At 73.6% G+C, this 57,671-nt stretch carries 52 protein-coding genes; 29 read left to right on the forward strand and 23 right to left on the reverse strand.

Translation table 11 applies throughout. From position 1 onward, the window contains the following. From LX15_RS15185 to LX15_RS15200, 4 genes are all read left to right on the forward strand, one after another. On the forward strand, window positions 1-557 hold a 557-nt coding region (locus LX15_RS15185; protein WP_253670235.1), incomplete at its 5' end, for a DUF3558 domain-containing protein. Window positions 558-914: 357 nt separating this feature from the next. Beyond that, window positions 915-2,357 (forward strand): hypothetical protein, encoded by a 1,443-nt coding sequence (locus LX15_RS15190; protein WP_253670236.1) that lies wholly within the window; start codon window positions 915-917, stop codon window positions 2,355-2,357. A 277-nt stretch (window positions 2,358-2,634) separates the two neighbouring features. Next, window positions 2,635-3,528 (forward strand): phosphoribosylaminoimidazolesuccinocarboxamide synthase, encoded by an 894-nt coding sequence (locus LX15_RS15195; RefSeq protein ID WP_253670237.1) that lies wholly within the window; start codon window positions 2,635-2,637, stop codon window positions 3,526-3,528. Window positions 3,529-3,637: 109 nt separating this feature from the next. After that, window positions 3,638-4,417 (forward strand): DUF2334 domain-containing protein, encoded by a 780-nt coding sequence (locus tag LX15_RS15200; RefSeq protein WP_253670238.1) that lies wholly within the window; start codon window positions 3,638-3,640, stop codon window positions 4,415-4,417. Window positions 4,418-4,463: 46 nt separating this feature from the next. Here LX15_RS15200 and LX15_RS15205 read toward each other — a convergent pair whose 3' ends face one another. Next, window positions 4,464-5,099, reverse strand: coding sequence for an MBL fold metallo-hydrolase (locus tag LX15_RS15205; protein ID WP_253670239.1), 636 nt, complete (start codon window positions 5,097-5,099; stop codon window positions 4,464-4,466). A gap of 183 nt (window positions 5,100-5,282) precedes the next feature. Here LX15_RS15205 and LX15_RS15210 point away from each other — a divergent pair, with 183 nt between their 5' ends. Beyond that, complete coding sequence (locus LX15_RS15210) at window positions 5,283-6,485, forward strand: trypsin-like serine peptidase (protein ID WP_253670240.1); 1,203 nt, start codon at window positions 5,283-5,285, stop codon at window positions 6,483-6,485. A gap of 395 nt (window positions 6,486-6,880) precedes the next feature. Here LX15_RS15210 and LX15_RS15215 read toward each other — a convergent pair whose 3' ends face one another. Beyond that, on the reverse strand, window positions 6,881-7,882 hold the full coding sequence (locus LX15_RS15215; RefSeq protein ID WP_253670241.1) for an NAD-dependent epimerase/dehydratase family protein: 1,002 nt from the start codon (window positions 7,880-7,882) through the stop codon (window positions 6,881-6,883). Between the two features lie 138 nt (window positions 7,883-8,020). Here LX15_RS15215 and purS point away from each other — a divergent pair, with 138 nt between their 5' ends. From purS to LX15_RS15250, 7 genes are all read left to right on the forward strand, one after another. Continuing rightward, complete coding sequence (gene purS, locus LX15_RS15220; RefSeq protein WP_073479541.1) at window positions 8,021-8,260, forward strand: phosphoribosylformylglycinamidine synthase subunit PurS; 240 nt, start codon at window positions 8,021-8,023, stop codon at window positions 8,258-8,260. Then, the gene (gene purQ / locus LX15_RS15225; RefSeq protein ID WP_253670242.1) at window positions 8,257-8,988 is read left to right on the forward strand and encodes a phosphoribosylformylglycinamidine synthase subunit PurQ; all 732 of its coding nucleotides are present in this window, start codon (window positions 8,257-8,259) and stop codon (window positions 8,986-8,988) included. The genes purS and purQ overlap by 4 nt, the downstream gene beginning before the upstream one ends. Further along, the gene (gene purL / locus LX15_RS15230; RefSeq protein WP_253670243.1) at window positions 8,985-11,312 is read left to right on the forward strand and encodes a phosphoribosylformylglycinamidine synthase subunit PurL; all 2,328 of its coding nucleotides are present in this window, start codon (window positions 8,985-8,987) and stop codon (window positions 11,310-11,312) included. Before purQ ends, purL begins: the two co-directional genes overlap by 4 nt. A 631-nt stretch (window positions 11,313-11,943) precedes the next feature. Further along, a complete protein-coding gene (locus LX15_RS15235) occupies window positions 11,944-12,750 on the forward strand; it encodes an SAM-dependent methyltransferase (protein ID WP_253670244.1) in 807 nt (268 codons plus the stop codon). Beyond that, window positions 12,747-13,577 (forward strand): SAM-dependent methyltransferase, encoded by an 831-nt coding sequence (locus LX15_RS15240; protein WP_372502728.1) that lies wholly within the window; start codon window positions 12,747-12,749, stop codon window positions 13,575-13,577. Before LX15_RS15235 ends, LX15_RS15240 begins: the two co-directional genes overlap by 4 nt. Before the next feature lie 30 nt (window positions 13,578-13,607). Further along, entirely contained in the window at window positions 13,608-14,411 is an 804-nt protein-coding gene (locus tag LX15_RS15245) for an SAM-dependent methyltransferase (protein WP_253670246.1), read from the forward strand. Continuing rightward, the gene (locus LX15_RS15250) at window positions 14,408-16,630 is read left to right on the forward strand and encodes a putative bifunctional diguanylate cyclase/phosphodiesterase (protein WP_253670247.1); all 2,223 of its coding nucleotides are present in this window, start codon (window positions 14,408-14,410) and stop codon (window positions 16,628-16,630) included. The genes LX15_RS15245 and LX15_RS15250 overlap by 4 nt, the downstream gene beginning before the upstream one ends. A gap of 660 nt (window positions 16,631-17,290) precedes the next feature. On the opposite strand, the gene LX15_RS15255 is transcribed toward LX15_RS15250, so the two are convergent. Both LX15_RS15255 and LX15_RS15260 read right to left on the reverse strand, forming a co-directional pair. Further along, window positions 17,291-19,153, reverse strand: a complete 1,863-nt coding sequence (locus tag LX15_RS15255) for a glycoside hydrolase family 15 protein (protein ID WP_253670248.1) — start codon at window positions 19,151-19,153, stop codon at window positions 17,291-17,293. A 39-nt stretch (window positions 19,154-19,192) separates the two neighbouring features. Next, a complete protein-coding gene (locus LX15_RS15260) occupies window positions 19,193-21,874 on the reverse strand; it encodes a glycoside hydrolase family 2 protein (protein WP_253670249.1) in 2,682 nt (893 codons plus the stop codon). Between the two features lie 100 nt (window positions 21,875-21,974). On the opposite strand from LX15_RS15260, the gene LX15_RS15265 reads away from it, so the two are divergent. The 5 genes from LX15_RS15265 (at window position 21,975) to purM (ending at window position 27,854) form a co-directional block, all read left to right on the forward strand. Beyond that, on the forward strand, window positions 21,975-22,349 hold the full coding sequence (locus LX15_RS15265; protein ID WP_253670250.1) for a sterol carrier family protein: 375 nt from the start codon (window positions 21,975-21,977) through the stop codon (window positions 22,347-22,349). A gap of 193 nt (window positions 22,350-22,542) precedes the next feature. Further along, on the forward strand, window positions 22,543-23,310 hold the full coding sequence (locus LX15_RS15270) for a maleylpyruvate isomerase N-terminal domain-containing protein (protein ID WP_301304644.1): 768 nt from the start codon (window positions 22,543-22,545) through the stop codon (window positions 23,308-23,310). Between the two features lie 319 nt (window positions 23,311-23,629). After that, the gene (locus tag LX15_RS15275; RefSeq protein ID WP_253670252.1) at window positions 23,630-24,478 is read left to right on the forward strand and encodes a type IV toxin-antitoxin system AbiEi family antitoxin; all 849 of its coding nucleotides are present in this window, start codon (window positions 23,630-23,632) and stop codon (window positions 24,476-24,478) included. A gap of 672 nt (window positions 24,479-25,150) precedes the next feature. Next, window positions 25,151-26,677, forward strand: a complete 1,527-nt coding sequence (gene purF, locus LX15_RS15280; protein ID WP_253670341.1) for an amidophosphoribosyltransferase — start codon at window positions 25,151-25,153, stop codon at window positions 26,675-26,677. Window positions 26,678-26,747: 70 nt separating this feature from the next. After that, on the forward strand, window positions 26,748-27,854 hold the full coding sequence (gene purM / locus LX15_RS15285; protein ID WP_253670253.1) for a phosphoribosylformylglycinamidine cyclo-ligase: 1,107 nt from the start codon (window positions 26,748-26,750) through the stop codon (window positions 27,852-27,854). Between the two features lie 382 nt (window positions 27,855-28,236). Here the strand turns inward: purM and LX15_RS15290 are convergent, their stop codons facing one another. Then, complete coding sequence (locus LX15_RS15290) at window positions 28,237-29,727, reverse strand: CoA-acylating methylmalonate-semialdehyde dehydrogenase (protein ID WP_253670342.1); 1,491 nt, start codon at window positions 29,725-29,727, stop codon at window positions 28,237-28,239. An 86-nt stretch (window positions 29,728-29,813) separates the two neighbouring features. Continuing rightward, on the reverse strand, window positions 29,814-30,809 hold the full coding sequence (locus LX15_RS15295; protein ID WP_253670254.1) for a LacI family DNA-binding transcriptional regulator: 996 nt from the start codon (window positions 30,807-30,809) through the stop codon (window positions 29,814-29,816). Between the two features lie 164 nt (window positions 30,810-30,973). Here LX15_RS15295 and LX15_RS15300 point away from each other — a divergent pair, with 164 nt between their 5' ends. The 9 genes from LX15_RS15300 to iolD all read left to right on the forward strand — a co-directional run bounded on the left by LX15_RS15300 (window position 30,974) and on the right by iolD (window position 40,583). Beyond that, complete coding sequence (locus tag LX15_RS15300; protein ID WP_253670255.1) at window positions 30,974-31,990, forward strand: Gfo/Idh/MocA family protein; 1,017 nt, start codon at window positions 30,974-30,976, stop codon at window positions 31,988-31,990. After that, window positions 31,987-32,925 carry a TIM barrel protein gene (locus LX15_RS15305; RefSeq protein ID WP_253670256.1) on the forward strand — a complete coding sequence of 313 codons (939 nt, stop codon included), beginning with the start codon at window positions 31,987-31,989 and terminating at the stop codon, window positions 32,923-32,925. Before LX15_RS15300 ends, LX15_RS15305 begins: the two co-directional genes overlap by 4 nt. After that, a complete protein-coding gene (locus LX15_RS15310) occupies window positions 32,922-33,941 on the forward strand; it encodes a sugar ABC transporter substrate-binding protein (RefSeq protein ID WP_253670257.1) in 1,020 nt (339 codons plus the stop codon). The genes LX15_RS15305 and LX15_RS15310 overlap by 4 nt, the downstream gene beginning before the upstream one ends. An 84-nt stretch (window positions 33,942-34,025) precedes the next feature. Next, on the forward strand, window positions 34,026-35,066 hold the full coding sequence (locus LX15_RS15315; RefSeq protein WP_253670258.1) for an ABC transporter permease: 1,041 nt from the start codon (window positions 34,026-34,028) through the stop codon (window positions 35,064-35,066). Between the two features lie 4 nt (window positions 35,067-35,070). Next, the gene (locus LX15_RS15320; protein WP_253670259.1) at window positions 35,071-35,931 is read left to right on the forward strand and encodes an ATP-binding cassette domain-containing protein; all 861 of its coding nucleotides are present in this window, start codon (window positions 35,071-35,073) and stop codon (window positions 35,929-35,931) included. A 20-nt stretch (window positions 35,932-35,951) separates the two neighbouring features. After that, a complete protein-coding gene (gene iolC / locus LX15_RS15325) occupies window positions 35,952-36,887 on the forward strand; it encodes a 5-dehydro-2-deoxygluconokinase (protein WP_253670343.1) in 936 nt (311 codons plus the stop codon). Next, a complete protein-coding gene (locus tag LX15_RS15330) occupies window positions 36,884-37,807 on the forward strand; it encodes a Cgl0159 family (beta/alpha)8-fold protein (RefSeq protein WP_253670260.1) in 924 nt (307 codons plus the stop codon). Before iolC ends, LX15_RS15330 begins: the two co-directional genes overlap by 4 nt. Continuing rightward, window positions 37,804-38,712 (forward strand): 5-deoxy-glucuronate isomerase, encoded by a 909-nt coding sequence (gene iolB / locus LX15_RS15335; protein ID WP_253670261.1) that lies wholly within the window; start codon window positions 37,804-37,806, stop codon window positions 38,710-38,712. The genes LX15_RS15330 and iolB overlap by 4 nt, the downstream gene beginning before the upstream one ends. Then, window positions 38,709-40,583, forward strand: coding sequence for a 3D-(3,5/4)-trihydroxycyclohexane-1,2-dione acylhydrolase (decyclizing) (gene iolD / locus LX15_RS15340; protein ID WP_253670262.1), 1,875 nt, complete (start codon window positions 38,709-38,711; stop codon window positions 40,581-40,583). Before iolB ends, iolD begins: the two co-directional genes overlap by 4 nt. Before the next feature lie 378 nt (window positions 40,584-40,961). Here the strand turns inward: iolD and LX15_RS15345 are convergent, their stop codons facing one another. After that, window positions 40,962-41,147, reverse strand: a complete 186-nt coding sequence (locus LX15_RS15345; RefSeq protein WP_253670263.1) for a DUF3073 domain-containing protein — start codon at window positions 41,145-41,147, stop codon at window positions 40,962-40,964. A 206-nt stretch (window positions 41,148-41,353) separates the two neighbouring features. Here LX15_RS15345 and LX15_RS15350 point away from each other — a divergent pair, with 206 nt between their 5' ends. Then, the gene (locus LX15_RS15350; protein WP_253670264.1) at window positions 41,354-42,307 is read left to right on the forward strand and encodes a DUF8083 family protein; all 954 of its coding nucleotides are present in this window, start codon (window positions 41,354-41,356) and stop codon (window positions 42,305-42,307) included. Between the two features lie 75 nt (window positions 42,308-42,382). On the opposite strand, the gene LX15_RS15355 is transcribed toward LX15_RS15350, so the two are convergent. The 7 genes from LX15_RS15355 to LX15_RS15385 all read right to left on the reverse strand — a co-directional run bounded on the left by LX15_RS15355 (window position 42,383) and on the right by LX15_RS15385 (window position 48,628). Then, window positions 42,383-42,655 carry an antitoxin gene (locus LX15_RS15355; protein WP_253670265.1) on the reverse strand — a complete coding sequence of 91 codons (273 nt, stop codon included), beginning with the start codon at window positions 42,653-42,655 and terminating at the stop codon, window positions 42,383-42,385. A gap of 334 nt (window positions 42,656-42,989) precedes the next feature. Continuing rightward, entirely contained in the window at window positions 42,990-44,216 is a 1,227-nt protein-coding gene (locus LX15_RS15360) for an MFS transporter (protein ID WP_253670266.1), read from the reverse strand. Window positions 44,217-44,334: 118 nt separating this feature from the next. After that, complete coding sequence (locus LX15_RS15365; RefSeq protein ID WP_253670267.1) at window positions 44,335-45,285, reverse strand: asparaginase; 951 nt, start codon at window positions 45,283-45,285, stop codon at window positions 44,335-44,337. A 49-nt stretch (window positions 45,286-45,334) separates the two neighbouring features. Next, window positions 45,335-45,910 (reverse strand): RsiG family protein, encoded by a 576-nt coding sequence (locus LX15_RS15370; protein ID WP_253670268.1) that lies wholly within the window; start codon window positions 45,908-45,910, stop codon window positions 45,335-45,337. 70 nt (window positions 45,911-45,980) lie between these two features. Next, the gene (locus tag LX15_RS15375) at window positions 45,981-46,877 is read right to left on the reverse strand and encodes a beta-keto acid cleavage family enzyme (protein WP_253670269.1); all 897 of its coding nucleotides are present in this window, start codon (window positions 46,875-46,877) and stop codon (window positions 45,981-45,983) included. A gap of 228 nt (window positions 46,878-47,105) precedes the next feature. Continuing rightward, window positions 47,106-48,233 (reverse strand): CAF17-like 4Fe-4S cluster assembly/insertion protein YgfZ, encoded by a 1,128-nt coding sequence (gene ygfZ / locus LX15_RS15380; RefSeq protein ID WP_253670270.1) that lies wholly within the window; start codon window positions 48,231-48,233, stop codon window positions 47,106-47,108. Next, window positions 48,230-48,628 (reverse strand): Fur family transcriptional regulator, encoded by a 399-nt coding sequence (locus tag LX15_RS15385; RefSeq protein WP_253670344.1) that lies wholly within the window; start codon window positions 48,626-48,628, stop codon window positions 48,230-48,232. The genes ygfZ and LX15_RS15385 overlap by 4 nt, the downstream gene beginning before the upstream one ends. 129 nt (window positions 48,629-48,757) lie before the next feature. Here LX15_RS15385 and LX15_RS15390 point away from each other — a divergent pair, with 129 nt between their 5' ends. Beyond that, the gene (locus LX15_RS15390) at window positions 48,758-49,612 is read left to right on the forward strand and encodes an aminodeoxychorismate lyase (RefSeq protein WP_253670271.1); all 855 of its coding nucleotides are present in this window, start codon (window positions 48,758-48,760) and stop codon (window positions 49,610-49,612) included. A gap of 91 nt (window positions 49,613-49,703) precedes the next feature. Here the strand turns inward: LX15_RS15390 and LX15_RS15395 are convergent, their stop codons facing one another. From LX15_RS15395 to LX15_RS15435, 9 genes are all read right to left on the reverse strand, one after another. Beyond that, window positions 49,704-50,660: a 5-oxoprolinase subunit C family protein gene (locus LX15_RS15395; protein WP_253670272.1), complete on the reverse strand. Its 957-nt coding sequence runs from the start codon at window positions 50,658-50,660 to the stop codon at window positions 49,704-49,706. Beyond that, window positions 50,657-51,316, reverse strand: a complete 660-nt coding sequence (gene pxpB / locus LX15_RS15400) for a 5-oxoprolinase subunit PxpB (protein ID WP_301304646.1) — start codon at window positions 51,314-51,316, stop codon at window positions 50,657-50,659. Before pxpB ends, LX15_RS15395 begins: the two co-directional genes overlap by 4 nt. A 127-nt stretch (window positions 51,317-51,443) precedes the next feature. After that, window positions 51,444-52,085: a heme-binding beta-barrel domain-containing protein gene (locus LX15_RS15405; RefSeq protein WP_253670274.1), complete on the reverse strand. Its 642-nt coding sequence runs from the start codon at window positions 52,083-52,085 to the stop codon at window positions 51,444-51,446. A gap of 395 nt (window positions 52,086-52,480) precedes the next feature. Then, on the reverse strand, window positions 52,481-52,786 hold the full coding sequence (locus tag LX15_RS15410) for a DUF1416 domain-containing protein (protein ID WP_253670275.1): 306 nt from the start codon (window positions 52,784-52,786) through the stop codon (window positions 52,481-52,483). A gap of 1 nt (window position 52,787) precedes the next feature. Then, on the reverse strand, window positions 52,788-53,633 hold the full coding sequence (locus tag LX15_RS15415) for a sulfurtransferase (protein WP_253670276.1): 846 nt from the start codon (window positions 53,631-53,633) through the stop codon (window positions 52,788-52,790). Between the two features lie 28 nt (window positions 53,634-53,661). After that, window positions 53,662-54,168 (reverse strand): DUF4395 domain-containing protein, encoded by a 507-nt coding sequence (locus LX15_RS15420; protein WP_308213471.1) that lies wholly within the window; start codon window positions 54,166-54,168, stop codon window positions 53,662-53,664. Window positions 54,169-54,594: 426 nt separating this feature from the next. Beyond that, window positions 54,595-54,966 carry a TlpA family protein disulfide reductase gene (locus LX15_RS15425; protein ID WP_372502732.1) on the reverse strand — a complete coding sequence of 124 codons (372 nt, stop codon included), beginning with the start codon at window positions 54,964-54,966 and terminating at the stop codon, window positions 54,595-54,597. Between the two features lie 236 nt (window positions 54,967-55,202). Continuing rightward, window positions 55,203-55,976, reverse strand: a complete 774-nt coding sequence (locus LX15_RS15430) for an LmeA family phospholipid-binding protein (protein ID WP_253670277.1) — start codon at window positions 55,974-55,976, stop codon at window positions 55,203-55,205. Continuing rightward, window positions 55,973-56,737: an alpha/beta hydrolase gene (locus LX15_RS15435; protein WP_253670278.1), complete on the reverse strand. Its 765-nt coding sequence runs from the start codon at window positions 56,735-56,737 to the stop codon at window positions 55,973-55,975. The genes LX15_RS15430 and LX15_RS15435 overlap by 4 nt, the downstream gene beginning before the upstream one ends. A 135-nt stretch (window positions 56,738-56,872) precedes the next feature. On the opposite strand from LX15_RS15435, the gene LX15_RS15440 reads away from it, so the two are divergent. Continuing rightward, on the forward strand, window positions 56,873-57,625 hold the full coding sequence (locus LX15_RS15440; protein ID WP_253670279.1) for a winged helix-turn-helix domain-containing protein: 753 nt from the start codon (window positions 56,873-56,875) through the stop codon (window positions 57,623-57,625). Window positions 57,626-57,671 lie beyond the last annotated feature (46 nt).

Genomic DNA, 57,671 nt, shown 5'->3' on the forward strand with positions numbered 1-57,671 from the left:
TGCTTCTCCTCGGGGTCGTCTCGTGTGGTGAAGCGATGAGTGGGACGCCGAACGCTGCGTCAACTGTTGCCACGCGGGCCGGTTCTTCGGGTGATCCCAGTGAGGCGGAACGGAGTGGTGTTCCTCAGGTCAGGAACCCGAAGAGGTTGCGGGGGAGTGATCCGTGCGCGCTGCTGACCCCGGCTCAGCTCACCGCGCTTGGACTGCCGTCGGCTTCGAAGCCCGGGTACGAGCAGAACTTCGATGAGGCGCAGTGCACCTGGTCAGATGATATTCGAGTGGTTCTGGGGCTGGACACGAAGCGCCGCGGCCTCACCGAGTATTACGTGCGGCAGAAGTCGTACGACAACATCAAGAGTAGCCAGGTGGCCGGCTATCCGGCTCTCTGGACCGACTTCACGAATGTTCGATGTTCACTTGTGGTTGGTGTCGCTGATGACCAGGTGCTGATCGTCCATGTGGGGTCGATCGTGTCTCGGAGCAGGGCTCAGGGCAACACGTGCGGCTACGGGGAGACGGTCGCGGCCGAAGTGTTGAAGAACCTTCCTCCTGGGTAAGCGAGTCTGGGGATGAGCGGAACCTCTCGGCAGGCCTGCGGTCGCTCCCGCTTCGGCGGGAAGCGCTTCTCTTGGGTGGGAACGGCTCGTCTGCCTCTCGGCAGTGCCGTTCGGTGCGGTAGAGAGAAGGCCCGGTCCGCTGGTGTTGGTGGGTGCCCGGCCCTGCGTCACCCACGCTGGTGTCCGTTGCGATTCGCCGACCGCCGTCGCCGACGACCAGACTCTGTTGATCCAGTACTCCGACAACGTCAGACCGAAACTTGAGCACAAGGACACCTGTGTTCGCCGAGCGCGTCGCGGCCGAGGTGTTGAGGAACCTGCCGGCGGGTGGATGAGGGGGTTGAGGACATGGGCGGAATGACGTCCGGGACGAACTGGGACGCGATCAGCCATCCGACGCTGCACAACTGGTTCACGACCGGGTCGAGCGAGTCCGTCGCGAACTCGGTGCAGACATGGCAGCAGGGCATCGGCACGCAGTTCGACAAGGTGAGTCACCTGATCGACGGCGCGTTGCGGGACACCGACGCGGTGTGGGAGGGCGGCGCCGCCGAGGCGATGAAGAGCGGCGTCTCCCCGCTCGCCCAGTTCGCCAGGGACGCCAAGGACGTCTCCACCAAGGTGGGGGAAGGCGCGGCCGAGCTGGCGCGCTCCTACGACGACATCAAGGCCAAGATGCCGGCTCCGGTGCAGGTCACCACGACGGACAACGCGCTGGAGCGCGGGCTGTCGCACCTGTTCGGGATGAAGACCGACAAGGAGAGGCAGGAGGAGTCGGCGCGTCAGGCCGAGGACCGGGCGCGGGACCTGGCGAAGGCCTACGACAGCAACGTCACGACGACGATGGCCGGGCTTCCGGTGTTCGTCCCCGCGCCGATCGTGGCCACCGACGTGGGCGGGTCCGGTGGCGGGGCCCGCAGCACCACGACCGGGATCACCTCGGCGCAGACGATGGTGTCGTCCCTGCGTCCTGGCGTGGAGTACAACCCGATCAGCCCGGCCGGCGCCTCGACGAGCACCACGGCGGCGGGCGCGGGTCCGGCGGGCACCCCGAGTGGCCCGGTGGGCCCCAACTCCGGCAACCCCGGCCAGTCGGGTGGTCGCCTCTCCGTCCCGACGCCGCCACCGTCGACCCCGACCAATGGTCCGGGGCCGAACACCGGCAGGACCGCCGGGGGCGTCAACCCGCCCAAGCCTCCCTCGACCGGCACGGCGGGAACCACTCCGCCGAACCCGGCGGGAGGCAGTAGGCCGACGGGTGGACGGATCACCAGCATCCTGAATCCCGGTCTCACGCCCAGCGGGCCCGAGACGAGGACGAGCGCACCGCGTCCCCTGTCGGGACCGCCCTCCAGTGGGCCGGGTGCTCCTGGTGCCCGCCCGCCAGCGGTGGGTGCTCCTGGTACGCGCCCGCCGGCGGTGGGTGGTTCCGGGGGTCCCGGTGGCGGCCCTGGCGCACCACGCGGTGGCGCGGGGCTGGCCACCGGTGGCGGTCCAGGAGCGGGGGGCGGTGCCCCCGCCGCCGGTGCGGGCCCGCGTGGTCCGCTCGGCCCGGGTGGGATGTCTGGGGCGGCCGTCGCACCGAGCGGCCCGGTGCCGCCGCCGCCGGCGATGGGGCCTGCTGGAGGCCGTGGCCCCGCTGGTGTCGGGGGCATGGCCCCGATGGCGGGAGCCGCCGGGGGGCGGCGCGAGGAGGACAAGGAGCGCCACTCCAACTACCTCCAGGAGACCGACGACATCTGGGGCAGCGGGGAGCAGGTCGCCCCGTCGGTCATTGGGGACCTCGACACCCGGCCCTGAGCCTCGAAGGACGCGGGGTGCGGAGGGGCCACACGCGCCGAGTGGCCCCTCCGCACCTGCTCGCGAACAGTCACCCAGCTACAAGAGTGATGTAGTAGGGGGACCCCCCACTTCAAACGTCTCATGTGGGTCCGACAGAAACCGGGTGCTGGGCGGCCACCGACCGGGTGGTGGGCGCGAATCCCACGGCCGGGTGAGCGTGGGAGGAGCGGACCCCGGCGGGCCGTCGGGACGGGGCCGGTCACGCTGGTCACCCCGGGCCGCTTAGGGTTGCCGCGTGGCTTCGCTCGCCGACTACCCGCAGATCGCCGCCGGCAAGGTCCGCCAGCTCCACGCCGTGGACGACCAGCACCTGCTGCTGGTCGCCTCGGACCGGATCTCGGCCTACGACCACGTGTTGCCCACGCCCATCCCGGACAAGGGCCGGGTGCTCACCGCGATGAGCGTGTTCTGGTTCGAGCTGCTCGCCGACGTCGTGCCCAACCACCTGGTGGCGTGGGACGACGAGCGCATCCCGGACGAGGTGCGCGGGCGCGCGTTGCTGGTGCGGCGTCTGGAGATGCTGCCGGTGGAGTGCGTCGCGCGGGGCTATCTCACCGGCTCGGGGCTCGCCGACTACCGCCGGACGGGCACGGTGTGCGGGATCGAGCTGCCGCCGGGGTTGGGGGAGGCCGACCGGCTGCCGGAGCCGATCTTCACGCCGGCCACGAAGGCCGAGATCGGCGCGCACGACGAGAACGTCAGCTTCGACGCCGTGGCGGCGACGGTGGGCGGGGAGCGCGCGGAGCGGCTGCGGGAGCTGACCCTGCGGATCTACTCGCGCGCGGCCGAGCACGCCGCCGGGCGCGGTGTGCTGCTGGCCGACACCAAGTTCGAGTTCGGCGCCACGCCGGACGGCGAGCTGGTGCTGGCCGACGAGGTGCTGACCCCGGACTCGTCGCGGTTCTGGCCAGCCGACGGCTACCAGCCCGGCCGGGTGCAGCCGTCGTTCGACAAGCAGTACGTGCGGGACTGGTTGACCTCTCCCGCGTCCGGCTGGGACCGGGCGTCCGACACGCCGCCGCCGGCTCTGCCGGACGACGTGGTCGCCGCGACCAGGGCGCGTTACGTCGAGGCCTACGAGCGGCTCTCCGGCCGGTCGCTGGCCGACTGGCCCGCCCCGAGGGGCTGACGGCCGCCCCCGAGGGCCTGACGACCGGTCGGCCCCGGGGACCCCGGCCATCGGAGTTCGCCGGATCGGTGGTCTCCGGTCACCCGCCCGCCAGGCCACCTTCACCGGGGTGCGGCGTCATGAGGACGTGCCCAGCAGGCTCGTGGTCTCACTGTCCGGCATCTCGGGCCGGACGGTGCGGCACTGCGCGGAGCTGGCGGCGGACCTCGACCGGCGCGGGGTTCCGCTCTCGTTGCTGCTGACGCCCCGCCCCACCCACGGCGGCCGGCTCGACGCCGGCGCGCCGGTGCTGCGCTGGGTGCGCCTGCGCCAGTCGACCGGGGACGCCCTGGTCCTCCACGGTTTCGCGCATCCTGACCTGCCGGGCGCCGGCTGGGTGGCGGGCGCCCGGCTGTGGCGTCGCGCCGAGTTCTCCGCGCTGCCCACGCACGAGGCCGGCCTGCGGTTGCTCGCGGCCAGGGCCGCGTTGGAGCGCCTGGAGTTGCGGACGGACTGTTTCGCGCCGCCCCGCTGGATCGCCTCGCCGGGCACGCGCACCGCGTTGCGCCGGCACGGTTTCGCCGTCTGCGCGGAGGGCGCCGCCGTGCGCGACCTCCGCGCGGACGTCGTCCACCGGGGACGAGTCCACGGCGTCGGCCGGGGTGACGTGGCCGAACCCTGGTGGTGTTGGGCGCTGGTGACGGGGGTGGCGCGGGCGGCCCGGCGCGGCGGCCTCGTGCGGCTCGCCATCGACGCCGTGGACCTGGCGCGGCCGGGGCCGAGGCAGGCGGTGCTGGACGCGGTCGACATCGCGCTGCACCACGGCGCGGAGCCGATGACCTACGCGAGTTTCGTCAGCGCGGCTCGGCAGGACCCGCCAGTGGTTGGTGAGGCCGGTCGACGTCGCTGAGCGGGCCACCCCGCCGGCCCAGGACGGGGTGGGTGTCAGGCCTCGTTCACACCTCGGTGAGTTCGCCCCTGCGGAGCACCCGCACCTCGGTCCCCTCCGGGGCGAGGTTCTGGAACAGGGTGTGGTGGAGCTGCGGCGAGGCCAGCACGGCCTCGTGGATCGGGACCGCGACCCTCGGTCGGACGGCCCGCAGGTAGTCGACGGCCTCGGACGCCTTCAGCCACGGCGCGCCCGTCGGCAGCGCGAGCACGTCCACCGGTCGGTGCGGCAGGACGAACGAGTCCCCCGGGTGCAGGAACGCGCCGTGACCAACGAGGTAACCCACATTAGGGATGTTGGGCAGGTCTGGATGGATGACCGCGTGATCGCCGCCCACCACCTCGACCGGGACGCCGCCCAGCGAGAGGGTGTCGCCGGGGCGCGCCGTTCGGCAGGACAGACCACGGGCGTTGATCTGTTCGGCGGACCCGGGGTCCGCGACCACCGCCGCGTCCGGGTTGCCCGCGACCAGCGCCGGCAGGCGGTCGAGGTCGAGGTGGTCGTGGTGCTGGTGCGTGAACAGGATCGCGTCCAGCCCGCGCACCGTCTCGAACCCGCTGGCCAGCGTGCCGGGATCGAGCAGCAGCCGGGCCGACCCGGTCTCCAGCAGCACACAGGCGTGTCCGAAGTGGACGATCCGCATCCCTGCCTCCTCCCTGCCCCGGGGCCGTTGCCCCGATCCTGGCATCCGGCCCCCGGTGTGCGCACCGAGTGGTACGCCACCCGCACGGTGGAGCAAGTCCCAACCATCGGCGGGTGACGGCAGTCACTCTCCGCCAGCAAGATCGCCCTGTGTGTTCCCCTGCTCACACGGAGAGGTGATCTCGTGCGGACATCGTTACGGCTGATCGTCACCGCCCTGCTCGGTGCGGCCCCGGTGCTCGCCGCCTCGGCGGTGGCCCTGCCGCACGTCGAGGCCGACGTCGCGCCGACCGCCGCGGTGGCCCAGTCCCGGGCCCAGGCCACCGAGGAGGTCGGCACCGAGGAGGCCGTGTCGGCCCGACTCGCCGACGGCGCCGCCAGCACCACCATCCGGCGCCCCGGCGCCTGGTACGTGAAGGTCCACCTGTCCGACCTGCGCCTGCGCCCGGGCGAGGTGGTCACCGTGGCCAACCCCGACCGGACCGAGGTCCACACGTACTCGGCCGACCCCCGCCACGCCCGCCCCGGCGACTCCCCCGCCAGCCCCGACGGCGACGGCTTCTGGGCGATGTCCATCACCGGCGACACCGCCGTGGTGAGCCTGGGCGCCCGCGACGGCGCGGCCCCGAGCGCGGCCAGCCGCGTCGCCGTGGACCGCATCACCCGGGGCTACACCGACGAGGAGATCGCGAACCGGCGTTCCTTCCAGGTGTTCAGCATCTGCGGGAACAACAACTACAAGGACGCCGTCTGCTACAAGTCCAGCAACCCCAAGGAGTTCAGCAAGACCCCCGCGGTGGCCCGGCTGCTGATGAACGGGAGCACGCTGTGCACCGGGTGGCGGGTCGGCGCCAAGAACCGGATGTTGACCAACAACCACTGCTTCGCCGACACCGCGACCGCCAAGAAGACCGAGGTCTGGTTCAACTACCAGTGCCCCACCTGCGGCGGGACCTCCAGCGGGCCGGTGACCAAGGTGCTGGCCAACTCGGTCCTCAAGACCAGCTCGGCGCTCGACTACACCCTGTTCGACGTGCAGAACTTCTCGACCATCGGCTCGTTCGGCTACCTCGAGCTGGACGCGAGGGTGCCGGCGGTCGGCGAGGAGATGTACATCGTGCAGCACCCCGGCGGGAAGCTGAAGAAGCTCGCCCTCACCGACGACCAGTCCCCGTCGGGCAACTGCCAGGTCAAGGCGGTCAAGGTGGACGGCAGCTCCCGGCAGGCCGACATCTCCTACATGTGTGACACCGAGGGCGGGTCGTCCGGCTCGCCGGTGCTGTCGCGCAGGACGCACAAGGTGATCGGCCTGCACCACTTCGGCGGCTGCCCGAACCAGGGCGTCCGCATCGACCTGGTGGCCGCGCAGATCGGCTCGCTGCTGTAACACCAGACCGGTTGGGTGAAACCGGATCGGCCCGGTGGTCGACCGCGAGGGGCGTCAGCGAGGGCGACGCTCGGCGGTCGGCCACCGGGCCGTCCCACGCCCGGGCGCGGGTTTCCGGCTCCCGCCCCCCGACGGCGCCGCTGATCAGGAGGCGGCGGCGACGGGCTCGGCGCCCAGCAGCCGGACAGGACCCGAACATGACGAGGCCCCACCGGTCGGGGGGCTTCCCGGCAGGGCCTCGTCTCGGTGAGCTCGTCGCTCGCCGTCATCACGGCCGCGCGTCCCCCAGAGATCCACGACCTCCGGCTCGTGCGTCCGATCGGAGGATCGCGTGGACGGCGGCCCGCCGTTACCGCGGCGTACCGCTGTCATCCATTTGGGCCAAAGATCATCGTTCAGTCAAGAGCCGAAAGGATTTCGTTTTCTTCTGCCACCGTCAGGCCCGCCTTCCTCGGCCTGTCCCACCCCAGCGCCCGCTCGTCCTCCAGCGCCGCCGCGACCGTGTCCGCCAGCGGACGGGGCCGCAGGCCGGCCGCGAGCGCCGGCCCGGCGTCGTGGGCCGTCATGCCGTACATCTCCCGCGGCAGCCACAACGGCAACGACCTCGGCCCCGACCACGGCTGGACCCCGGCCTCGGCCAGCTTCTCCGGGGACACGGGAACCAGCTCCACATCGTCCGGCGCCACCAGCTCGGCGATCTCCCCGAGCAGCTCGGGCAGCGGCCGCGCCGGCCCGATCCCGTCGAACGTGCCGACCAGCCGGCCCTCGGCGGCGTCCACGATCCAGTCAGCCAGGTCCCTGACGTCGACGTGCTGCGTCGGCTGGTCGGGGACGTCGGGGACGACCACCCTGCCCCCGCGCGACATCCGCGCCGGCCAGTAGCCGAACCGGTCGTACCCGTCCCCCGGCCCCGTGATCAGGCCAGGACGCACCACGAACGCGCGGTCCCCGAGCCGGTCCCGCACCGCGTTCTCACTGGCGACCTTGACCCGCCCGTACAGCTCCGGCTCCGTGAGACGACGCTCGACCGGCACCTCCTCGGTGAGCGGTTCGTGCAACGGCGCGTCGACCGACAGCCCGACCCGCGAGGCGTCCGCGTAGGCGCTGACCGAGGACACGAACGTCCAGTGCCCCGCCCGGTCCGCGAGCGCGTCCACCGCCTCGGACACCCACCGGTACGACATCGTCGCCACGTCGACCACGGCGTCGAACCGCTCACCCGCCAACGGCGCGTACGCGTCCGGCGCGTCCCGGTCCACCCGTACCCACCGCGCCCCCTCGGGCACCGACCCGGAGACACCGCGCGCGGCGCACACCACCTCGTGGCCGCGCCGCACCGCCTCGGCCGCCACCGTCCTCGACACGAACACCGTTCCGCCCAGTACGAGAATCCGCATGCCACCACCCTCGCCGAGGCGCCCGTGCCAGCTCCACACCTCTCGCGCAGAGCGAACGCGCAGCTCAGGTACGCTGCGGCCGTACCGCCGACCGGAGTGCCGCGGTCGTGGCACTTCCTGAACCCGGGAGACCCAAGAGTGGCCCGAGTCGTCGTCGACGTCATGCCCAAGCAGGAGATCCTCGACCCGCAGGGTCAGGCGGTGGCCAACGCGCTGCCTCGGCTGGGCTTCGACGGAGTGACCTCCGTTCGTCAGGGCAAGCACTTCGAGCTGGAGGTCGACGACTCCGTCGACGACGCCACGCTCGCGAAGATCGCCGAAACCTTCCTCGCCAACCCGGTCATCGAGGACTGGGTCGTCCGTCGGGTGGACGCATGACCCGGATCGGCGTCATCACCTTCCCCGGCACGCTGGACGACGTGGACGCCGCCAGGGCGGTCCGGCACGCGGGGCGCGACGGCGCCGCCGAGGCCGTCCCGCTCTGGCACGCCGACGCGGACCTGCGCGGCGTGGACGCCGTCATCGTCCCCGGCGGCTTCTCCTACGGCGACTACCTGCGGGCCGGGGCCATCGCCCGGTTCGCGCCGGTGATGGGCGAGGTCGTGCGCGCCGCCCGGCAGGGCATGCCCGTGCTGGGCATCTGCAACGGCTTCCAGATCCTGTGCGAGTCGGGCCTGCTGCCCGGCGCGCTCCTCCGCAACGCCGGCCTGCACTTCGTCTGCCGCGACCAGTGGCTGCGGGTGGAGAACAACGAGACCGCGTGGACCTCCCGCTACGAGCGGGGCGCGGAGATCCTCGTCCCGCTGAAGAACATGGAGGGCCGCTACGTCGCGGACGCGGCCACCCTGGACGAGCTCGAGGGCGAGGGCCGCGTCGTCTTCCGGTACGTGGTGGACGAGCCGGAGCCCGGCCAGGCGCCCAAGCGGCACCTGGGCGCCGACAGCCCCAACGGCGCGCTCCGCCACATCGCCGGCATCACCGACCCGACCGGTCGGATCGTCGGCCTGATGCCGCACCCCGAGCACGCCATCGACGCCCTGACCGGTCCCAGCGACGACGGTCTCGGCATGTTCCTGTCCGTTCTCGACGCACTGGTGGCGGCATGACCGGCGGCAGCAAGACCAAGACCATCGACAACGACGGCGCGGCCGCCGTCCTCGTGGACAGCGTGGAGCACGCGGCGGCCACCCCCGAGCACCCGCAGCCCTACCGCGAGCTGGGCCTCAAGGACGACGAGTACGCCAGGATCAGGGAGATCCTCGGACGCCGGCCCACCGACGCCGAGCTGGCGATGTACTCGGTGATGTGGAGCGAGCACTGCTCCTACAAGTCCTCGAAGGTCCACCTGCGGTACTTCGGGGAGACCACCACCGACGAGATGAAGGCCAAGATGCTGGCCGGCATCGGCGAGAACGCCGGCGTGGTGGACATCGGCGACGGCTGGGCGGTCACCTTCAAGGTGGAGTCGCACAACCACCCGTCCTACGTCGAGCCCTACCAGGGCGCGGCGACCGGCGTGGGCGGCATCGTCCGCGACATCCTGGCGATGGGCGCCCGCCCCGTCGCCGTGATGGACCCGCTGCGGTTCGGCCCCGCCGACGCCCCGGACACCCGCCGGGTGCTGCCGGGCGTGGTCGCCGGCATCGGCGGCTACGGCAACTGCCTCGGCCTGCCCAACATCGGCGGCGAGGTCGTCTTCGACGCCTCCTACGCCGGCAACCCGCTGGTCAACGCGCTGTGCGTCGGCTCGATGCGGGTCGAGGACCTGCACCTGGCCCACGCGTCGGGCACCGGCAACAAGGTGATCCTCTTCGGCGCGCGCACCGGCCTGGACGGCATCGGCGGCGTGTCCGTGCTCGCCTCGGACACCTTCTCCGGCGACGAGTCGGGGACCGGCCGCAAGAAGCTGCCCAGCGTCCAGGTGGGCGACCCGTTCACCGAGAAGGTGCTCATCGAGTGCTGCCTGGAGCTGTTCCGCTCCGGGCTGGTCGTGGGCATCCAGGACCTCGGCGGTGCCGGCCTGTCCTGCGCCACCTCGGAGCTGGCCTCGGCCGGCGACGGCGGCATGCGGGTCGAGCTGGACCGGGTGCCGCTGCGGGCCGAGGGCATGACCCCGGCGGAGATCCTGTCCAGCGAGTCCCAGGAGCGGATGTGCGCGGTCGTGCGCCCGGAGGACGTGGACGCGTTCCTGCGGGTCTGCGCGAAGTGGGACGTCACGGCCACGGTGATCGGCGAGGTCACCGACACCGGCCGGCTGGAGATCACCTGGCACGGTGAGACCGTCGTGGACGTGCCGCCGCGCACCGTGGCCCACGAGGGCCCGGTGTACGAGCGGCCGGTGGAGCGCCCCGCCAGCCAGGACGCGCTGGTGGCGGACACCCCCGACCGGCTCGCCCGGCCGAGCGCGCCCGCCGAGCTGCGGGAGACCCTGCTCCGGATGATCGCCTCGCCGAACCTGTGCTCGCGGCGGTGGGTCACCGACCAGTACGACCGCTACGTGCGGGGCAACACCGTGCTGGCGCAGCCCGCCGACTCCGGCATGGTCCGGATCGACGAGGAGACCGGCCGGGGCGTGGCGGTGTCCACCGACTGCAACGGCCGGTACGTGCGGCTCGACCCGTACACGGGCACCCAGCTCGCGCTGGCCGAGGCGTACCGCAACGTCGCCGTCACCGGCGCGACCCCGCTGGCCGTCACCAACTGCCTGAACTTCGGCTCGCCCGAGGACCCCGGCGTGATGTGGCAGTTCGAGCAGGCGGTGCGCGGCCTGGCCGACGGCTGCCGGGAGCTGGGCATCCCGGTCACCGGCGGCAACGTCAGCTTCTACAACCAGACGGGTGACACGGCGATCCTGCCGACCCCGGTGGTCGGCGTGCTCGGGGTGATCGACGACGTGCGTCGCCGCATCCCGACCGGGTTCGGCGCCGAGGCCGGCGAGACGCTGTTGCTGCTCGGCGAGACGCGCGACGAGTTCGGCGGTTCGGAGTGGGCGCACGTGGTGCACGGCCACCTCGGCGGCCTCCCGCCGCGGGTCGACCTCGCCAGGGAGCGCCTGCTGGCCGAGGTGCTGGTGGCGGGCTCGCGGGACGGCATGGTCTCGGCGGCGCACGACCTCTCCGAGGGCGGCCTGGCCCAGGCCCTGGTCGAGGCGGCGCTGGTCGGGCAGACCGGGTGCCGCGTGGTCCTGCCCGAGGGTGCCGACCCGTTCGTGTGGCTGTTCTCCGAGTCCGCGGGCCGCGCGCTCGTGGCGGTGCCCCGCACGGAGGAGCTGCGGTTCACCGACATGTGCACGGCCAGGGGCCTGCCGTGGACCCGGATCGGCGTGGTCGACCCGGAGTCGCGGGCCCTGGAGATCCAGGACGTGGCGACGTTCGAGTTGGACGAGCTGCGGGACACGTGGGAGGGCACGCTCCCCGCGTTGTTCGACTGACCTCCGGGACCGGTGTCGGGAGGGCGGGCCAGGCGGCCCGCCCTCCCGTGTCACATCCGGGGTTCGACGCCGAACCGCCGGAAGGGTGGAGTGGGCGGCGGTCGGGTGATCTCGGGGTGTCCCGCCGCCCCAGGTCCGGTTGGCCGATCTCTTTCCGGGATGTGTCAGCGGCTCGCCGGCCCGCCTCTCGCCAGGCGTGGGGCGGTGACGACCACCAGGATGACGCCGATCGGCCCGTGACGGTCCCCGCTCGCGGGGGGAGCCCGTCGCCCTCCACGCGTCAACACCGTCTTGGCGCGCCCGCTCAGGAACCCCGCGTCACCAGGGGGATTACCCCGATCTCCGGTGTCCGTCCTCCCTCGGCGCGGCGCGTGGGGGTCGGCCACCCGCGCTCGCCGAGTCGAGTCCGCACGATCGTGTGATAACGGGCTGTGACGGGATGTCAGGTGTCAGCCCCTGACGTTCGGGGGTGCTGTCACCCGACGATCGACGGGAGGCGGACGGGCGACCCGGACTCAGCCGGAAGAGTGGTTACTTAATGTCACGGATCTCCTCATTGGAGTGAATCACACGTCAGTCCTATGCTCGGGATGGCCCGGTGGGCCGGCGGCAGCGGAGTGAGGAGCGACCAGTGGACCGTCCCGACTGGGCGCCCGGCGACATCGACCTGGCCCGCCCCAGCGCGGCCAGGGTCTACGACTACTACCTCGGCGGGTCGCACAACTTCGCGGTCGACCGCGAGCTGGCGGAGCAGGCCATCGCCCTCTGGCCGGACCTGCCGCTCATCATGCGCGCCAACCGGGCGTTCCTGCGGCGGGCCGTGCGGTTCTGCCTGGACAGCGGGATCCGGCAGTTCCTCGACCTGGGCTCGGGCATCCCGACCGTCGGCAACGTGCACGAGGTCGCCAGGGCGGTCGACCCGGACGCCAGGGTCGTCTACGTCGACAGCGACCCGGTCGCCGTCATCCACAGCCGCGCGATCCTCGACGGCGACGAGCGGACCGCCGTGGTCCACGGCGACCTGCGGGACCCCGCCGCCGTCCTGTCCTCCGCCGAGGCCCGGCGACTGCTCGACCCGGACGAGCCGGTCGCCCTGCTCATGGTGGCGGTCCTGCACTTCGTGCCCGACGCCGACGACCCCGCCGGCATCGTCTCCCGCTACGCCAAGGAGATGGCCCCGGGAAGCTGCCTCGTCCTCTCCCACGCCACCCACGAGGGCCAACCCCAGCACGCCGGCCCGCACCAGCGGCTCTACGCGCGCACCAGCACGCCCCTGCGCATGCGCTCGCACGCCGAGGTCACCGCGCTGTTCGACGGCTTCGAGCTGGTCGACCCGGGCCTCGTCCTCCTCACCCAGTGGCGCCCCGATCCCACCGACGAGCCGGACGAGCACCCGGAACGGTTCTCCGGCTACGCCGGGGTGGGGCGGAAACCATGAGTTCGGTGACGACGGGACCGCGACCTCTCCCCGCCCAGGTGGACCTGGACCGCCCGAGCGCGGCCAGGGTCCACGACTACTGGCTGGGCGGGTCGCACAACTTCGCGGTCGACCGGGAGCTGGCGGAGCGCGCGGAGCGGATCGTGCCCGAGCTGCCGGCGGCCATGCGCGAGTACCGGGCGTTCCTGCGCCGCGCGGTGCGGTTCTGCCTGGACAGCGGGGTCCGGCAGTTCCTCGACCTGGGGTCGGGCATCCCGACCGTCGGCAACGTGCACGAGGTCGCCAGGGCGGTCGACCCCGCGGTCCGGGTCGTCTACGTGGACCGCGACCCGGTCGCCGTGTCACACAGTCGGGTGATGCTGGCGGACGTGCCCGACGTCGACGTCCTCCACGCCGACCTCCGTGACCCCGAACGGGTGCTGGATTCGCCCGAAGTGGCGGGTCTGCTCGACCTGGACCACCCCGTGGCGGTACTCATGGTGTCGTCGTTGCACTTCGTGCCGGACTCCGACGACCCGGCCGGCGTCATCGGTCGCTACCGGGAGGCCATGGCGCCGGGGAGCCACCTCGTGCTCGCGCACGCCACGGGCGACTCGGACGCCCGGCTGGTCGGCGAGCAGGCGGCCCGGGTGGCCGCCCTCTACCGGCGCAGCGCGGACTGCCTCACACTGCGGTCGCGTGCCGAGGTCACGGCCCTGCTCACCGGCTTCGCGCTCGTCGAGCCCGGGGTGACCCGCGTGCCGGACTGGCGGCCCGACACGCCACGGACGGCGGACGAGCACCCGCACCGGAACATCGGGTACGCAGGAGTAGGACGCAGAGTGTGACCCTGGGTGTGCGCACCGGGAGGGGAAGACGTGGACAGACCGACGTGGGCCCCGGTCGAGGTGGACGTGGACCGGCCGAGCGCGGCACGGGTCTACGACTACTGGCTGGGTGGCTCGCACAACTTCGCGGTGGACCGCGCGCTCGCGGAGCAGGCCCTGCGCATCGTGCCGGAGCTGCCGGAGATCACCAGGGCGAACCGGGCGTTCCTGCGCCGCGCCGTGCGGTACTGCCTGGACAACGGCATCCGGCAGTTCCTCGACCTCGGCTCGGGCATCCCGACCGTGGGCAACGTGCACGAGGTGGCGCAGTCCGTCGCGCCGGAGTCCCGGGTCGTCTACGTCGACAGCGACCCGGTCGCCGTGGCGCACAGCAGGGCCATCCTCGCCGGCAACGAGCGCGCGGAGGTCGTCCAGGCCGACGCCTGCGACCCCGACGCGGTGCTCGGCGCCCCCGGGACGCGCCGGCTGATCGACCCCGACCAGCCGCTCGCCGTGCTCATGCTCGCGTTGCTGCACTTCGTGCCCGACTCCGACGACCCGGCCGGCATCATCGGCCGGTACCGGGACGCCGGCCCGTCCGGCAGCTACCTCGTGCTCTCCCACGGCACCGACGCCGCCGACGAGCGCCGCGCCGGCATGAAGGAGCTCTACGCCCGCAGCACCACCCCGCTCGCGCTGCGTCCCCCCGACGCGGTCGCCGCGCTCTTCGCGGGCTACGAGCTGGTCGAGCCCGGCGTCGTCTACCTGCCCGAGTGGCGGCCGGACCCGGCCGAGGCGCCCGACGAGGACCCCGCCCGGTTCGGCGTGCTGGCCGGGGTGGGGCGCACGCCGTGAGCCGGCCAGCCGAGGGGATCCCGGAACCGAGGCACCGCCTCGGGCTGGCCGCGCTCGCCGGGCGCGGCCGGGAGACGGCCGTCGGCGGCGAGGACGGGCCGTGCGGCCCCGACGTCGTGGGCGGCCTCGCCGCGGCGTGGGCGGAGGCCGTCGCCGGGACCAGCTACGTGTCGATGAGCCGCTCCGAGATCGAGCAGCACCTCGCCGGGCTGACCCGGCAGCTCGTCACCGCGCTGCTCGCCGAGCCGTTCGACCCGACCCCGGCCCGCCAGGTCGGCGCCGCGATGGTGGCGGCGCACTTCACCGGCACCGAGACCCTCAACCGCACCGTGGCGCTGCTCGCCACCGAGCTGCCGGCCCGGCTCGGGCTCTTCCGCGACGGGTGCCAGGGCCCGGTCGTGGAGCGCGTGGCCGCCGTCCAGGGCGCCCTGGCCGCCGGCTACGCCGAGGCGCTGCGGCAGCGCACCCTCGACGAGCAGGAGGCGATCAGCCAGGCGGTGTTCGTCGCCAGGGACCAGACCGAGCAGGCGTTGCGGGCCAGCGAGGCGCGGTTCCGCGCGGTGTTCGCCGAGGCGGCGATCGGGATCGGGGTCGGCGACATGGCCGGCCGCATCCTCGAGGCCAACGCCTCCCTGCTGGAGATGATGGGCTACAGCCTGGAGGAGCTGCGGCAGCGCAACGTCCGCGACTTCATGCACCCCGAGGACGCGGCCAGCGTGTGGCGGCTCTACGACGAGCTGGTCCACGGCCAGCGGGACCACTTCCGCGTGGAGAAGCGGTTCTTCCGCAGCGACGGCGAGGTCATCTGGACCCACCTGACCGTCTCGCTGATCCGCGACGACCGCGGCCACCCCACCTACCAGGTGGCGATGATCGAGGACGTCACCGACCGGCACCTCCTCCAGGAACGCCTGCGGTACCAGGCGTTGCACGACCCGTTGACGGGCCTGCCGAACCGGGCGCTGTTCCTGGACCGGCTCTCCCGGGCGTTCGAGACCGGCGGGCGGGACGGCCGGGTCGGCCTGTGCTACCTCGACCTCGACGGGTTCAAGGTCATCAACGACAGCCTGGGCCACGACGTCGGCGACCAGCTCCTCGTGGCCGTCGGCCAGCGGCTGGACGCCTGCGTCTCCGCGCCCGGCCGGCTGGTGGCCCGCATCGGCGGCGACGAGTTCATCATCCTGGTCGAGCGCTCCGGCAGCACGCAGGACGTCGTCGTCATCGCCGACCACGTGTTGGCCGCGCTGGAGGCGCCGATCAGGGTCGGCGAGCACGAGCTGGCGGTCTCGGCCAGCATCGGCCTGGTCGAGCGCCCCGTCCACGGCACCACCCCCGCCGACGTCATGCGCGACGCCGACATCACGCTCTACTGGGCGAAGTCCGACGGCAAGGCGAAGTGGGCGCTGTTCGACCCGGAGCGCAACGCGCGTGAGGTCGCCCGGTTCACGCTCTCGGCGACGATGCCCGCCGCCATCGAACGCGGCGAGTTCTACCTGGACTACCAGCCGCTGGTGCGGCTGTCCGACGGCCAGCTCGTGGGCGCCGAGGCGCTGGTCCGCTGGCGGCACCCGGAGTTCGGCCTGCTCGCCCCCGACCGGTTCATCGGGCTGGCCGAGGAGACCGGCCAGATCGTGCCCCTCGGCCGGTGGGTGCTGCGCGAGGCGTGCCGGCAGGCCAGGCTGTGGCAGGACCGGTTCGGCCAGCGGGCGCCGTTCATCAGCGTCAACCTGGCCGTGCGGCAGTCCAGGGACCCGAGCCTGGTGGCGGACGTGGCCAAGGTGCTCGCCGAGACCGGGGTGGAGCCCGGCCGGCTCCAGCTCGAACTCACCGAGAGCGCGGTCATGGGCACCGCCGACGAGCCGCTGGACGCCCTGCGGGCGCTGTCGGCGATGGGCGTGCGCATCGCGATCGACGACTTCGGCACCGGCTACTCCAACCTCGCCTACCTCCGGCACCTCCCGGTGCACGAGCTGAAGATCGCCGGCTCGTTCGTCGAGGGGCTGCGGGCCTCGGCGGCGGACGGCTCGCACGTGGTCGACGCGCGGATCGTGGGCACGCTGGTGTCCCTGGCGCACGCGTTGGGGCTCGGGGTGACGGCCGAGGGCGTGGAGACCGAGGCGCAGGCCCGGCGGCTGGACGACATCGGCTGCGACTCGGGCCAGGGCTGGTACTTCGCCCGTCCCGGGCCGCCCGACCAGATCACGCGCCTGCTTTCGTGACATGTGGCGGCCTGCTGGCTTCGCGGATGGATAGTCGGCTGGTTCGCGTGTGTTCGGCCGGTTCGCTTGGGTGTGTCGGTATGTCGACTGGTGACCGGCGTCGTGCGGTGACGGGCAGTCCCGTGCCTCTGGCTGTCTCGGCGAGGATCTGACCCGCGGGGCGGTGACGCATCCCCCGGTTGGTGAGACTCCTTGTGGTGCCCACACTTTCGTGGCTCCAGCGCCCGGTTCTTGTCGGACCCCTGTGAGACGTTGAAAAAGGGGGGTCCACCCCTACTTCAGCCCAGTAGTGAACACAAGATGTTCTCGTCTTTCGGGATTTTGTCAAGCGGTTGTCCACAGGCTCGTGCTGATTGGCCCGCTGTGACACGACCGTCGGGTGAGAGCCGGGCTGTTGTGGGGCAGTTATCCACAGGGCGCGGATTGGGCCTGGGCTTCGTGCCGGCTGATGGATAGGCTGGAGCGGGGCTCGCCCCCCAGGGCGGGTGGGGGCTGTCCTGAGGTGAGGGGAAGGGCCGTCGAGGCGCCCCTTGTGGGGCGGCCGAGGGCTTTCCGGCCGCGGGGCGGGCGACGTTCGTCAAGGGGAGCGCCTCCGGCAGGGCCACGGCCACGGCGACGAACGGAGAGCCACCGACCGCCGGGTTCGGGCGAGCTGGCTCCCTACTTCCCGCCGTTGGCGCGGTCGCGCTCGTGCCGCTTCTTGCCGCCGAACAGGACCGCCGCGCTGTTGACCAACGCGAGGTGGCTGAAGGCCTGCGGGAAGTTGCCGCAGAAGCGTCCCTGGTCGGCGTCGTACTCCTCGGCGAACAGGCCCACGTCGTTGGCCAGGCCCACCAGGCGGCCGAACATGGCCGCCGCCTCCTCCCACCGCCCGGCGAGCGCGAGCGCGTCGACGAACCAGAACGAGCAGGCGAGGAACGACGCCTCCCTCCCCGACAGACCGTCCACATGAGACCGTCCACTGTGGGTGGAGTACCGGTCGACGAGGTCGCCGTGGCGCAACTCGCGGTCGATCGCGGCGAGCGTGCCCAGCACCCGCTCGTCGTCCCCTGGCAGGAAGCCCACGGCCGGGATGAGCAGGGTCGCCGCGTCCAGGTCCGTGCCCCCGTAGTACTGGGTGAACGCGCCGATCTCGTCGTTCCAACCCCGGTCGAGCACTTCGGCGCGCACGGTCTCCCGCAGCTCCCGCCACCGCTCCACCGGGCCCGGCAGGCCGTGTTGCTCGACCGCCCGCACCGCCCGGTCGAACGCCACCCACACCATGACCCGTGAGTGCGTGAAGTGCCGTTCCGGCCCGCGCACCTCCCACAGGCCGCGGTCGGGCTGCTGCCAGACGTGTTCGAGGTGGCGCATCATGCCGCGCTGCACCGCCCAGGACTCCGGGCTCTCCTCGAGACCGCGCTCCCTGGCCAGGTGCAACGCGTCCATCACCTCGCCGTAGACGTCGAGCTGGAGCTGGCGGAACGCGGCGTTGCCGACCCGCACCGGGCGCGCGCCCCCGTAGCCGGGCAGCCAGTCCACCTCCCACTCGACCAGGTGCCGCTCCCCCTCGATGCCGTACATGATCTGGGCGCTCGCCGGGTCCCCCGCGGTGGCGCGCACCAGCCAGTCCCGCCACCGCTCCGCCTCCTGGGTGCAGCCGAAGTTGTCCAGGGCGAGCAGGGTGAAGGTGGCGTCCCGCAGCCAGCAGTAGCGGTAGTCCCAGTTCCGCTCGCCGCCGAAGGACTCCGGCAACGAGGTGGTCGGCGCGGCCACCACGCCCCCGCTGGGGTCGTAGACGAGCGCCTTGAGGGTCGTCAGCGAGCGGTGGACCGCGTCGGCGTGCGGCCCGTCGTAAGTGATGCGCCGCGACCAGTCGCGCCAGAAGCGCTCCGTCTCGGACACGGTCCGCTCCACGTCCAGCGCCGGGGGCATGGGCTTGTGCGCCGGACTCCACTGCATCGCCCACGACAGGCGCTGCCCCGCCGCGATCGTGAAGACGGCCTCGTGGGCCCGCTCGTCGCGGGCGCGGTAGGGGAGGCGGTCGCCCCGGAGCACGACCGTGTGCGGACCCGCCACGGCGAGGATCGCCTGGCCCGGCCCGTCGTCGCACCGACGCACCCACGGGACGGCGTCGCCGTAGGCGAACCGCACGACCCACCGGAACCTGATCTCGACCTCGCCGGACACCCCCTCCAGCACCCGCACCACGCTCGGCTCGCTCTCGCGCTCCCTGTCGTGCGGCGGCATCGCGTCGACCAGGCGCACCACCCCGTCCTGGGTGTGGAACTCGGTCTCCAGCACCAGGGACGTGTCCCGGTAGCGGCGGCGGACCTCGTGGACCTCGGCCGTGGGGTGGATCCGCCAGTGCCCCTCGCCGCCGAGGATGCGGGCGAAGCAGGACGGGGCGTCGAAGCGGGGCAGGCACAGCCAGTCGATCGAGCCGTCCCTGCCGACCAGCGCGGCGGTGCGCAGGTCGGACAGCAACGCGTAGTCCTCGATGGGACTGCCCGACGGCAGCGGTCGCTCGTGATGACGTGGCATCTCCCCCACGCTAGGCAGGGTGGCCGCGCGCGGCCACCGCTAACCCACTCGTGGCGTGTTCCACCCCGTGACCTCCACGTGGGGCCGTGCGCCGCCGAGGTCGCCGGCCCGGTACTCGGCCCGCAACTCGGTCGACTCGCCCGGCCAGAGCGTGACGTAGTTGTCGCTCCACCGCACCGGCGTCACCTGGTCGCCGTCCGGCCCCCGGCGCAGGTTCGCCCGCAGGAAGAACGCGGCCGGCCCGCTCCCGGCCGGGTTGCGGATCGTCACGACGGTGCGCAGCGTCCCGTCGGGTCCTGGCTCGGTGCGCACACTGGTCGCGATCCTCGCCTCGGGCATGCTCTGGAGCCCCGTGTAGTCAGCGCCACTGGTGATCGGGGTGTGCCACCAGGTCGAGTTGGCGTAGTCCAGCTCGTCGACGCGGTCCGACAACCAGTAGACGTTCCGGTCCACCTGCCTGCCTTCGGAGTCGAGGAGGAGCAGCCGCAGCAGATGGGTTCCCTGGCTTCGGGGCACCGTGAGCGCGCGGAGGGCGGAACCACTGCCGACGTCCCTCCCGCCGACCGTCTCGTCGGCCAGGACCGTGCCGTCCACGGAGAAGACGGTGGAGCGGACCGTGAGCCCGCGCGCGTCCTTCGGACCGGTGTTGACGATGACGGCCGAGCGGTCGTCGTAGGAGTACTGGACATGCAGGGGGCGCAGCGCGTTCTTCGCGCCGAAGTAGGAGCCCGCCGGTGCGAGGTTGTAGTCCCACAGATGCCAGTAGAGCGTCGGCCAGGCGTTGTTGAGCATCCAGTAGATGACTCCGGTGGCCGGCCGTGCCGGGTCGGAGAAGTCCCTCCCGAACGCCTCCATCTGGGCCCGGTTGGCCTCGTAGTTCATCAACTGCGCCTTGCGGAGGAAGTCGTCCCGGTCACGCGGCGGCCCGTGGCGGAGGTTCATCGCCCTGGCGAACAACGTGAGCGTGCCGAAGACCTCCTTCTGCGCGAGGTGGTAGTGCCGCCGGTCCGGATGACGCCACAGGTCCTCGATCTCCGCCGGCGACAGATAGCGGCGCAGTGAGTCCAGCTCGGGGATCGTCGGTCCCGGCCCGACCTCGGAGGCGAAGCCGAAAGCCCCGCCGAGGCGGTCGTTGTACCAGTAGTTCGGCGGCACCCACCAGTAGGGACCGTCCATCTTCATCCCGGACGTCCCCAGCTCCGGCGAGCTGAGCCGCTTGGCGGACGAGATGATCGGGGTCTGCCAGTCCACCGACCGGAACGCGTCGAGGTAGGCCCGTTCCACGGCGGCGGGCGGGGCCGCGTCGCTGCCGACGAGGAAGCCGATGACGCTCGGGTGGTCCCGCAACCGGCGCGCCTCGGACCTGGCCGACGCGGCGGCGACGGCCAGGTCGGAGTCCGTCCAGGTGCCGTACTTCTCCCACTTGGTGCAGCACTCCCACCCGGGCAGCACCATGATGCCCATCCGGTCGGCGAGCTCCACCAGCTCGTGGTCCTCCTGCTTCCCCTCCAGGCGCAGGGTGTTCAGCCCGAGGTCTCGCACGTACCGGAGCTGGTCGGCCAGGCGTTGCGGTTGGGTGCGCAGGAACAGGTCCGAGGCCCACCCCGCGCCCCTGATCAGCAGCGGACGGCCGTTGATCTCGAACCGGCGGTCGCCCTGCGCGTTCAGCGGGGCCTTGACGTCCCGGATACCGAACGTGCTGCCCCGTTCGTCGGAGACGGCGCGGTCCACGCGGGCGGTGAGGTCGAGCCGGTAGAGGGGTTGGTCACCGAGCTGCGCCGGCCACCAGACCCGGGGATGGCGCAGGACGAGCTGGGGGTGGGCGTCGGGGGCGAAGGTGACCGTGCGGGTCTCGCGCGGCGGCAGCTCGACGGTCTGCCGCAGCCGGATCGACCCGACGCGACCGTCGATTTCCGTCCTGAGTGGCCGGTCGGTGTTGTTGCGCACCTCGGCCCGCACCGTGAGGTCGGCGCGGTCAAGACCGGGCAGGGCCAGGGCGGTCGACACGCGACTGTCCACAAGGGACACCGGGCCGGTGGTGGCGAGCTGGACGTCCCGCCAGATCCCCGTGTTGTTGTCCGGAGGGGGCGGGCTCCAGTCGAGGAAGCTCACCAGGAGTTCCTTGTTGGGGTCGCCGGGGATCGCCTTGATGGCGAGGGCGTTGCGCCCCGACCGCAGGTGTTCGGTGATGTCCAGCTCCTGCGCGGGATAGGCGCCGGCGACCTGGTCACCGCCCGCGATCCTCGTGCCGTTGAGCCAGATCTCGCCCCGTGCGATCACGCCGCCGTTGAGGCGGAGGAAGGTGTGCCGCCCCGGCCGTGGCTGGGCGACGAACGTCCGCCGGTACCACCAGGGAACCGTGAAGTCGGCGGGATTGACGGCGTCCCGCAGGTTGGTGGAGTAGTTGAGGTCCGGGTAGCGGCCGTTCTCGATCAACCCCGCCATCACGGTCGACCGGGCGGAGACGCGGAGCCAGCCCCGGGCCGGGAAGCCCGGACGGGAGACGACCTCGCCCGGCGCGGTGTCCACGGCGGAGGACTGGAGCTGCCAGTTCGGGATCGTGCTGACCTCGCCGGGGCGGCTCGGGGCCGCGGCGTCGGGCGGGGCCGCGCCGGGCGACGCGGCGTCAGCGGCGTCAGCGGCGACGGCGGGGGCGCTGAGGGCCAGGACCAGGGCCAGACAGAGCAGCGGGACGAGTCGTGCGGATCGACGCGGGGCCATCGCACCTCCTCGGGGCGCTTCGGCAGGAACCCTTCCAAAGTGGCTGGTTCACCGCAATGCTCCCTCAGTGGTAACCCGTCAACCTCTCTAGGCTGGGGCCGTGCCCCGACGGACCGTCGATCCCCACGAACTCCGCGCCGCCGTGCACCGCGTCTCGCCCTGGCTCGACGGCGCCGAGGAGGAGCCGCCCCGCACCGACCTGGCCACTGCGGTCCGCCTCAGCCTGCGCACCCTGGAACACGTCGCGCCCGGTCGCAGCGTCGAGGTCCGGGTCCCCCCGTTCGCCGTCGTCCAGTGCGTCGAGGGACCGAGGCACACCCGGGGCACGCCCCCCAACGTGGTCCAGACCGACCCCCGCACCTGGCTCGAACTCGCCACCGGCCGCCTCGCGTGGGCCGACGCGCTCGCGGACGGCCGGGTCGACGCCTCGGGCAGCCGCGCCGACCTCACCGCCTGGCTTCCCCTCGTCCGCTGACACCGGCGGTGTCCGTCATCCGGACACGCATTCGCCTCGCCATTCGCGATATGCGCATTCGCCCGTCGGCCGCGCCATGGCGGACAGATCACTCTTCGCCTCCGATTGGCACACCTGGGGCAGGTCCGAACGTGTGGTGTTTCCCGACCAGCTCACCCATTCTCGGTGCGGAGTTCACATCGCGCGCGGCACTATGTGTCTCCGTCTAACCGAGGAGGGGGATGTGCGAACGGTGTTGGGCGTACAACGGTGGCTCAGTGCGTTCGACGAGCAGAGCCGGATGTTTCGGGACGCTGTGCGGGAGGCCGACGCGGACGCGCCGGTGCCGTCCTGCCCACCCTGGACCTTCGGCCAGCTCACCATGCACGTCGGGCGATTCCTGCAAACCGTGGGTGTCCACCTTCGGAGCGGAAGTCAGGAGCCGATGAGACCCGAGCCGTTAGTGACGGTTCCCGACCCTCTCGGATTCCTCGACGAGCAGGTGACCGCACTGCGCGAGGTGCTCGCCGCGACCCCGGGCAACCGCCCCGTGTGGACCTTCTCGCCCGCGGCCCCCCGGTTGGCCTGGTTCTGGCACCGCCGCGTCGCCCACGAGATGGCACTGCGGCGGTGGGACGCGCAGAGCGCCTCCCGCGCCCAGGCCCCGTTCTCCCGGGAACTCGCCCTCGACGGCGTCGACGAGGCGCTGGGGACGCTGCTCGCGGCGAAACAGGACGTGGACAGCCCGCTCGCGGCGAGCGGCACCGCCCTGGTGACGTGCGACGACGGCGACGAGTCGTGGCGGGTCAGGTTCGTGCCCGGCGAGGTCCCCGAGGTGCGACAGGTCAAACCGGGCGCCACCGTGACGACGGACGCCCGCGTGAGTGGCCGCGCCTCCTCTCTCTACCTGGCCCTGACCGGCAGGTGCCCGCTGAATGGCGAGGGCGACCCGGCGGTGCTCGCCGCGCTCCGACTCCGTTGAGCGGGTGCGGGCGGTAGTCCTCTTCTCACGCCCTCGCGGGAGTGTCTCCACGATTGACTGAGTTCCGGCAATTGCAGCCGAGAGTGCGAAAACCGGCCGAGGTCCGGCTCGTCCGCGTGGCCCGAATGCCCCCCGCGCACCCACCGGTCGCGACGGCGCGGCAGGGTTTGACAGGTTTCCGCCACCAGTTATCCACAGTCACCCGAATTCCTCCACAGGCTGGAGGTGAGGGGTTGGCGCGGAACGCTCCCGACGGCATCGTCGAGACATGCTCGAGATACCGGGAGCGAGACATGGAGCGTGTACACGAGAACAAGCGGTGGCAGCTCTCGGCGAACGAGGCCTGCGGACCGCGCTGCGGGTCGGCCGACTCCGCGAGCTGTGGACGGGGGTCCTCATTCCGCCCGACCGGGTGCTCGACCCGCTCACCCGGGCCTCCGCCGCCCTCTGGTTCGCCGGCGAGGGCGCCGTGTTGTCCGGACCCACCGCCGCCCTCGCCCACGGCTGCACGGCGGCGGAGGGACAGCGCATCCACGTGACCGTGCCCTACACCCGCTACCCACGCCGCCGGCCGGGGCTGTGCCTACGGCAGGGGCCGATCTGCGAGGAGGACGTGGTCGAGCTGGCCGGCCTCCGGGTCTTCGCCCTCGACCAGGTGATCGCGGAACTGCTCCGCCGCGACGGCGACGCGACCGCCCTCGCCTGCCTCGACCAGGCGTTGGGCGCCCTGGCCTCGCCGTACCGGGAGCGGTTCCGCGCCACCGTCCGCGCCCGCCTGGCGCGGCGGACCGACCGGCGCGGAGTCGCGCGGGCGGAACTGCTGCTCGATCTCGGGACCGGACTGCCCGAGTCGCCGAGGGAGAGCGCCCTGTTGTTGACCGTCGTCGACGCGGGGTTTCCGGTGCCCGTACCCCAACACGAGGTGTTCGACCTGGACGGCAACGCCGGCTACCGCCCCGACTTCGCGTGGCCGGAGCTGCGGATCGCGCTGGAGTACGACGGGTACGCGGCGCACGAGGACCGCGCGGAGGCCGACGCGGCCAGGGACGCCTGGCTCGCCGGCCGGGGCTGGATGACCATCCGCGCCAGGGCGGAGGACCTCCGCGACCCACGACGCCTGCTCGACGAGATCGCCCGCGCCTTCCGCGCCCGAGGCGCGGCGGCCTGACCGACACCACGACCTGACGACAGGAGGAGACCACCATGCGCCACACCGCCCTCGTTCCCACGGCGAGCCCCCTCGGGGAGCAACGCCGCCCAGGCTCGGCCCGACCACCGCCCCACGGATCTGGCCGCCGTCCTCGATGACGCGCCGCGACTCCCGGTACCCGGGACATCGGGAGCCGCCCTGTGTCAGCACGGCCGTCGCCGCGCGTCCTCCGCTCGGTGCGACCGGCGCCAGCGGCCACCACATCCGCTAGCTGCGCCGAGACACCGGCCGGGCGACACCGCCCGTACGTCAACCGACGGCGCATCCCACCAACCAATCGGGGCAACCACGCCACACGGACGGGGTATGGGGACAACACGCAACCGGGGATAGGGGAGGGAGGGGAGGGGGGTGGGGGGAGGGGCCCTCCCCCCACCCCCCTTTTGGGTGGGCGTGGCGGGGGAAAGGCGTGGTGGCGCGCAAGCGTTTGCGGTGGTGGTGGAAATGCGGCCGAACGGGTGCGTCCGAGTTTCGTAACGGTGTGATGGGACCGGTGCCACCCCCGGGGAGGGCGGGGTGTGAACCCGTTCGACTTACACTTGGGTGCAGTCGGCTGCCGTCGCGAGGGAGTTTTCGGTGGTCACCGACCCTTCCACCCCGGAAACCGGACCCTTCTACCCCGCGGGACCCCTGACCGATCCAGAACCGCCCAACCTCGACCGGGACACCCCGCGCGAGGAGTGCGGGGTGTTCGGTGTGTGGGCTCCCGGCGAGGAGGTGGCGAAGCTCACCTTCTACGGTCTCTACGCGCTCCAGCACCGAGGGCAGGAGGCGGCCGGCATCGCGGTCGCCGACGGCTCGCAGATCGTGGTGTTCAAGGAGCTCGGCCTGGTCAGCCAGGTCTTCGACGAACAGGTGCTGTCGTCCCTGCGTGGCCACGTCGCCGTCGGCCACAACCGGTACTCGACCACCGGCTCCACCACCTGGGAGAACGCCCAGCCGACCTTCCGCACCACCGCGGCGGGCAGCGGGCTGGCGCTCGGCCACAACGGCAACCTGGTGAACACCGCGGACCTGCTGACCAGGGCGCGCGAGCTGAACGCGTTGCCGGACGGCAACGGGGGCTCCGCGGCCAGCTCGGACTCGGACCTGGTGTGCGGGCTGCTCGCCGCCGGCGCGGCCGACACCGGCCTGGAGCAGGCGGCGATGGAGCTGCTGCCCACGCTGCGGGGCGCGTTCTCCCTCGTCTTCTGCGACGAGTCGACGCTGTACGCGGCGCGGGACCCGCAGGGCGTGCGCCCGCTGTGCCTCGGCCGGCTGGAGCGCGGCTGGGTCGTGGCGAGCGAGACCGCCGCGTTGGACATCGTGGGCGCGAGCTTCGTCCGCGAGGTCGAGCCGGGTGAGCTGATCGCCATCGACGAGGACGGGCTGCGGAGTTCGCGGTTCGCCACGCCCGAGCCCAAGGGCTGCGTCTTCGAGTACGTGTACCTGGCCCGCCCCGACACCACGATCTCCGGCCGCTCGGTCCACGCGGCGCGTGTGGAGATCGGCCGGCGGCTGGCGGCGGAGCACCCGGTCGAGGCCGACCTGGTGATCCCGGTGCCGGAGTCGGGCACGCCGGCCGCGATCGGCTACGCCCAGGCGTCCGGCATCCCCTACGGCCAGGGCCTGGTCAAGAACGCCTACGTGGGGCGCACGTTCATCCAGCCGAGCCAGACGATCCGCCAGCTCGGCATCCGGTTGAAGCTGAACCCGCTGCGGGACGTGATCCGCGGCAAGCGCCTGGTCGTCGTGGACGACTCGATCGTGCGCGGCAACACGCAGCGCGCGCTCGTGCGGATGCTGCGCGAGGCGGGGGCGCTGGAGGTGCACGTGCGGATCGCGTCGCCGCCGGTGCGCTGGCCGTGCTTCTACGGCATCGACTTCGCCTCCCGGGCCGAGCTCGTGGCGAACGGGCTGGACGTGGACGGCATCCGCCGCTCGATTGGCGCGGACTCCCTCGGCTACGTCTCGCTGGAGGGTCTGGTCGCCGCCACCGAGCAGCCGCGCAGCCGCCTGTGCGCGGCCTGCTTCGACGGGGACTATCCGATTCCGTTGCCGGACGAGGCCAGGATCGGCAAGTTCCTCCTGGAGGGCATCGAGCGGGGCGTGTCAGGGCAGGCCGAGCCCGTCCTGCCCTCCGCCTACGGCGCCGAGGACGCCGTGCGCCGCCCCTGAGGCGCCCCGGCGGCGCCGGGCGTCGTCCCCCCACCGCAGACCTCGACCGCACGCAGATGGAGCACCAGTCGTGACCACCCAGATCGAGAGCCCGAAGGCCACCTACGCGGCGGCCGGCGTCGACATCGCCGCCGGCGACGAGGCGGTGGAGCGGCTCCGCCCGTGGGCGGAGAAGGCGACCCGGCCGGAGGTCATGGGCGGGATCGGCGGGTTCGCCGGCCTGTTCCGGCTCCGGCTGGACCGGTGGAAGGAGCCCGTGCTGGCCTCGTCCACCGACGGCGTCGGCACCAAGATCGCCGTCGCCCAGGCGTTGGACAAGCACGACACCGTCGGCATCGACCTGGTCGCCATGGTGGTGGACGACCTGGTGGTGTGCGGGGCCGAGCCGCTGTTCCTCCAGGACTACATCGCGGTCGGCAAGGTGGTGCCGGAGCGCATCGCTGACCTGGTGAAGGGTGTGGCGGCCGGCTGCCAGCAGGCGGGTTGCGCCCTGCTCGGGGGCGAGACCGCCGAGCACCCGGGCCTGATGTCGCAGGGCGAGTACGACCTGTCGGCCACCGGCGTCGGCGTGGTCGAGGCCGCCGAGGTGCTGGGCCCGGAGCGGGTGCGGCCGGGTGACGTGGTGATCGCGATGGCCTCCTCGGGCCTGCACTCCAACGGCTACTCGCTGGCCAGGCACGTGCTGCTGGACATCGCGCGCATGCCCCTGTCGGGTCAGGTCGAGGAGTTCGGCCGCACCCTCGGCGAGGAGCTGCTGGAGCCGACCCGGATCTACGCCAAGGACTGCCTGGCGCTGGCGGCCGAGACCGAGGTGCGGACGTTCGCCCACGTCACCGGCGGCGGTCTCGCCGGGAACCTGGGGCGGGTGATCCCGAGGGGTCTGACCGCGGTGCTGGACCGGGGCACGTGGACGCCGGCGCCGGTGTTCGCGTTGATCGCGCAGCGCGGCCGGGTCGAGCGGGACGAGATGGAGCGCACGTTCAACATGGGCGTGGGCATGGTGGCGGTCGTCGCGGCCGAGGACGTGGACCGCGCGCTGGCCGTGCTCACCGCCCGGCACGTGCCGGCGTGGGTGGTCGGCGAGGTGTGCAAGAGCAGCACGTTGGAGGGCACGGACGCCGAGGTCGACGGTGAGGTGCCCCGGGCGTTGCTGCGGGGGGACCACCCTCGGTTCTGATCTGTTGTCGCGAGGCGGCCGCGCCCACCAGGGGCGGCCGCCTCGTCGTTTTCGGGGCCGGGTGCGCCGGCCGCGCGTCGTGGCCGAACCGGTGCGATCTGACCGGGTGTGGCCATCTGGCGGTGAGGTGAGCGGCGAGAGCCTCGGGGCGAGTCCGGACCGGTTCGTCAGGGAATCCAACCGCACCAAGGATCGGCGCAATGTCCAAAGTGGACATGGGGTAGGCCCGCGCCGCAGTGCCGGCCAGGCTGGGAGACACGGCGGAGCCGACCACGAGCGGGTCGGCTCCGCCGAGTTCATGGCGGCCATGAGGCAAGCCGCGATCACGACTGCCGCGCACGCCGAGGCGCGAGAGCGCGGGGTCGTACGCGACGCCTGATGGTCAGTGCTGCGCGGCTGTCGGCATGGCGAGGTCCACGCCGTGGTGACGCGGCCACCGCGCCGTGATCGCCTTCATGCGGGTGTAGAAGCGCACGCCGTCCATGCCGTGCACGTGCGTGTCGCCGAAGAGCGAGTCCTTCCAACCGCCGAACGAGTAGTAGGACATGGGCACCGGGATCGGCACGTTGATGCCGATCATGCCGACGTGCACGCGCCGCTGGTACTCGCGGGCGGCGAGCCCGTCGCCGGTGAAGATGGCGGTGCCGTTGCCGTACTGGTTGGCGTTGACCAGCTCGATCGCCGCCTCGGGGGTCGGCACCCTGACCACGGAGAGCACCGGGCCGAAGATCTCGTCCCGGTAGATCTCCATGTCCGGCGTGACGTGGTCGAACAGGGTGGGGCCGAGCCAGAAGCCGCCCGGGGTGGGCGCGACGCCCCTGCCGTCCACGACCAGTCGGGCGCCCTCCCGCACTCCGCTGTCCACATAGGACGCCACGCGGTCGCGGTGCGCCCGGGTCACCAGCGGGCCCATCTGCGAGGCCGGGTCGGTGCCGGGGCCGACCCGCAGCGCGGCCATCCGCTGCTCGATGGCCGGGACCAACCGGTCGGCCACGTCGCCGACCGCGACGACCACCGAGATCGCCATGCACCGCTCGCCGGCGGAGCCGAAGCCCGCCGACACCGCCGCGTCCGCGGCGACGTCGACGTCCGCGTCCGGCAGCACCACCATGTGGTTCTTCGCGCCGCCCAACGCCTGGACGCGCTTGCCGTTGGCGGTGCCGCGCGCGTACACGTGCCGGGCGATCGGGGTGGACCCCACGAACGACACCGCCGCGACGTCGGGGTGGTCGAGGAGCGCGTTCACCGCGGTCGCGTCGCCCTGGAGCACGGTGAGCACGCCCTCGGGCAGCCCGGCCTCGGCGAACAGCTCGGCCAGCCGCACCGACGCGGACGGGTCCCGCTCGGACGGCTTGAGCACGAAGGCGTTGCCGCAGGCCACGGCCACCGGGAACATCCACATCGGCACCATCACCGGGAAGTTGAACGGGGTGATGCCGGCGACCACACCCAGCGGCTGGCGCACCGAGTAGGCGTCCACGCCCCGTGAGACCTGCTCGGAGTGCTCGCCCTTGAGCAGGTGCGGGATGCCGCAGGCGAACTCGGCGACCTCCAGGCCGCGCTGGACCTCGCCGGCGGCGTCGTCGAGGACCTTGCCGTGCTCCGCCGTGATGATCTCGGCCAGCTCGGCGCGGTGCGCGTCCACGAGCTGGCGGAAGGCGAACAGCACCCGGGACCGCGCGGACAGCGAGGACTCGGCCCAGCCCTGCGCCGCCTTCGCGGCCGAGGCCACGGCCAGGTCCACGTCGGACTGGTCGGCGAGCGCCACCTGGCGGGCGACCTCGCCGGTGGCGGGCTGGAACACGTCGCCGCGGCGGGACGACGTGCCGCTCGTGCGGGCGCCGTCGATCCAGTGCGGCACGAGGTCCGGCAGGGAACGTGTCACGGGAATCCTCCTGCGGTTGGGGCTGCCCGGCTCGCCGGCCGGGGCGGTGCGGTTGCCGGGGTGTCGCCGGCGCGCTACCGGGGCGCGGTGGTGGCGCGGACGACCAGCGACGGGTGCAGCAGGTGGCGCACCGGGTCGGTGCGCTCCCCGCGGATGCGCTGCACCAGTGCCTCCGCGGCCAGCCGGCCCATCTCGTGGCGTGGCTGGTCCACCGTGGTCAGGGAGAGGTGGCGCAGGCCGGCCAGCGACGTGTTGTCGTAGCCGACCAGCGACACGTCGTCGGGGACGCGCAGCCCGGCCTCCTCCAGCGCGGCCAGCGCGCCGACCGCGTTGTAGTCGTTGGCCGCGACCAGCGCCGTGGGCAGGTCGGCCTCGCCGGCGGCGAGCAGGTCGCGGACCGCCCTGGCGCCGGCGGTGTCGGTGTACTCGCTGCGCACGACCAGGGGTTCCAGGCCGTGTCGGCGCATCGCCCTGTCGTAGCCGCGGCGGCGGAGCGCGGCCTGTGAGCCGCTGCCGCCGTCGAGGTGGGCGATCTTCTTGTGCCCGAGGGAGACCAGGTGGTCGACGGCCATCTCCGAGCCGGCCTCGCCGTCGTCGTTCACCGTGTCCACAGTGGACAGTCGGGTGGACCGGGCCACCAGGACGACGGGCTGCTGCTCGGCGGCGGCCGCGATGTCCGCCGAGGACACCACGGTGCCGAGCAGTGCGACGCCGGCCGGGCGGAAGGAGAGCAGGCTGCCCAGCGCTCGGCGCTCCCTGGCCGGGCTCCGGCTTCCGGTGTTGATGATCAGGTCGAAGCCCTGGTCCCTGGCCACCTCGTCGAGACCGTCGACGATCTCGGCGAAGAACGGGTTGTGCAGGTCGGAGACCATCACGCCGAGCACGGTGGAGGTGCGGCTGGCCAGCGAGCGGGCCATGGCGTGGGGGGAGTAGCCGAGTTCCTCGGCGGCGCGCAGCACCGCGCGGCGTCGTTGCTCGCTGACCTTGGGCGAGCCTCGCATCACCAGCGAGACCAGTGCCCGCGAGACGCCCGCGTGCCGGGCGACGTCCTCCATGGTGGGGCGGCCCACCGCTCCTCCCTGCCCCGGCTCTTGACCGGTTCCGTCGGGTTTCCTTCGGGTTCGTGGTGGTGTGACCCTTGACACCGCCGTGACGCAGGCTACAGCATTAGCGCGCTCTAACCAATAGAGCGCTCTAACGAGAACCCCCTCCCAGCAGGACGGAGACGCAGCGGATGCGGATCGGAGTCGCGGGGGTCGGTCGGATCGGCGCCATGCACGCCGCCAACCTGGCCTCACTGGACCAGCTCGACGAGGTGCTGCTGTTCGACCCGGTCCCCGGCCGGGCCGAGCTGGCCGCGGCCGACCTCGGCGGCAGGGCACGGCACGTCGACGACCTCGACGCCCTGCTCGCCGGCAGCGACGGCGTGCTGCTGGCGACCCCCACCTCCACCCACCCGGAGATGCTGCGCCGCAGCGTCGCCGCCGGGGTGCCCACCCTGTGCGAGAAGCCGCTCGCCGACGACCTCGACATCATGCGGTCCCTGGTCGACGAGATCGAGCGGGCCGGGGTGGAGGTGCTGGTCGGCTTCCAGCGGCGGTTCGACCCGGCGATCGTGGAGCTGCACCGGAGGCTGCGCGCCGGCGAGGTCGGCCGGGTCTACCTGGTGCGGTCGGTCTGCGTCGACGCCGACCCGCCCGCGCTGGAGTTCGTGGCGACCTCCGGCGGGTTGTTCCGCGACTGCCTCATCCACGACCTCGACGCGGTGCCGTGGCTGGTCGACGAGCCGGTGGTCGAGGTCTACGCGTCGGGCTCGGTGCTGGTGGACCAGGCGTTCGCCGAGGTCGGGGACGTGGACAACGCCGTGGCGGTGCTGCGCTTCGCCGGCGGGGCGCACGCCCTGCTCACCGCCGGCCGGCACGACCCGCTCGGCTACGACTGCCGGATGGAGGTCTTCGGCAGCAGGGACACCCTGGCCGTCGGCCTGGACGAGCGGACGCCGCTGACCTCGCTGGAGCCCGGCGGTCCCAGGGTGGGCGACGCCTACCCCGGCTTCCCGGAGCGGTTCCACCGCGCCTACCTCAACGAGCTGGCGGTGTTCCTCGACGTGGTCGCCGGGCGCGCGGCCAACCCGTCGCCGGCCAGGGAGAGCCTGGTCAGCCTGCGCCTGGCCGAGGCGTGTGAGCGGTCCCGCCGGAGCGGGGCCCCGGTCAGGATCGAGCGGCAGCAGCCGGTGGGGGTGGCGGGATGACGCCGACGAGGCCGACGCCGCCGCCGAAGACGCCGCTGCCGAAGGTCGCGGGGGCCCCGATCTCCTGGGGAGTGTGCGAGGTCCCGGGCTGGGGCCACGTCCTCGACCCGGGGACTGTGCTCGCGGAGATGGCCGCCTTGGGGTTGACGGCCACCGAACTCGGCCCGCCCGACTACCTCCCCAGTGATCCGGAGCGGCTGCGGGCCGTGCTGTCCGGGTACGGCCTGGGCCTGGTCGGCGGCTTCCTGCCGGTCGTGCTGCACGACGCCGCGCCGCGGGACGAGACCCTGGCCGAGGCCGACCGGGTCGCCGGGGTACTGGCCGCCGGCGGGGCCGAGGTGCTGGTGCTGGCCGCCTCGACCGGGCTGGACGGCTACGACGAGCGGCCGGCGCTGACCGACGAGCAGTGGCGGACCCTCGTCTCCACCGCGGCGGCCGTCCGCGACGTGGCCGCCCGGCACGGGCTGACCACGGCCCTGCACCCCCACGTGGGCACGCACGTGGAGACCGGGGAGGAGACCGAGCGGTTCCTCGCCGACTCCGACCTGCCGATCTGCCTGGACACCGGGCACCTGCTCATCGGCGGCGGCGACCCGGTCGCGATCGCCCGCCGGTGGGCGGGCCGGATCGGCCACGTCCACCTCAAGGACGTGCGGGCCTCGGTGGCCGCGCGGGTCAGGGCCGGCGAGCTGACCTACACCGAGGCGGTCGGGCAGGGGATCTACACGCCGCTGGGGGACGGCGACGTCGACGTCGCGTCGATCGTCGCGTCGCTGACCGAGGCCGGCTACCGCGGTTGGTACGTGCTGGAGCAGGACACGGCGCTGTCCGGCGACGGGGCCGAGGAGGCCGCCCAGCCGCGGCGCGACACCGCGCGCAGTCTCGCGCGTCTGCACGAGCTCCTCGGCGTGAGAGGGATCAGGGAGGGACGATGACGTCCAACCGCTCTGCGAGGCGGGGACCGGCCGGGCGGCGGCGCGTCGGCGCCGCGGCGGCGCTGGCGGCGGCCGCGACCCTGCTGGCCGCCGGCTGCACCGGCCCGGCCGCGGCCCCGCCAGGCGGGGGCGGCGCGACGCCGCCGGGCGCCGCCACCGGCGAGCTGCGGGTCGCGGTGATCAGCCACGGCACGCCCGGTGACTCCTTCTGGGACGTGGTGAAGAACGGCGCCGAGGCCGCGGGCCGGCAGCTCGGCGTGAAGGTGGACTACAACGCGGCCGCCGACCCGGCGTCCCAGGCGCGGCTGGTCGACAACGCCGTCGCGCAGAAGGCGGGCGGCATCGTGGTCTCCATGGCCAACCCCGACGCGCTGCGGGACTCGGTGCGCAGGGCGGTGGACGCGGGGATCCCGGTGGTGACCATCAACTCCGGCGAGGAGCGCAGCCAGGAGTTCGGCGCGATCACGCACGTCGGGCAGAGCGAGGGCGTGGCGGGCGAGCGCGCCGGCGAGACGCTGCGCAGGGCCGGCAGGACGAACGTGCTGTGCGTGATCCACGAGGCCGGCAACGCCGGGCTGAACCAGCGGTGCGAGGGCGCGCGGAAGGCGTTCGGCTCGGTGCGGGACCTCCAGGTCGACATCAGCAACCCGACCGACGTGCAGTCCCGGATCAAGGGCGCGTTGGGGACGGACGGCTCGATCGACGCGGTGCTGACCCTCAACCCGCAGGTGGCGGCGAACGCGGTCAGCGCGGTCAGGGACGCCGGCTCCTCGGCGGCGGTGGCCACGTTCGACCTCAACGCGGACGTGATCAACGCGATCCGGGAGGGCCGGCTGCTGTTCGCGCTGGACCAGCAGCAGTACCTCCAGGGCTACCTGCCGGTCACCTTCCTGAAGCTCTACCGGGACAACGCGAACACCGTTGGCGGCGGCCGCCCGGTGCTGACCGGGCCCGGCGTCGTTGACAAGTCCAATGTGGACACCGTCGGGAGCTACGCGGGGCGCGGCACGCGCTGACCCGCCCCGCGGCGGCGGCCGGCCCCCGGTCGCCCCCGACCGCGGGGCCGCCGCCGCACCCGCTCCCAGGACAAGGAGGACATCTTGGCCGTAGTCGCGCACACGGTGGACGAACGGCTGGCGCGGACCCGACCGCTGGACCGGCTCCTGGTCCGGCCCGAACTCGGCTCGCTGCTCGGCGCGCTGGCGGTGTTCGCGTTCTTCTCGGTGGTCACCGACCAGTTCCTCAGCGCGGGAGGGGTGTCCACCTGGCTGGACGACTCGGCGACGCTGGGGATCATGGCGGTGGCGGTCGCGCTGCTGATGGTCGGCGGCGAGTTCGACCTCTCGGCGGGCGTCATGACCGCCTCGACCGGCCTGGTCACCGCGATCCTGGCCACCCAGCTCAACTGGAACGTCTGGTGGGCGCTGCTCGCCTCGCTGGTCTTCGCGCTGGTCGTCGGCGCGCTGAACGGGTGGCTGGTGATGCGCACCGGGCTGCCCAGCTTCATCGTCACCCTCGGCACGTTCCTGGCGTTGCAGGGGCTCAACCTCGGCGTCACCAAGCTGGTCACCGGCACGGTGCAGGTGTCGGGGATGCGCTCGACCGAGGGCTACGCCTCGGCCGGTTTCGTGTTCGCCTCGACGGTGAACGTGGGTGGCGCGACGTTCCAGGTGTCGGTGCTCTGGTGGCTCGGGTTCACGGCGGTGGCCACCTGGCTGCTGCTGCGCACCCGCCTCGGCAACTGGATCTTCGCGGTGGGCGGGGCCGCCACCAGCGCGCGCCAGGTGGGCGTGCCGGTGGTCCGCACGAAGGTGCTGCTGTTCATGACCACCGCGGCGGCCGCGTGGCTGGTGGGCGGCATCAACGTGCTGCGCTACACGTCGGTGCAGGCCAACCAGGGCATCGGCCAGGAGTTCTTCTACATCATCGCGGCGGTGATCGGCGGGTGCCTGCTGACCGGCGGCTTCGGCTCGGCCGTCGGCGCCGCGGTCGGCGCGCTGATCTTCGGCATGACCCGCCAGGGCATCGTGTTCGCCGGGTGGAACAACGACTGGTTCATGTTGTTCCTCGGCGTGATGCTGCTGGCCGCCGTGCTCGTCAACAACGCCTTCCGCCGCAGGGCGGAACGGGTCAGGAGGTGACAGGGTGAGCACCCCCCTGCTGGAGGTACGGGAGGTCGGCAAGCGCTTCGGCGGCGTGATCGCCCTCAGCGACGTGTCCACGACGGTCAACGCCGGCGAGGTCACCTGCGTGCTCGGCGACAACGGGGCCGGCAAGTCCACGCTGATCAAGATCCTGGCGGGCGCGCACCCGCACGACGCCGGCGAGTACCTGGTCGAGGGCGAGCCGGTGCAGCTGTCGTCGCCGCGCGAGGCGCTGGACCGGGGCATCGCCACCGTGTTCCAGGACCTCGCCGTGGTGCCGCTGATGAGCGTGTGGCGCAACTTCTTCCTCGGGTCGGAGCCCAGGGTGGGCTGGGGGCCGCTCAGCATGATCGACCGCGGGAGGGCCAGGGAGGTCACGCGGAAGGCGTTGGCCGACATGGGCATCGACCTGCGGGACGTGGAACAGCCCGTGGGCACGCTCTCCGGCGGCGAGCGGCAGTGCGTCGCGATCGCGCGGGCCGTGCACTTCGGCGCGAAGGTGCTGATCCTCGACGAGCCCACGGCCGCGCTGGGCGTCAAGCAGGCCGGGGTGGTGCTGCGCTACGTGGCGCAGGCCAGGGACCGGGGGCTGGGGGTCGTGCTGATCACGCACAACCCGCACCACGCCTACCCGGTCGGCGACCGGTTCCTGCTGCTCAAGCGGGGGCGCAGCCTGGGGTGCCACGAGAAGCGGGACATCACCCTCGCGGAGTTGACCCGGCAGATGGCCGGCGGCGCGGAGCTGGAGGCGTTGGAGCACGAGCTGCGGCAGGAGCGGGTGGTGCCGCGGCCGTCGTCCCCGACCCTGGAGACCGTGCCGGCGGCGCCGGCCGCGCCCCCCGCGCGGCCGGGACGGAGCTGACGAGCCAAGGAAGGCGTGAACTGGTGAACCTGGAGGTGCTGACCGTCGGCAGGGTCGGCGTGGACCTCTATCCCGAGCAGAGCGGGGTCCCGCTGTCCGGGGTGCGCACCTTCGCCAAGTCGCTCGGCGGCACCGCCACCAACGTGGCGGTGGCCGCCGCGCGGCTGGGGCGCCGCAGCGCGGTGTTGACGAAGGTCGGCCGGGACGGTTTCGGCGAGTACGTGCGGGAGGCGTTGCGGGGCTTCGGCGTCGACCCGTCCCACGTGGGGACCGAGCCCGACCTGCTCACCCCGGTGGTGTTCTGCGCGTTGGACCCGCCGGCCGACCCGCCGCTGCTGTTCTACCGGCTGCCCACCGCGCCCGACCTCAGGGTCCGGCCGGAGGACGTGCCGTGGGACGTGGTGCGGGAGGTCCCCCTGCTGTGGGTCACCGGCACGGGGGTGTCGGCGGAGCCGGCGCGGGAGACGCAGCGGGAGATGCTGCTGCGGCGCGGCCGTCGCGGGCACACCGTGCTCGACCTGGACTACCGGCCGATGTTCTGGCCCGACGTGGAGACCGCCCGCCGTGAGATCGGCTGGATGTTGGACCACGTCACCGTGGCGGTCGGCAACCGGGCCGAGGTGGAGGTGGCGGTCGGCGTCGCCGATCCCGAGGAGGCGGCCGGGCGGCTGCTGGACCGGGGCGTCGAGCTGGCGTTGGTGAAGAAGGGCGGCGACGGGGTGCTGGTCGCCACCCGGGAGGGCTCGTGGACGGTGCCGCCGAGGCCGGTGGACGTCGTCTGCGGACTGGGCGCGGGGGACGCGTTCGGCGGAGCGCTGGCCCACGGCCTGCTCTGCGGGTGGGACCCCGTGCGGATCGCCCGCTACGCCAACGCCGCCGGCGCGCTGGTGGCCGGCCGGCTGGCCTGCGCCGACGCCATGCCCACGCTCGACGAGATCGAGGAGTTCCTCTCGTGAAACCCGCCATCAGTGACGCCGACTGGGCCGAGCTGCTGGAGACCAGGGCCACCAACCCCGGCGCGGTCGCCAGGGCCTACGCCACGCGTCGGCGCAGGGAGCGGCTGCTCTCCGACGCCGGCACGCTCTTCCTGGTCGCCGCCGACCACCCCGCGCGGGGCGCGCTCGGCGTCGGCGGCGACCCCATGGCGATGGCCGACCGCCGGTCCCTGCTCGCGCGGCTGCTCGTCGCGCTGGCCAACCCCGCCGTGGACGGCGTGCTCGGCACCCCCGACGTGGTCGAGGAGCTGCTCCTGCTGGGCGCGCTGGACGACAAGATCGTCATCGGGTCGATGAACCGGGGCGGCCTGGCCGGGGCGGACTGGGAGATCGACGACCGGTTCACCGGCTACGACGCGGCGTCGATCGCCGCGAGCCGGCTCGACGGCGGCAAGATGCTGCTCCGGCTCGTCGACGACGACCCCGGCACCGTGCCGACCCTCCAGTCCTGCGCGCACGCGGTGTCCGAGCTGGCCGACCACGGGCTGATGGCGATGGTCGAGCCGCTGCCCTACGCCAGGGACGGGGCGGGCCGGCTCGTCCTGCGCCGCGACCCGGACTCGCTGGCCAGGGCCGTCGCCGTGGCCAGCGGCCTGGGCCGCACCTCCGCCCACACCTGGCTCAAGCTCCCCGCGCCCGGCGCCCCGGACGCCGTCCTGGGCGCCACGACGCTGCCGGTGATCCTGCTCGGCGGCGTGCCGTCGCCGGACCCGGCCGCCGACCTCGCCTCGTGGGGCGCGGCGCTGCGTCACCCCGCCGCGCGGGGGCTCGTCGTCGGCAGGGCGCTGCTCTACCCGCCGCACGGCGACGTGGCGGGGGCCGTCGAGGCCGCCGCCCAGGTCCTGCGTTCCGCCCGCTCCCCCGAGGAGGTCCCCGCGTGACCGCCAGCGCGTTGCACCGGCCGCACGGCAGCCTGGCCGACGGCGACGACCCGATCCTGCTCACCCCCGAGGGCGCGGGGTGGACGTGGACCGGGTTGCGCGTGCTGCGGTTGGACCCCGGCACGCGCCGGACTGTCCACACAGGACAGTTCGAGGCGTTCGCGCTGCCCCTGTCCGGCGGGTGCGCGGTCGAGGTCGACGGCGAGCGGTTCGAGCTGGCCGGCCGGGAGTCGGTGTTCACCAGGGTCACCGACTTCGCCTACCTGCCCAGGGACGCCGAGGTGGTGCTGACCAGCGCCGGGGGCTGCGAACTGGCCCTGCCCATGGCGCGGTGCGACCGACGCCTGAGCCCGAGGTACGGGCCGGCCGAGGACGTGCCGGTGGAGGTCAGGGGAGCCGGCACCGCGACCCGGCAGGTGACCAACTTCGGCGTGCCGGGGGTCTGGGACCACGCGGACCGGCTCAACGCCTGCGAGCTGATCACCCCGGACGGGAACTGGTCCTCCTACCCGCCGCACAAGCACGACGACACCGAGCCCTGCCCCGTCGCCAACGAGGAGATCTACTACTTCCGTATCGGCGGCCGGGACGGCGTCACTCCGAGCCGCGAGGGCTTCGGACTGCACCGCACCTACACCGACGACGGCGAACTCGACGAGGACGTGGTCGTGCGCGACGGCGACGTCTTCCTCATCCCGCGCGGCTACCACGGCCCGTGCGTCGCGGCCCCCGGCTACCCCATGTACTACCTGAACGTGCTGGCCGGGCCGGGCGAGGAACGCTCCATGGCGTTCTGCGACGACCCCGCCCACGGCTGGGTCCGCGACACCTGGGCGACCACCCCCACCGACCCCCGCTGCCCGGTCACCTCGGCCGCCGGGCGCGTCCAGGGAGGCCAGCGATGAGCACCGTCCGCCTCACCACCGCCCAGGCCCTCGTCCGGTGGCTGGTCGCCCAGCGCACCGAGCTGCTCGACGGCGCGGAGGCCCCGCTGTTCCCCGGCGTGTTCGCGATCTTCGGGCACGGCAACGTGCTCGGCGTGGGCACCGCCCTCGACGAGCACCGCGACGCGCTGCCGACCTGGCGCGGGCACAACGAGCAGGGCATGGCGCTGGCGGCCGTGGCCATGGCCAGGGCGACCCACCGCCGGCAGGTCGGCGTCGCCACCTCCTCGATCGGCCCCGGCGCGCTGAACATGGTCACCGCGGCCGGCGTCGCGCACGCCAACCGGCTGCCCGTCCTGCTGCTGCCCGGCGACACCTTCGTCAACCGGGCCCCGGACCCGGTGCTCCAGCAGGTCGAGCACTTCGGCGATCCCACGAGCACGGTCAACGACGCGTTCCGCGCGGTCAGCCGCTACTTCGACCGGATCACCCGGCCCGAACAGCTCGTCGCCACCCTGCCCCAGGTCGCCAGGGTCCTCACCGACCCGGCCGAGTGCGGTCCGGTCGTGCTGGCGCTGCCGCAGGACGTGCAGGCCGAGGTCCACGACTTCCCCGCCGCGCTGTTCCGCCGGGTCGTCCACCGGGTGCCGCGGCCCCGCCCCGACGCCAGGGAGGTCGCCGAGGCGGCCGACGCCCTGCGCGCCGCCCGCCGGCCGTTGCTCGTGCTCGGCGGCGGCGTCCGCTACTCGGGGGCCGGGCGGGTCGCGGTGGAGTTCGCCGAGGCGCACGGCATCCCGGTCACGGAGACCACCGCCGGCCGCACCCTCGTCCCGCACGACCACCCGCTGCACGCCGGGCCGCTGGGCATCACCGGCTCCACCTCGGCCAACGCGCTCGCCGGCCGCGCCGACCTGGTGCTGGCCGTGGGCACGCGGCTCCAGGACTTCACCACCGCGTCCTGGACGGTGTTCCACCCCGAGGCCCGGCTGGTCGCCCTCAACGCCGCGCGGTTCGACGCGGTCAAGCACGGCGCGCTCGCCGTCGTCGGCGACGCGGCCGAGGGGCTGCGCGAGCTGGACGCGGCCGTCGGCGCCGGCTACCACGCGGACGAGGACTGGACGGCCCGGGCGGCGACCGAGCGGGCCGCGTGGGACGCGCACGTCGACGCGCTGCGCGAGCCGACCCCCAAGGACGGTGTGCCGACGTATGCGCAGGTGGTGGGCGTCGTCAACGAGCTGTCCGGTCCCGACGACTACGTCATGACCGCCTCCGGCGGCATGCCGGGGGAGCTGGTCGGCGGCTGGCGGGCCACCGGCCCGGCCACCATGGACGTCGAGTACGGCTTCTCGTGCATGGGGTACGAGCTGTCCGGGGCCTGGGGCGCGGCGATGGCCCGACGCCGGACCCACCCGGAGGGCGTCGTCACCACGCTGCTCGGGGACGGCTCGTACCTGATGCTCAACTCCGAGCTGTACTCCGCGGCCTTCGCCGGGCACGGCTTCGTCGCCGTGGTCTGCGACAACGACGGCTACGCGGTGATCGCCCGGCTCCAGACCGGCCAGGGCGGCGGGGCGTTCAACAACATGTACGACGACTGCCGGTCCGAGCACGCCGGCGACCGGCGGCCCCGGGTCGACTTCGCCGGGCACGCCACGGCCATGGGCTCCGCCGTCCTGCCGGTCGCCGACCTGGCGGACCTGCCGGCGGCCTACGGCAGGGCCAGGGAGATCGCGGTGGCCGAGCGCCGACCGGCCGTGGTCGTGGTGCGCACCCACCCCGCGTCGTGGACCGAGGCGGGGGCGTGGTGGGAGGTGGGCGTTCCCGAGCACCTCGCCGGCCACGCCGCGCACCAGGACGGCAAGCGACGCCAGCTCAGGTACGCCACCGGCTGACCGGGGACGCCACGGCAGGAGGGCGGACGGGGACGAAGGACGGCCCGTCGCCGCTGGGACCAGCGGCGACGGGCCGTCCTCGTGTGCTCCTCGTCGTCCGGTGGACCCGGGCGACCGAGCTGTGGACATCGTCCCGAACGCTCAAGTGCCGTTCAGCGCGCTGGACGCGGTTGTTCCAGGCCCAGCCGCACCCAGCGCGCTGACGTGTTCCGGGCAGGTGGAACCGCCCGTGTGGCTCTCTCGATCCTTGCCCCACCCGGGCGCGTGCCAGTCCGGCCGGAGGGCCGGGGGAGGAACGAACCCGGGAAGGCAGGACGACATGCCGAGACCGACTGACACTCCGCGCCGACCGTCAGGTCGCCGACGGAGGCAGCGGGGTCAACGGCGCCAGTCGTCGTACCCGTCGTCGTACGGGTCCTCGAAACGGTCGTCGTCCTGCTTGTCGCCAAAGGACTTGCCGCCCGACAGCTCCCGCTGCAGGGCCTCGAAGTCCGTGGCGGGGGAGCTGTACTTGAGCTCTCGGGCCACCTTCGTCTGCTTGGCCTTCGCACGGCCGCGCCCCATGGCTCGACCCCCTCGCACAGGGACGGGGCGGCCGGGGGAAACGGCGGCCCCGTTCGGTCTCGACAACTTCTCCTGGTAACTACCGTACCGTGCCGACGGGGTTTGACGCGACGCGGCACCGCCTCGGGGGGCGTGATGTGCGACCCCGGGGCTCGCCACGGGGCACCGCGCTGACCCCGCGCCGGGACTCGTGCGAGTATGCCGGGGTGCCGCGTCCGTTCGTCGCCTACCTGAGGGTGTACGAACCGTTGCCCGTGATTGACGCTCCGTTGCGGCAACGGGTGGAAGAGGCGTTGCGGACCAGGAACCTGGACCCCGCCGACGCCGGAGACCGGGAACGCGAGCTGTGGCTGAAAGCACAGCTCGCCGTCCCGCCGAGACTGCTGCCCTGCGAACTCGCCGACGGCAGCCCCGCGCCCAACGCGCCGATGGACGTCCTCGTGCTCGACCCCTCGGAGGTCCCGGTGGCCGACGCCGAGGACGAGCTGGACGACACCGCCGACGCCCTCGACGCCGACACCTCGGGCGTGGGGCCGGCCGAGGTGGGTCCCGGCCCGCTCGTGTGCCCGCTGGACGTCCGGCCGCGCTCGGCGGCGGCCCTGGTGGGCTTCCTGGCCACCGCTCCGGTCCCGCTGCGCGAGTTCGTGCTCCCGGTGTCCGCCGACGCGGTCCGCGCCAGGGCCTCGGCGGTGATGTCCGAGCTGACCGGGGGCGCCGTCCACGTGGTCTCCTCCACGTGGACCGTGCCGCTGCCGTGGTTCGCGCTGGTCGACCCGGACAGCCGGCAGGTCGTGCTCGCCCCGCAGGACGACCCCCGGCGGCGGGTCTGCTGGCGGATGGCCATGGCGGACGCCCGCCGGCGGGTCAGCAGGGCCTACAGCATCGTGCGCGGGACCATCGGCGAGGACGGCCCGGCCAAGGTGCTCAGGGACACCGGGCGCTGGCTGGAGCACTTCCACCCGAACTCGGCGGTGGAGCTGGACTACGGCGGCCTGGTGCAGTTGCTCGACGACGCCCAGCTCCTGGCCGACACCTCGGCCCACGACGTGCACGCGGCGGTGAACGCCCTCGAGGTGGGGGACGTCGACGAGGTCGCCGAGCTGTACGAGCGCCTCAGGGACTTCTGGGCGGACGTCGCCGAACGCGAGCGCTTCAACTAGCCCGCCGACGAGCGCCCCGCCGGTCCCGCCGCCCTCGGGCGGCGCGGCCGGAGCGGGGCGCGGCGTGTGCGGGGGTCAGCGTTGGGGCTCGTCGCCCTCCTGCGGCGGCCGCTGCGTGCCGAGCTGCTCGCCGAGCTTCTCCTTGCCGGTCCTGATCTGGTCGCCGTACTTGCCGCCGGTCCGCTTGTCGGCCATCTCGGCCGCCTTGTCGACGCCCTCCCTGACCTTGTCCTCGTGGCCGGTCACGAGTCCCTTGATCTTGTCCATGATGCCCATGTCGCCCTCCGGGCCTCCCTGGTCGCGTGCCCGCCCGACAGGCCGGCTGGCGGCCGACGCCGTCCCGGTCACGGAGCTTCTCCCGTCGCGCCTCACCAGCGGGTCGCGCCTCACCAGCGGCCGGAAACGATCGCGCCGCCGGCGGACCGCGTGGGCGGCGGGCGGAGCGGCCCGACGGCCGGCCTCCGGGCGGGACCTGTCCCGCCTCCCGGGTTCCCCCGCCGCGCCGACCACTCACCGAACGGGTGAAGCCGCCCGGCGTTTTCACCCGTCCGAGACCCTGCTCCACCGGCCGAACTGTCAGCCCTCCCCGGAACACTGAGAACCGGGGGACCCCCTAAGACCAAGCCCTGGGGTCGCGCGACCAAGCTCTGAAGTGACGCGAGTGGCGGCTCGCCACTCCTCCTCACCTTCCGGTGACGTCGACCTTCGGGGGAGGCGCGGCTCGCTCCGGCAGCCCCTCGCCCAGCCCGTGCAGGACGAGACGCGCCGCCACCGCGCTGCCCGAGGCCACCACCAACGCCACCGGCCACGAGACACTCGTGGCGATCCAGCCGACCACCGCCGGGGTGAGGGCCGCCGCCGTGAAGTTCGCCGTGTTCTGGAGCGCGAGAGCGGTGCCGCCGCGCCCGTCGGGCGCCATCTCCCCGGCCGCCGTGTAGGCGAGCCCGTTCCAGCACAGCGCCAGCGCGGCCGTGGGGACCAGCGCGGCGACCACCAGCGCCGGCGCGGCCAGGTCGAGGAGCGCGCTCACGGCGAACCCCGCGGCCACGAGCACCGCCAACAACCGGAGCGGGCCGAGACGCTGTCGGACCGCGTCGGACCACACGCCCGCGCCGAGCCGGCCCGCGCCGCCCAGCACCTGCGCGACGCCGAGCACCGCCGCGGCGGCGCCCAGGGAGAGACCCCGGTGCTCGTGGAGCAGCTCCACGAGCAGCGAGGAGGCCGTGAACTGCGGCACCACGAGCAGCGCGCTGCCCGCGCTCAGCCGCCACAGCCTGGGCGAACGCAGGACCAGCGTGACGCCGGCACCGGCCCGCCGGGGCGTCCGCACGGCCCCGGGTGGCTCCCGGACCCACAGCGCCGCCGCGAGCGCGACCACGGCGGTCACCGCCGCCAACGACACGAAGGCCGAGGGCACACCGCCCCGCGCGGCCAGACCGGGCAGCGTCGCCGCCGCCAGCGCCGCGCCCAGCGGCGTCGCGGTCTGCCGGACCCCCATCGCCAGACCGCGCCGCTCGTGCGCGAACCAGGTCATCACGGCCCGCCCGCTGGCCGCGTTGACGCTGGCCCCGAACAGCCCGACGCCGAGCAGGGCGGACCCGGCGACCAGCGGACGGGTGGCGAGGGCGGCCCCGCCGAGGCAGGCCGCCGAGCCGAGCAGACCGGTCACCATCACCGGTCGCTCCCCGAACCGGTCGGCGGCGGCTCCCCAGGGGACGAGCGCGAGCAGCGTGCCGAGGCTGACCGCGCCGACCAGCAGGCCGACCGCGGGCAGCTCGAGTCGGAAGTGGTCGCGGAGCTGGGGCGTGAGGACCGGCAGCCCGAGGAAGGCCGCGGCGTTCACGCCCTGCGCGGCGGCGCCGACCGCCAACACGACCCAGCGGTAGGCGGCTCCTCGTCCGGTCGGCACGCCCGGACGATATCGACCATCATCCAGGATGTGGAATACCTATTCCACATCCTGGGCGTGGTCGGGAATGGCCGCGGGCCGGCGCCTCGGCCGCCACGGGTTCGACGAGACCGGCGACTCAGCCGAAGACGCCGGGGAGCAGCCGGGCGGAGCCCACCGGCCGGCCGCCGCCGAGGACGTCCTCCTCCGCCAGGTCGTCCAGCTCGGCGGACGCGGGCACGCCCAGCGCCCTGAGCGCCCCGACGGTCACCGGGAGGCGGGCCCGCCCCGCGCCGTCGGTGATCTTCAGGGCGATGGCGCCCACCCCGGGCGCCGCGGCGGCGTGCACGCCCTCGGCCCCGGCCTTCGACAGCAGGCCGGGCACCGCGCCCATCAGCCGCGTGTCCTCCCGACCGGTGCCCGCCACGAGGTAGGGGTGCGCGCGCATCGCGTCGGCGATCCGCCGCTCCGGGCTGCCAGGCTCCGCGGCCACCAGGGTGGCGAACGCCCGGGCCAGACCGATCAGCGAGATCGCGAACAGCGGCGCGCCGCACCCGTCGACGGCGGTCGCGGCGACCCGCTCGCCCGCCAGCTCCTCCACGGTCTCCCGCACGGTGACCTGGAGCGGGTGGGCCGGGTCGAGGTAGTCCTCGGTGGACCAGCCCCGCTGCACGCACGTGGCGAGCATCGCGGCGTGCTTGCCGGAGCAGTTCATCGCCGCCCGGCGCGGACCCCCGCCGGCGGCCAGCAGCGCGGTGCGGCTCGCCTCGTGGCCGGGCAGGTCCGGCGGGCAGCCCAGCGCGTCCTCGTCCAGCCCGTGCTTGCGCAGCACGGCCAGCGCGCGCTCCACGTGCTCCGGCTCGCCGCTGTGCGAGGCGCAGCCCAGGGCGAGGTCGGCGTCGTCGGGCAGGTCCAGCCCGCACCGCAGCATCGCCAGGCCCTGGAGCGGCTTGTTCGAGGAACGGGGGAAGACCGGCCGCTCCGGCCCGCCGAGCGCGTGCAGGACCTCGCCGTCCGGGCCGAGCACGACCACCGACCCGCGGTGCACGCCCTCCCGGAAGCCGTTCCGGACGATCTCGACCAGCTCCACCGGGTCTGCCCCGGGCGTGTGCGGCGCGGTAATGGTGGCCTCCCTGTCCTCAGCCCCCCTCGGAATCGCGTCGGGCGCGCTCCGCGGCGAGCAGCTCGTCGACCGACGCGTGGCCCTCGCGGTACCGGCGGGCGATCTCGGCGTTGAGCCGGTCCACCACCGCCTGGACCTCGCGTCGGCGCTGCGAGACCGACTCCTCCTCGGCGGTGTAGGCCCGCAGCGCGTCCTCCAGCTTGCCATCCGACAACGCTGTGACGTCCGACAAGTCCACGTCGGAGACCAGCGCCTCCACGTGTCGGCGGTGCGCCTCGGCCCGGGACGGCTCCATCGTCTGGTACCGGCCGGAGCCAGTGGCCGGGCCCACCGCGTTCACCGCGAGGATGCCGGCGAGCTGTTCCACGACGGAGCTGGCGCCGCCCTCGGCCCTCCGTCGTTGCTCGGCGCGGACGATGTCGATGCGGGCGTGCAACAGCCGGCGCAGGTAGGAGAGGTCGGTCTCCTCCTGCGCCGCCTCGTCGCGCAGCGCCCGCACGTCGTCGAGCGAGCGCCGCTCGACGCCCTCCGTGTAGTCCGGGGCGAGCACGCGGTCGATGCGCCGCCGCCCGCCTGGACGGACCTCGATCACGCGTCCATCCTGCGGGACACCGCGCCCAGCAGCCAACACTTCGTCGCTCCTCGGTGGTGAGCTGTCCGGATCAGGACGGGGCCCCGGCGGGCAGCCGGACGCCCAGGATCTCGCGGACCTCGTCGGGGGTCAGCGGGGGGCGCTGCGCGACGCGGGCCAGCCCGGCGGCCCTGGCCACGAGCTGCGCGTTGTCCCGCACCCGCTCGCCCCGCGCGTAGGACAGCGTGTCCTCCATCCCCACGCGGAGGTGTCCGCCGGCCGCGAGCGAGGCGAACAGGACCGGCAGCGTCGCGCGCCCCACGCCGGTGGCCGAGAACGTGGCGCCCTCCGGCAGCAGCCGGAGCGCGGCGACCAGGGTCTCGGCGTCTCCCGGCATCCCGCCGGGCACGCCCATCACGAGGTCGACGTGCACGTGCCCGCCGGCGGGGAGGCCGTGCTCGTCGAGCAGGCGGCGCAACGCGGCGAGCTGCCCGAGGTCGAAGATCTCGTACTCGGGGACGATGCCCCGCTCCCGCATCCGCCGGTGCAGCTCGACGATGAACTCCCAGCGGTTCAGGAACACGTCGTCGCCGAAGTTGACCGTGCCCATGGTGCAGGACGCCGAGTCCGGCAGGGCGTCCAGCACCCGGAGCCGGTCCGCCTCGGGGTCGGTGACCGCGCCGCCGGTCGAGAGCTGGACGACCAGGTTGGTCTCCGAGCGCAACGCGGCCACGGTCTCCCTGAGCCGACCCAGGTCGAGGGTGGGCCGGGCCTGGTCGTCGCGGACGTGCACGTGGATCATGGCGGCGCCCACGTGCTCGCAGTCCCTGGCCGTGCGCACCAGCTCGTCCAGCGTGACCGGCAGGGTGGGCACGTCGGCCTTGGCGTGTTCGGCCCCGGTGGGGGCCACGGTGATCAACGTGCCGTGCGCTCCGGGTCTCCCCGGCGCGGCGCCGCGCGTCGCGCTCGGACCAGGCGTCTCTGCCATACGGCCGATCCTGGCACAGCCGGGGTCCCGCACACCTCCTCCCGAAGGAGGGCGGGGGCGCATGTCCCCCATCCGGCGCAGTGGGCGGAGGACCCCGTCCACGCCTCGCCCGCTCACCGCGTCCGGCGGTGGGGGCCCGCGCCATGTCGGCCGTCCGGGTGAGCCGTGGGTGGACAGGGCGACCCGCCCGCGACGAGCAGTCACGGGCGGGTCGCGGACGTCCCGGCCTCAGCCGTGGAGGCGGCGGATCGCCTGCCGCCCCGGCGGCTCGCCCGTGTCGCTCGGGACGGAGTCGGGGTCGACCGCGGCGGCCACGGCCCTGTCCTCGGCCCCGGCCACGAGCTGGGTGTCGATCGGCGTCGACCGCTTGAGCAGGGCCAGCGCGATGGGGCCCAGCTCGTGGTGCAGCACGGCGGTGCCGACCCGGCCGACGGCCTTGCCGTCCAGGGTGACCGGGTCGCCGGGCTCGGGCAGCACCTCCGGCGAGCCGTCCAGGTGCAGCAGCACCATGCGGCGCGGCGGCTTGCCCAGGTTGTGCACGCGGGCGACCGTCTCCTGGCCCCGGTAGCAGCCCTTGTCCAGGTGCACCGCCCCGCCGATCCAGCCGACCTCGTGCGGGATGGTGCGGTTGTCGGTGTCCAGGCCGACCCTGGGGCGCAGCGCCTCCACGCGCAGCGCCTCGAACGCCCAGCTCCCCGCGGGGCGGGCCCCGGCGTGTTCCAGGCGCTCCCACCAGTCGACCAGGGCGGCTCTGGGCACCAGCAGGTCGTAGCCGGCGGGCCGGGGCCACGGCATGCGGCGTACCCAGCCGCCGCCCGCGACGGGGAGCACGCCGAGCGCCTCGGTCGGCGCGGTCGCGCCCGCGGCCGCCAGCAGCTCGGGGGCGTCGGGGCCGAGCACCGACAGCAGCGCGAAGTCCGGCGAGGCGTCGGCGACCTCGACCTTGGACCAGAACCGCATCGAGTCCAGGTAGGCCAGGACCGGCTGCGGCGCGGCCGGCGGCAGCGCGCCGGTGGCGGTGGCCCCGTGGTCGGCGTCCAGCCAGACCCGCTCGTCCACGTGGGCGAGCACGAGGTGGCAGTCGACCCGGCCGTTGCCGTCCAGCACCAGCGCCTCGGTGCCCGCGCCGTCCGGGAGCTGGGTGAGGTGCTGGCTGAGCAGGGTGTGCAGCCAGCTCAGCCGCTCCTCGCCGGACACCGCCAGCACGGTGCGGTGTGAGCGGTCCACGACCACGGCGGTGCGGGCGGCGGAGCGCTGCTCGGCGAGCGGGTCGCCGAAGTGCCAGGGCACGCCGGCGTCCGGCGAGTCCTCCGGCGGCGCGACCGCGCCGGGTCGGGCGAGGAGCGGTGAGATCACGTCGGTTCTCCGGGCTTGTCGGGTGTGGTCGCGCAGCCGGCGCAGACGCCGTGCAACGCGACATGGGTGGCGTCCAGGTGGAAACCCCGGTCCCGCCGGAGTTGTTCCACCAGACCGGAAAGCGTCTCGCAGGGCACCTCGTCCACGTCGCCGCAGCGGTGGCAGACCAGGTGCACGTGTTCGTGGTCCTCGACCGAGTACGAGGGCGCCCCGTGGCCGAGGTGGGTGTGGCGCACCAGGCCGAGTCGCTCCATCAGGTCGAGTGTCCGGTAGACCGTCGTGATGTTGACCGTCGGAGCGGTCCGTCGCACGTGGTGGCAGATCTGTTCGGGCGTGGCGTGCTCGAGTTCGCGCACCGCGTCGAGCACCAACTGCCGCTGCGGGGTCATCCGCATGCCCCGCTCGTGCAGCGTGCGCCGCAGGCTGGTGTCCACAGCCCTGATCGTAGGCGCGTCCACCACCTCCGGCTGAGCGCTGTCGGACGCCGCGTGCGCTGGCCGTTCGCCGGCCCGTAATGTTGGTCCATGCGCGTGCTCGCCGGCCTGGACGGAACCCTGTTGGACCCCGAAGCCCCGCTGCTGCGCGCGGATGATCTCGGGGTTCTCCGGGGCGACGGCGTCTTCGAGACCGTCCTGGTCGTCGACGGCCGGCCTCGCGAGCTGGAGGCCCATCTGGACCGGCTGGCCCGGTCGGCGGCCATGCTCGACCTGCCGGAGCCGGACCGCGTCGCGTGGCGGCGCTGCGCGCGGGCGGTGATCGACGCGTGGCCGGTGGGCGAGGAGATGGCGCTCAAGCTGGTCTACACGCGCGGACCGGAGTTCGGCGACGGGTCCACCACCGCCTACGCGATGGGCCTGCCGATCAGCGAGTCCACGCGGCGGCAGCGCGTCGAGGGGGTCTCGGCGCTGACGTTGGAGCGCGGGTTCGCGCCGGAGCACGCCGAACGCGCGCCCTGGCTGTTGTTGGGAGCCAAGTCCCTGTCCTACGCGGTGAACATGGCCGCCCTGCGCCACGCCCAGGCCAACGGCGCGGACGAGGTGATCTTCGTGGCCGCCGACGGCTCGGTGCTGGAGGGGCCGACGTCCACCGTGGTCGTGGTGCGGGAGCGCACCCTGCGGACGACGCCGCCGAGCAGCGGCGTGCTGCCGGGGACCACGCAGGCCGCCCTGTTCCGGGGCGCCGAGCGGGCGGGGTGGACCACCAAGGTCGAGCCGTTGCGCGCGGCGGACCTGTGGGAGGCGGACGCGGTGTTCCTGGCGTCGAGCGTCCGTCGCGTCACCCGGGTGCACACGTTGGACGGCGAGGCGTTGCCGCGCCCCGAGCGGGCGCGGGAGCTCCAGGCCGTGCTGAACGACCTGTACGAGGCCGAGTACCTCTGAGCCGCGCACCTCGGACCGCCCTGGTCCGCGTGGCCGGCGGCGGACGCCGAGCGGCCCGCGCGCGGGGCCACCGGGTGGACCGGCCCCAGAATCACCGGGCGGACCTCGCGCGCGTCGGCTCGAAGCGCACGGCCGTGCCCGGCCTGGCCTGCCCCAACAGGGGCAGCGCCTCGGGCAGGGCCACGGCGATGACGGGGTAGCCGCCGGTCGTCGGGTGGTCGGCGAGGAACACGACGGGACGCCCGTCGGCGGGCACCTGCACCGACCCGGTGACCATGCCCTCGCTCGGCAGCTCCCTGCCCAGACAGGGTTCGGCGCGTGGGATGGCCGGTCCGTCCAGCCGGATGCCGACGCGGTTGCTCTGGGAGGACACGAGCCACCGGCCCCGCCGGAGGCGCTCGGCCGCGTCGGAGAACCAGTCATCCCGAGGGCCGAGCAGGACCGGAACCACCAGTTCGTCGGGCGGGCACGGCACCGGGACCTCGTCGGCCCCGCACGGCAGCCCCTCTGCCGGGCCGAGGGGCAGCACGTCGCCGGCGGCCAGGGGTGGCGGGCCGAGGCCGGACAACACGTCGGTCGAGCGGCTCCCCAGATCGGGGGGAACGGCGATGCCCCCGGAGAACGCCACGTAGTCGCGGAGGCCGGTGCTGGGCACGCCCAGCGTCAGCTCGTCGCCGGGCGCGAGGTGCGCGGGGGCGTGGGAGTCGGTCGCGTGCCCGTTGACCAGCACGGAGACGGCGGGTCCTGTCACGGCCGCGGTGCAGGAGGACAGGGCGCGCAGCGTGAGCCCGCCCAGGAGCACCTCCAGCCCCGCGGCGTCCTCCAGGTTCCCGACGAGCCGGTTGGCCAGCCGCAGCGCGGGCGCGTCGAGCGCGCCGGAGGGCGGCACCCCGAGGTGGGCGTGGCCGGGGCGCCCCAGATCCTCGACGAGCGCCTGCGGGCCGGGCCGTTTTACGACGATCGCGCGCTGCGCTGATGGCTCGCCGACGCGGGTGGTTCGGGTCTGCCCGGCTCCGGGTCCCGTCGGGGGCGTGCTGTCCGAGTTCATCCCGCCACCTCGAACCGGACCTCGTCGCCGGGGGTGAGGAGGGCGGGCGGGTCCCGGCGCGGGTCGAACACCGTCACGTTGGTGTGTCCGACCAACCGCCAGCCGCCGGGGGACGAGCGGGGGTAGACCGCCGTGAACTCGCCGGCGAGGCCCACCGCGCCAGCGGGCACGGCCGTCCTCGGGGTGTCCAGCCGGGGTTGCCGCAGCGGCTCGGGCAGGCCGACCAGATAGCCGAACCCGGGGGAGAACCCGCAGAACGCGACGCGGTAGCGGGCTCCGGCGTGCAGCGCCACCACCTCGTCGCGGCTCAGCCCCGCCATGCTGGCGACCAGGTCGAGGTCAGGACCGTCGTAGACGACCGGGAGCACGACCTGCCGGGGCGGCGTAGTGGGGGAACGCCGGCCATCGACAGCGCCGGAGGCGTCCTCGGCGCGGTCCGCTGCGAGGACCTCCCGGAGCGCGGACAGGTCCAGGGCTCCCGGCCGCGCCACGACCAGCACGGTCCTGGCGGCGGGCACGACCTCGACCAGGTCCGGAAGGCGTCCCCGGTCCACCGCGTCGCGGACCGCGACACGCACGGCGTCCACCTCGGCCAACGAGCCGAGTTCGACGAGCGCCGCGTCCGGCCCACAGCGCCGCAGCTCCACGCCGACCATGGTCGCGCGGACACGGCCGCGCCGCCGTCGTGGCGGCCGCCCACCTCGTCACGGGCAGCTCCACCCGGTCGGGCGGCCGACCTCGCGGCGGGACCGCGTCGCCGGCGCGCCCGGCGTCAGCGGAAGATCAGCCGACGATGCGCCGCAGCCGCGCCGACGCGTGGGGCTGCATCGACTGGCCGGACATCGCCCGCTCCTCCACGTAGGCCAGGTCGCCACCCTCGACGATGCCGTACAGGCGCTGCGCGGCCGTGACGTCGCGGGCCGTCGCCGTGCGCACGACCGCGTCGGTGGCCAGCTCCCACGCGGTCTGCCCGCGCGGACGGCCGTAGAAGATCTCCACGACGCCCGTGGAGTGGGCGAGCAGCAGCTCGATCGTGTCGTCGGGCTGCGGCCGCCACCAGCCGACCTCGCGCGCCGCCTGCCGGACGACCCGGCCCTCCTCGTCCAGCAGCCAGGCCCGCGCCTCGTAGTAGAGGAACGGCCGGCCGTCGTGGGCGAAGGTGACCTGCTGCCCGTACCGGTACGGGCCGTCGATGGTCGGGTAGACCACCTCGCCCTCACCGCGCCACACGCCCACCAGCGGCAGCAGGGACAGGCACTGCTCGTGCAGGTCGGCGCCCTGTCGCAGGTTGGCGGTGTCGGCGGGGACCGGCAGGTCGTCGAACTGGGGCAGGTTGCGGTTCCGGGTGGCGGCGGCGCGTTCGGCCGCGGCGCGCAACGCGGCGTCGCCGCTGCCGGGAACGGGCTGGCCGGGGGTCTCAGTCATGGTCTCGCTGGGGTCGTCGTCAGCGCTGGTCGGCGAACAGGCGGTAGACCACGTAGCCGGTGAACCAGGTGGTCAGCACGACGACCAGCACCATCAGGGCGGTGAACAACCAGTGCAGCACCTGCCGAGGATAACGGCGGACGCCCCCGGCCGGGGCAGTGAGGTTCCGCTCATCGCCGCACACCAGCGCCCACCACCGCCCACCACCACGCGTCGCCGCCCGCCGAGGGCACGCCGACGGCCCGGACCACCACGGGGTGATCCGGGCCGTCGTCAGCGAGGAGGCGAGCCGAGAACCGCCAGCCATCGTCCGCTCTTGGGGGCCGCTCTCGGGGGCCGCTCTCGGGGTCCGCTCTCGGGGTCCGCTCTCGGGGTCCGCTCTCGGGCGGGCGCCCTCAGGCGACCGCGACCTCCAGGGTGTGCAGGCCGGGGCCCTCCGCGTTGACCGCCGTCTCACCCCGTCCCGACCGGTGCAGCGCACGCACCGTCCAGGACCCGGGCGCGGCGAAGAACCGGAAGTCGCCCTCCGGGGAGGAGACGACCTCGGCGGTGAACTCGCCGGAGGCGTCCAGCAGCCGCACGAACGCGCCGCCCACCGGCTGCCCGTCGGCCAGCACCTTCCCGGTCAGGACGATCTCCCTGCCCGGGTCCACGCCCGCCGGCAGCGCGGCCGACTGCTCCGGGGCACCACATCCGCTCACGTCAGGACTCCTTCCCCGCGCCGACCTCGATCGGCACGCCGACCAGCGAGCCGTACTCGGTCCACGACCCGTCGTAGTTCTTCACGTCCTCGTGGCCCAGCAGCTCGTGGAGCACGAACCAGGTGTGCGAGGACCGCTCGCCGATCCGGCAGTAGGCGATGGTCGGCCGGGAGCCGTCCAGCCCGGCGTCGCCGTAGATCGCGCGCAGCTCGTCGTCGCTCTTGAACGTGCCGTCCTCGTTGGCCGCCTTGCTCCACGGCACGTTGATCGCGGTCGGGATGTGCCCGGCCCGCTGCGCCTGCTCCTGCGGCAGGTGCGCGGGGGCGAGCAGCTTGCCGGAGAACTCGTCGGGCGAGCGCACGTCGACCAGGTTCTTCGCGCCGATCGCCTCGACGACCTCGTCGCGGAACGCGCGGATCGAGGCGTCCTGCTCCTTGGCCTGGTAGGTGGTCGCCTCGCGCTCGACGACGTCCCTGGTCAGCGGGCGGCCGTCGAGTTCCCACTTCTTGCGGCCGCCGTCGAGCAGCTTGACGTTCTGGTGCCCGTACAGGCGGAAGTACCAGTAGGCGTACGCGGCGAACCAGTTGTTGTTGCCGCCGTAGAGGACGACCGTGTCGTCGTTGGCGATGCCCTTGGCGGACAGCAGCTTCTCGAAACCGGCGCGGTCGACGAAGTCGCGCCGCACCGGGTCCTGCAACTCGGTCCGCCAGTCGATCCGCACGGCGCCCGGGATGTGGCCACCGTCGTAGGCGGTGGTGTCCTCGTCCACCTCGACGAACACCACCCCTGGCGTGTCGAGGTTCTTCTCGGCCCACTCGGCCGAGACCAGGACGTTCTCACGGCTCATCGAGCGCTCCTTCTTCCCTACTCGCTGTTCAGGACGTCTGGTGGCGGTGCGCCGCCGGCCCGAGCCGGCGGAGGAGGAGGTACGCCTCGCACCCGAGGCAGAACCCGAAGACGGCGTTGAGCAACGCCGCGACCAGCGCCGCGGCCGTGGCCACGACGCCGAGGGTGGTGAACCCGCTGGCGTAGCCGACGACGCCGACGAGGCTGAAGGCGAAGCCGACGCCCTGCGCGAACCGCAGGGGCGACGGGTCCTCCCGTTCCTCGGTCGGTCGCAGCCGGGGCAGCACGGCCTTGCGGAAGACGTAGCCGTACGGGTTCAGCCTGAGGCCGACGAAGGCGCACAGGGCGAAGATCAACATTTGGGCGGCCAGTAGTCGCCAACTGCCGGTGACCAGCACCAGCGCCAGCACGACGCTGGTCACCCCCGCCGTGAAGCGCGGGCCACGGGGGTCGACCGCGCGGTTCCGGCGGCCGGCGGGACCGGTCTCGCCGGGCGGGGTGGGGGCGGTGGGGTCTGAGGGCGGGTGTGCGGACACGATGACCTCCTCCTGACGGGAGACGGGGAAGATCCGTCAGCGGCGGTGATCGGCCGGGTCGCGCGCCTCGCTCAGCGCCGCGTGGCCCCCGGGGGCGACCGCCGGGTCAGCGCGTCGGACACAGGCTGCTGAAGACGCGGCACAGGTCGACCGCGCGTCGCTTCGTGAACAGCCAGTCCATGGCTCGGAGGCTACCGAACCCTCCTTGCCCCTGGGAGGGGCGTCCACCAGATGGAACAGTGCCGAAGCGGCCGGTAGGGCGAGCCGGACCGAGGCGCGACGGCGCGACGGCAGACGGGGCGCGGAACGCTGTTTTCCCTGGTCGGGCGGCCATCTTCGAGCTGGGAACCTCCCGCCAGGACGCCAGGACGCCAGGACGCCAGGACACCAGGACACCAGGACGACCGGGAGGGCGCGGGCTCCGCCTCAGGAGGGCAGGTGGGGGCGGAGCGCGTCCAGCAGGGCGTCGCGCTTCGGGACGCCGCCGACGCGCAGCAGCTCGCGTCCGGACTCGTCCAGCGCGAGCGTGGTGGGGGTGCGGTAGACGCGGAGCCGCGCGGCCAGCTCCGGCCGCTCGGTCAGGTCGATCTCGACGTGCCGCAGCCCCTCGGTGCGGTCCGCGAGGTCGCTCAGCAGCACCCGGGCGTGCCGGCACGGCGCGCAGAACGTGGACGAGAGCTGCACGAGCGTCACGCCCTCGCCCAGCGCCGCGCGCACGACCTCGGGCAGGTGCGCTCCGGCCGCTGTGCCGGTCACGTCGCTCGTGTCGCTCGTGCGGCTCGTGTCCTGCGCGTCCACCGCGTCCTTCTCGGCGTTCTCAGAGTTGTTTTCAGAGTTGTTCTTGGTGCTGTTCTTGGTGCTGTTCTCGGTGTCGCTGTTCGCGGTGTTCCGGTCGTCGCCGGGACTCCCGGCCGTCCGCGTTCGGTCGGCGGTGGGGGCGACCCGGTGGCGGATCCGGCCGTCCCGCGCGCGGTGGAGCAGCCCGAGGGCGGTCGCGACCACCAGCGCGCCGAGCAACCCCCACCACCCGGCGCTCATCGGGACGAGCCTCCCCCGAGCGTCACGTTCGTCGCCTTGCCCCGGATGACCAGCGCGCCGTTCTGGGCCGACACCTCGGTGGGCCGGGCGTTGAGCGGCAGGCCGCCGGGGTCGAGCCGGAAGGTGAAGGTCTGCACGAGGTGGCGTTTCACCGCCTCCGGCAGCGGGAACGCACCCGTGCCCGTGTCGAGCTGCGTCTGCCGGGGGGTGACCTGGATCTGGTTGTCGACCAGGGCCAGCACGCCGGTGATGGTCGCCTGGACCTTGCGCCCGGCGATCTCGGTGCTGCCGGTCAGCTTGACCCCGGCCGTGGTGCGGTCGCCGGGCGCGGGCTTGTTCTGCCCGGCCGCCGTCGCCTCCAGCTCCTCGGGAGCCGGTTCGATCTTCAGGTCGGGGATGTCGATCATGCGGCCGATGTCGTTGGCCCTGACCTCGAGCTGGCCGTCGACCTCGTCCACCGTGACCCGCGCCGACCCGGAGGCCAGGTCGGACAGTGACGCGCGGACGTGCCGGGCGGTCGCCACCAGGCCGAGGTCGCGGAACTGGCCGAAGGCCACCCGGTTGGCCCGGATCTCGATCTCGCGGTAGTCCCCGGCCAGCGCCTGGGTCAGGAACGGGAAGCCGTTGACCCGCACGTCGGGGTCGTCGGTCAGGTTCAGCTCGGCCCGCAGCTTCCGGGAGAGCTGGTACTCGGCGAACGCCGCCGCGCCGAAGTCGGCCGCGACGAGCAGGCCGAGCAGCACCAGCAGGGCGATGACGAGCTTCTTCACGCGACGTGTCCGTCCTGTCGACGATCGGAGGATGCCGGGGCGTTGGCGTCCAGCCACGCTCCCATCCGGTCTACCAGCTCGGGGCTCGTGGCGGACTCGGCGTGGCGCATCCCGCGTTCGAGCCACAGTTCGGCGCCGCCGCCGGCCGCCAGGTGCAGGGACCGCCCGTGCTCGGCGGGGAAGTAGTGGTCGCGGTCGCCGTGCACGAGCAGCAGCGGGGTGGGCGGGACCCGGCGGGCCAGCTCGACCGGGCTGGGCGGCACCTCCCGCCACGCCGCGGCCAGCCGGACCCCGAGCGCCCTGGCCAGCAACCGGCCGGCCGGCTCCTCCACCAGCCAGTGCAGCCGCCGCATCGGCGGCGTCTCGCGCTCGTACCACCGCGCCGGCCCGCTCACCGCGACCACCGCGTCGGGGCGTTCCGCCTCGGGCGTGAGCGCGGCGTGCCGCACCACCACGGACGCGCCCATCGAGAAGCCCAGCGTGGCGATCCGCCGGTGGCCGAGGCGCCGCGCCAGCTCCACCCCGGCGGCGAGGTCGAGCACCTCGTCGACCCCGAGCGTGCTGCGCCCCCCGGAACGGCCGTGGCCCCGGAAGTCGAGGGCGATGACGGTCCTGCCGCGGGCGAGGCGGCGCAGGACCCGCTGGACGGTGGGGCGCGCGGTGTTGTTGGTGAAGCCGTGGCCGACGACCACCGCGAGGTCGTGTCCCGGGGCCGCCACGACACCCGAGAGGCGGACGCCGTCGGCTGTGAACACGGCCACGGATCGGGTGGTCGGCTCTGGGCTTCCGCAGGTCACGACGGTTATCCTGCCCCACGACTGTTGGCAACGGAGCCATGCCTCTTGCACGCCACAAGAGACCGCGGCGCGCCCGCGGTGGGGAGGAGGGCGGCCCGGATGAGCGCCGACCTGTTGCTCCTGACCAACGACCCCCGACCCGACGCGGTGCTGCCGGCGCTCGCGTTGTTGCCGCACACCGTGCGTCCGCTGGCCCCCGAGGTGTCGGCCCTGCTGGAGGCGGGGCCGCACGACGCGGTGCTGGTTGACGCGCGGGGCGACCTCGTGGGCGCCCGTGGCCTGTGCCGGCTGCTGGCCAACGGCGGGGTGGACGTGCCGGTCGTCGCCGTCGTGCCCGAGGGCAGCCTGGTGGCGGTGAGCGCCGACTGGGGCGTGGACGAGATCCTGCTGCCGACCGCGGGGCCGGCCGAGGTGGACGCCCGGTTGCGGTTGGTGCGCGCCCGTCGGGCCGCGGCGCACCGGGGTGGCGACGGCGCCCTCCAGCTCGGCGACCTGGTGATCGACGAGGCGACCTACACCGCGCGCCTGCGGGGCCGGCCGCTGGAGCTGACCTACAAGGAGTTCGAGCTGCTGAAGTACCTCGCGCAGCACGCGGGCCGGGTGTTCACCCGCGCGCAGCTCCTCCAGGAGGTGTGGGGCTACGACTTCTTCGGGGGCACGCGCACGGTGGACGTGCACGTGCGGCGGCTGCGGGCGAAGCTCGGCCCCGAGCACGAGAGCCTGATCGGGACCGTGCGCAACGTGGGCTACAAGTTCGTGCGACCGCCCAGGGGCGCCCGGACGGCCGAGCCGGCGGTGGAGCTGGTCGAGCAGCCTGCGGTCGGGCGGGAGTTCCTCCACAGCGGCCACTGAGCGGTCACTGAGCGGCCCGGGGCGGCGGCGTGGCCGCGGGGCCGCG

Source organism: Streptoalloteichus tenebrarius (assembly GCF_024171885.1).
Lineage (GTDB): Bacteria > Actinomycetota > Actinomycetes > Mycobacteriales > Pseudonocardiaceae > Streptoalloteichus > Streptoalloteichus tenebrarius.

Excerpts from the sequence above, each read along its gene's own strand:
- LX15_RS15190 (WP_253670236.1), top strand. The coding sequence starts at position 915 with ATGACGTCCGGGACGAACTGGGACGCGATCAGCCATCCGACGCTGCAC.
- LX15_RS15205 (WP_253670239.1), bottom strand. The coding sequence starts at position 5,099 with ATGCGGATCGTCCACTTCGGACACGCCTGTGTGCTGCTGGAGACCGGG.
- LX15_RS15215 (WP_253670241.1), bottom strand. The coding sequence starts at position 7,882 with ATGCGGATTCTCGTACTGGGCGGAACGGTGTTCGTGTCGAGGACGGTG.
- purQ (WP_253670242.1), top strand. The coding sequence starts at position 8,257 with ATGACCCGGATCGGCGTCATCACCTTCCCCGGCACGCTGGACGACGTG.
- purL (WP_253670243.1), top strand. The coding sequence starts at position 8,985 with ATGACCGGCGGCAGCAAGACCAAGACCATCGACAACGACGGCGCGGCC.
- LX15_RS15240 (WP_372502728.1), top strand. The coding sequence starts at position 12,747 with ATGAGTTCGGTGACGACGGGACCGCGACCTCTCCCCGCCCAGGTGGAC.
- LX15_RS15255 (WP_253670248.1), bottom strand. The coding sequence starts at position 19,153 with ATGCCACGTCATCACGAGCGACCGCTGCCGTCGGGCAGTCCCATCGAG.
- LX15_RS15260 (WP_253670249.1), bottom strand. The coding sequence starts at position 21,874 with ATGGCCCCGCGTCGATCCGCACGACTCGTCCCGCTGCTCTGTCTGGCC.
- LX15_RS15270 (WP_301304644.1), top strand. The coding sequence starts at position 22,543 with ATGTGTCTCCGTCTAACCGAGGAGGGGGATGTGCGAACGGTGTTGGGC.
- LX15_RS15300 (WP_253670255.1), top strand. The coding sequence starts at position 30,974 with ATGCGGATCGGAGTCGCGGGGGTCGGTCGGATCGGCGCCATGCACGCC.
- LX15_RS15305 (WP_253670256.1), top strand. The coding sequence starts at position 31,987 with ATGACGCCGACGAGGCCGACGCCGCCGCCGAAGACGCCGCTGCCGAAG.
- LX15_RS15310 (WP_253670257.1), top strand. The coding sequence starts at position 32,922 with ATGACGTCCAACCGCTCTGCGAGGCGGGGACCGGCCGGGCGGCGGCGC.
- iolD (WP_253670262.1), top strand. The coding sequence starts at position 38,709 with ATGAGCACCGTCCGCCTCACCACCGCCCAGGCCCTCGTCCGGTGGCTG.
- LX15_RS15345 (WP_253670263.1), bottom strand. The coding sequence starts at position 41,147 with ATGGGGCGCGGCCGTGCGAAGGCCAAGCAGACGAAGGTGGCCCGAGAG.
- LX15_RS15375 (WP_253670269.1), bottom strand. The coding sequence starts at position 46,877 with ATGGCAGAGACGCCTGGTCCGAGCGCGACGCGCGGCGCCGCGCCGGGG.
- LX15_RS15385 (WP_253670344.1), bottom strand. The coding sequence starts at position 48,628 with ATGCGGATGACCCCGCAGCGGCAGTTGGTGCTCGACGCGGTGCGCGAA.
- LX15_RS15390 (WP_253670271.1), top strand. The coding sequence starts at position 48,758 with ATGCGCGTGCTCGCCGGCCTGGACGGAACCCTGTTGGACCCCGAAGCC.
- LX15_RS15395 (WP_253670272.1), bottom strand. The coding sequence starts at position 50,660 with ATGAACTCGGACAGCACGCCCCCGACGGGACCCGGAGCCGGGCAGACC.
- pxpB (WP_301304646.1), bottom strand. The coding sequence starts at position 51,316 with ATGGTCGGCGTGGAGCTGCGGCGCTGTGGGCCGGACGCGGCGCTCGTC.
- LX15_RS15405 (WP_253670274.1), bottom strand. The coding sequence starts at position 52,085 with ATGACTGAGACCCCCGGCCAGCCCGTTCCCGGCAGCGGCGACGCCGCG.
- LX15_RS15415 (WP_253670276.1), bottom strand. The coding sequence starts at position 53,633 with ATGAGCCGTGAGAACGTCCTGGTCTCGGCCGAGTGGGCCGAGAAGAAC.
- LX15_RS15440 (WP_253670279.1), top strand. The coding sequence starts at position 56,873 with ATGAGCGCCGACCTGTTGCTCCTGACCAACGACCCCCGACCCGACGCG.